The organism is Loktanella salsilacus, from assembly GCF_900114485.1.
Lineage (GTDB): Bacteria > Pseudomonadota > Alphaproteobacteria > Rhodobacterales > Rhodobacteraceae > Loktanella > Loktanella salsilacus.
On the sequence record NZ_FOTF01000024.1, the window covers coordinates 1 to 47,355 of the forward strand.

Sequence of the window (47,355 nt, forward strand, 5' to 3'; positions counted from 1 at the left end):
GGCGATCACCGAGAACAAGCATCTCAGCGCAGTGCTGGAGCATATCAAGGCCGAACAGGACAAGGCACCGCCCAAACCGCGTCGTGCGGGCAAGCAGGCGACGGTCTACGTCCCGAACGGCCGACGCAATACCGAAGGCTGGAACTCGAAACTCGCCCGCCGGGCAAAGACAAAAGGTGAAACTGCCGCGCCACATCCCGCCGAATGACCGAAACAGCATGGCTGTTCAGGGCTGCGATAGATGACGTCTCCGCCCTGCCCAGCCATGCTGCAACACCGCACCTGAGACATTTCTACTTTGCACACCGAGGGACATTCTAACTTGGTTGCAACAACGGATCTGCACAGCACCAAAGCCGAAATGTCACCTGCCTGCCAGCATTGCGATGCGTCAGACCCCTGCAGGAAAAGCGCCGTGCTTGTGTCCCGCTCAGAACCACCCGAATGTCACGCCAGCCACCAGCACGGCTGAAAACGCCGCCAGCCCGACAAGTCCGAACATGCCGTTCCAGCGCAAGCTGACAACCAACGGGCTGCGGTTTACGATCGCGCCGACGTAAGTGGCGGTCGTCGCCAGCGGCGCCAGGCATACGGTCAGCGTCCAGCCTGTCAGCAGCGCCAGCAATGTCGCCTGTTGAGAGATCAGCGGCGTGCGGGCCATGAATTCGGCCAGGATCACCACGCTAATGATCGGATGAAACCCGACCATCGCCAGCGCCAGTGTCGCCCAGGCCAGCGCCAAAACCAAGGCGACCGGGCCGCCGAAATCGACAATGGCCAGCAGCACTGGGTCCAATGCGTCTTGTGGAACCATCGCGACCAGCAATGCGCCGATCAGGCCAGCCAGCGCGAAAACGCCGACTTCGTTCACGTAGCGCGCTGAATTTGCAACAAAATCGCCGCGCAGGCGTTTTGGGCCGAACGTGCCGAAACGTGCGAGCGCCCAGATCAGCGCATAGATCGGCACGACCGTGACCAGCACCTCTTGGAAGGAAAATGGCAGGATCACATCGCCGCCGACGACCAGCAAGCCAAGCCCAACCAGATGTGCCAAGACCGCCCAAAGCCCCGCCGCGTCCCCCGGCGATGGCGGCACGACCACGGGCTTGGGCAAGATGGGGAAAATGCGCCGTTCGATCACATCCATAACGGCCCCTAACGCGAGGAAACCAAAGGAAAACGCAACGCCCCACGGGGCGGCATCGGCCCAGTGCAGATCCGTCAGGATCAGCAGCAAGGTGTTCAGCGCGATGCCAAAGGGCGACCAGAACGCGATGGTCGCAAAGCCGCGCACGATGGCCGTCACGATGCGCCGCTCGCGCACGTCATGCACGGCGCTGCTGACGCCGTTTGCGGCCTCCATCCGGCGTTGCCCCGCCAGCGTCATTTCGATCAGCAGGCCAAGCCCGCCAAGGTTCAGCAGCACGCCAAACAGATTGCCGCCGATCCCAAGCGAGACATAGCGCCGCGATGGCGGCTGGCTGGCCAGAAACCCGCCCGCCGCAGCAAAGGCCGCGTCATGCTGTGCGACGAGCCGCAAAAAGATTAACGCCACAAGGATCGAGGTCAGAAACGCCACGCGCCCTGCCGCCACGCCGTAGTCTGCCAGCGTTATCGTGCCGCTGACCCAGCCTGCCAGCGCGATCAGCACAGAGGCCGCCGCGAACATCTGCACAATGCGCGATGCACGGCCAAGGTTCAGCGCGATAAAGCACAGGATAAGCACGGCGCTCAGGTCCGTCGCCAGCGGCTGATCCAGCAGAATGGACGCGATATAGGCAAAAAAGCCCCCCGACAGCAGGATTGCACCTAAAACAGAGCCCGCAGGCGGCCGCGCCACTGCGCCGCGCAGGTCTGCCTGTGTCTGCGTCGCCATCCCCGCGCCCTGCCCTTAGCTGCCTGTGCCGCGCCGGTAGCGGAACGTGCCAGAGCCAGTTGCGATGACCGTGCCCAGTTCGTCCGTCACGGTGCCTTCGGCAAAATACGTGGATTTTCCGCCACCTACGCGGCGACCTTCACCCGTCAGGATCACGCCTTGTGGTCGCGCAAGGAAATTCGTCGTCAGCGTCAGGGTCATCACCATCTGCTTGCGCGCGGCGTCCCCGGTATAAGAGCCCGCATAGCCCATCACCGTATCCAGAATGACCGCATAGAGCCCGCCATGCGGGATGCCGTAGCGGTTCATCAGCTCTGGCCGAAGGGGCAAGCGAAAGCGCGAAATCCCCTCGTCCCAATGGGTCATGGTCATGCCGATCAGCGATTGCATCGGATAGCTATCCTCGACCAATGCGGGGTCTAGGTGGTCTGCTGTGTGTGTCATCATTCGTCCTGCGCGGCGTTAAGACCCTGCTGCGCGAAGAGCGGCACATAAGCCCCGAGCTTCGCAGCCTTTTCCGGGTTAGAGGCATTCCCCTCCATCCCGCGTTTCTTAACGCCTTGCAAGATCGCGCCCATGCGGAAAAAGCAAAACGCGAGGTAAAAGCCGAAACCATTGATCCCGTCCAGCCCGCGCCGCTTGCAATAGGCCGCGATGAAATCGGCGTCGGATGGCAGACCCAATGCGGCCCGATTGACACCCGCCAGCCCCCGTCCATCCGCGCCCGGCGGCATGCGCCACTGCATGATCACGGCGGCCAGATCGGCAAAGGGGTGACCCAGCGTCGACAGTTCCCAATCCAGCACGGCCACAACATCGGTGCCATCCTTGGCAAACAGCAGGTTGTCGATGCGATAATCGCCATGCACCAGCGTGCGGCGGCCATCATCGCCCGGCGTGTTTGCCTCGAGCCAAGTGATCAGATCCTCCATCGCGGGGATCTCTTCGGTCGCGGTGGCGCGGTATTGTTTGACCCAGCGCCCGATTTGGCGCGCATAGTAATCACCGCCGGGGCCGTAGTCTGACAGGCCAACCGCCTGCAAATCGACATCATGGATCGCCGCAAGCGTCGCGTTCATGGAGTCGATGATCGCCGCGCGTTGCGGCGGTGTCTGGTCTGGCAGACGCGGATCGTCAAAGCTGCGACCATCCACGTGGTCCATCAGATAGAACGGCGCGCCAATGACGCTCACGTCCTCGCACAGCAGGTGCATCTGTGGCACCGGAACGCCCGTCCCCTGCAACGCCTTTTGCACTGCAAATTCACGTTCAACCGCATGGGCGGATTTCAGCAGAACGCCCCCCGGTTTGCGGCGCAAGACATAAGACCCCGCTGGCGTATCCAGACGGAACGTCGGGTTGGATTGACCGACGACAAAGCGGTGCACCGTGACATCGCCGCCGAGCCCCGGCAGACGGTCATCAACCCAATCGGCGACGGCGGTTACATTAAGATCATCTGCCATCTATTTGGTGTCCTTGACATATTTCTTTAACTCTGCCCGCGCGACCTGCCTGCGGTGTACCGCGTCGGGCCCATCGGCAAAGCGCAGCGTGCGCAGTTGCGTCCACATCCACGCCAGCGGTGTATCCTGCGACACGCCCATGCCGCCGTGCATCTGCATCGCCTCGTCCACCACGCGCAAAGCCATCAGCGGGGCTGCGACCTTGATCATGCTGATCCAAGGCTGCGCGGCCCGGGTGCCGGCAGTGTCCATCATCCACGCCGCTTTCAGGCACAGCAGCCGCGTCGCCTCTATCTGGATGCGGGCGTCGGCGATGATGTCAAAGTTCGCGCCGAGTTCCGCCAGCGGTTTGCCAAAGGCGCGGCGGGTCACAGCGCGTTCGCACAGCAGTTCCAGCGCCCGCTCTGCCTGACCAATTGCCCGCATGCAGTGGTGAATGCGTCCCGGCCCAAGACGGCCCTGCGCGACCTCGAAGCCGCGTCCCTGCCCCAGCACCATTTGATCCGTTGGCACCCGTACGTCCTTGAATTCCAGGTGCATATGCCCGTGCGGCGCGTCGTCATGGCCAAAGACCTGCATGGGCCGCAAGATGCGCAGACCGGGCGTGTCCATGTCCATCAGGAACATCGAATGACGCTGATGTTTGGCAGCCTCTGGATCGGTCTGGGCCATCACGATGACCAGCTTGCAGCGCGGATCGCCTGCGCCGGAAATCCACCATTTCTCTCCGTTTAGGACATAGTCATCGCCGTCCCGCATCGCTTGCAATGCGATATTCGTGGCATCGGATGATGCGACATCGGGTTCCGTCATTGCGTAGGCAGAGCGAATTTTCCCCGCCAGCGAAGGCTTTAGCCAGCGTTCTTTATGTGCCGCGCTGCCGTAGCGTTCCAGCACTTCCATGTTGCCGGTGTCAGGGGCGTTGCAGTTGAACACCTCGGCCGCGAGGGTGGATTTGCCCATTTCCTCGGCCAGATAGGCGTATTCGACGGTCGTCAGCCCGTATCCGGCGTCGCTGCCGGTCAGCCAAAAGTTCCATAAGCCGCGGTCCCGCGCGGTCTGCTTCAACCCCTCCATGATCGCAATTTGCCGGTCTGTCAGGGCAAAGCGGCCGTCCGGATGCTTGCCGACTTCAGCGGCAAATTCCGCCTCGACCGGGGCGATCTGCGCGGCGATCATGTCCTTGATCGCGGCGATCAGGGGCGCGGCGCGGTCGCTGATCCCTAGGTCCATAACATGCTCCATCCCATTGTCATATTTACACTAGTCCGCATCGACCAGATGCAGATGTATCCACTGCGCGACAAGCGCGGGCTTGTCTTGGCCCCGGATGCTGACCTGCACATCCCACGTCACCTTGACCTGCCCCGGCTTGTCCGTGTCGACCGCCTGCACCTGCAAATCTGCGCGCACCTCGCTTCCTGCGGGCACTGGCGCAATAAAGCGCAGCCGATCAAACCCATAGTTGATGCTAAGCCGCAGTCCGGCAAGCGGCGGCAGCGCCTGTTCGGCCATGACGCTAAGTAACGACAGCGTCAGAAACCCGTGCGCGACCGTGGTGCCAAAGGGGCCGTCCTTGGCGCGTTCTGGGTCGGTATGAATGAACTGATGGTCCTTTGTCAGCGCGGCAAAGGCGTCGATCATCGGCTGGTCAATCAGGTGCCAGCCTGACTGAAACGCTCGGCTTCCGGCCTGTGCGCGCAGCTGCGCAATCGTGATATGCGGCGTGGTCATCCGGGCCCTCTGATTGGCGTGGACCTGCACCTTATGCCGCTGCTGGCCGGGGGCAACCCTTGCGATATTGTTTCCCCGCCCCCCGCGCGGTAAACCCACCGCAACATTGGATTGGAGCGGTACATGAGCAAGAGTGAAATCGGCCTTTTGGGGCTTGGTACGATGGGCGCGGCGCTTGCGCTGAACATCGCGGACAACGGATTCGACATCGCCGTTTACAACCGTACCGCGCGCGTCACGCAGGATTTCAAAGCCACCGCTGGCGATCTGGCCCCGCGCATTACCGCGACTGAAACGCTGGAAGACTTCGTTGCCAGCCTCAAGTCGCCCCGCGCGATTATCCTTATGGTGCCTGCTGGCGAGGCCGTTGACCAACAGATCGCGGCGCTGCGCCCGCTGCTGGATGACAACGACCTGATCATCGACGCTGGCAACGCCAATTTTCACGACACCAACCGCCGGGCCGAGGCGGCAGGCGATAAGCCCTTCCTTGGCATCGGTGTGTCGGGCGGCGAAGAAGGCGCGCGCTTTGGCCCGTCGATCATGGGCGGCGGCAACAAGGCATCTTGGGACCGGGTCGCCCATATCCTGACCGCGATTTCCGCCAAGCACGACGGCACACCCTGCGCCACCTGGATGGGCGAGCAAGGCGCAGGCCACTTCGTCAAAGCTGTGCACAACGGTATCGAATATGCCGATATGCAAATGATTGCAGAGGTTTATGGCATCCTGCGCGACGGCATGGGGCTAGACAACGCCGCCATCGCTGCCGTCTTTGACCGCTGGAATACTGGCCCGCTGGCGTCTTACCTGATCGAAATCTCGGCCCGCGTGGCAGAGGCCAAGGACACGGACACAGGCCGCCCGCTGCTGGATATCATCACCGATGCCGCTGGCCAAAAAGGCACCGGCCGCTGGACCGCGATCGAGGCGCAGCACCTTGGTGCCCCCGTCCCCGCGATCGAGGCTGCCGTCGCCGCCCGCAATCTGTCCGCCGCGCGCGATCTGCGCCAGACGGGCGAAGACATCTTTGGCGGCGCACCGCAGGCGCTGAACGGTGCTTTGACAGTCGACCAGCTGGAGCAAGCGCTGATTGCCGGCAAGATCATCTGCTACGCGCAGGGCTTTACCATGATCAGCGGCGCGTCAGAGCAGTTTGGATGGAACCTGCCGCTGCCAGAAATTGCCAAGGTCTGGCGTGCTGGCTGTATTATCCGGTCCGTGATGCTGGACGATATGGCGACGGCTCTTTCCGAAGATCCAGACAAAAACCTGATGTTTGCCAGTACCTTCGCAGGCAACCTTAAAGCAACGCATGGCGCATTGCGCGCTGTTGTTGCGCAGGCTGCGCTGCATGGTCTGGCGGTTCCCGCGCTGTCATCAGGCCTTGCGTATTTCGACACCATGCGCACCCACCGCGGCACGGCGAACATGCTGCAAGGCCAGCGCGACTACTTTGGTCGTCACGGGTTCGAGCGTCTGGACCGCGAAGGCAAAGGCTTTCACGGGCCTTGGGCAAACTAACGCGAGCCTGACTAAGGTTTGACCACCAAGCCGGGCGGCGTCGTCGTCAGACGTTCGCACCCGGCGGCGGTGATCAGGATCGGCTCTGTCATCTCGATCCCGCCGTCATCAAGCCAAAGCGCGGGCATGAAATGAAACGTCATGCCCGCCTTTAACGCTGTCTTATCACCCGCACGCAGGGACATGGTGCGCTCTCCCCAGTCCGGCGGATAGGACATGCCGATGGCATAGCCGACGCGGCTGTCTTTGTGAAAACCGTGCTGGGCAAGCGTGCCGTTAAACACACGGGCCAAATCCTCGCAGCGCAGACCCGGGGCGGCCATGCCAAGGACGGCCTGCGTTGCATCCGCGACGGCGGCTTCGGCCTTGCGGTACGTGTCGGGCACATGGCCAAGGAACAAGGTCCGCGACTGCGGGCACTGGTAGCGCCTGTAAGCGCCTGCAATCTCGAAGAAAGTCGGCACATCGCGCAGCAGCGGGCTGTCGTCCCATGTCAGGTGCGGCGCAGTCGCATCACGCCCTGACGGGGCCATCGGCACAATGGCCGGATAGTCGCCCCAGTGGCCCTCCGCGCCTTCAATCCCGGTTGCCATGATCTGTGCCACCAGCATGTTTTTCGGCATGCCCGCCTCCGCCACCTCTGCGATGTGCTGATGCATCCGGGTCACGATAGCGCCCGCGCGGCGCAGATAGGTGACCTCTGTCGGTGATTTAACGGCGCGGCACCAGTTCACAAGAGCGGTGGCATCGACCGCGTCCACATGGGGTAAGTGGTTTAAGATCGTCTTGTAAGCCGCTGCAGTAAAGTAATAATTGTCGAATTCAAACCCAACGCGCCCACGATCCCAGCCGCAGGCTTTGATCAGCGCGCAAAGGTCCAGCATCGCGTGTTTGTCCGGGTTCTGGACATAGCTGTCGTCGTAGCCGTGGATCGCTGTGTCCGGCATCCAGACGGTGCGCAGCGCGCCTGCGGCGTCCATGCCGCGGCCCCACCACCGCGGCGGCCCGTCTGGGCCGACCAAGACGCCTTGATGCACATAGAACGACCAGCCGTCATAGCCGGTCAGCCAGCCCATGTTGCTGGGGTCGGTGATGAAAAGGACGTCCAGACCGGCGCGGTCCATTGCTGCCCGCACGCGGCCCAAGCGGTCCGCGTATTCGGCAGCATCAAAGGCGGGGTTCGGGTGAGTCATAGATTACTATGATCCCGCCCTGCCCGTTCTGGCAACGATTATCCGAGCGCGTAGCCCGCGCCGCGCACCGTGCGCACAGGATCGCTGCCGCCGCAGGCAGTTAGCGCCTTTCGCAGGCGCCCGACGTGCACATCGACGGTGCGGGTGTCGACATAGATGTCGCGGCCCCAGACCCGGTCCAGCAGTTGGTCCCGCGACCACACCCGGCCCGGCTTTTCCATAAAGGTGGACAGCAGGCGAAATTCTGTCGGGCCGAGTTTTAGCGCACTACCGTCACGGCTGACGCGGTGGGTTTCGGCGTCCAGCAGGATGTCGTCAAACGCCAGCACCTGCCCCACAGTCGTTGGCCGCACGCGGCGCAGCTGGCTGCGCACGCGGGCCATCAGTTCGGTCACGGAATAGGGCTTGGTCACATAGTCGTCCGCGCCTGTTTCCAAGCCGCGCACCTTGTCGACCTCTTCGGACCGCGCCGACAGCATGATGATCGCAATGCCGCGTGTGGCGGGGTCGACCTTAAGCCTGCGGCACACCTCGATGCCCGTCACGCGGGGCAGCATCCAGTCCAGCACGATCACATCTGGCGGATCCTCTGAGACCATCAAAAGCCCCTCTTCACCGTCTTCGGCGCGGGTGACGCGAAAGCCTTCGGCCTCTAGGTTATAGGCTAAAACCTCGCGTTGCGCTTCTTCGTCTTCGACGATCAGAACGTGGGGTTGGGATGCCATCTGTTCACTCCGGGTGAGTCATATAGGCGGTTTTGTCGCTTTTCGGGCGCGCCTCTTCGGGCATTTCGCCGGTGATCAGATAGATCACCTGCTCTGCCATATTGGTGGTCAGATCGCCCATGCGTTCGATGTTTTTCGCCATGAAATGCAGGTGCATACAGGCGGTGATGTTGCGCGGGTCTTCCATCATAAAGGTCAGGAATTCGCGGAACAGGGCGTTGTACATCTGGTCAACGTCTTGGTCATGCTGGCGCACATCCTCGGCCATCTGCACGTCGCCTTTGACGTAGGCATCAAGGGTGTCTTTCAGCATGCCCTGCACTTCGCGGGCCATGCGGCGCAAGGACGCCTCTGCCCCGGCGATGGGCGACATATCGACCAGAACGGACGTCCGCTTGGCCATGTTTTTCGCATAATCGCCAATGCGTTCCAGCGATGCCGCCAGACGCAGCACGGTAAGCAGCGAGCGCAGGTCTTTGGATACAGGGGCCCGCAGGGCGATTGTGCGGGCAGCGGCTTCGCTGATTTCCAGCTCTAGCGCGTCGATGACTTTGTCACCGGCGCGGACCTTTTGCGCCAGTTCCAGATCGCGCGTGGCAAGGCTTTCGGCAGCCTGCAGGATCGCGTCCTCGACCAGTCCGCCCATTTTCAGGATCAGCGTGGTGATCGCATCAAGATCGCGATCATACGCCGAGGAGATGTGTTGTTCGTGCATGTCAGCCGCTCCTTACCCGATCCGGCCCGAGATATAGCTCTCGGTGCGGGGGTCTTCTGGGTTGGTGAAAATCTTGTCGGTTTCGCCGTATTCAACCATGTCGCCAAGGTGAAAGAACGCGGTCTTTTGACTGACACGCGCCGCCTGCTGCATGGAGTGCGTGACGATGACGACGGAATAGTTCTGGCGCAGCTCGTCGATCAATTCCTCGACCTGCGCGGTAGCGATGGGGTCAAGGGCAGAGCAAGGCTCGTCCATCAGCAGCACTTCGGGTTCGGTCGCCACAGCGCGGGCGATGCACAGACGCTGCTGCTGGCCGCCGGACAGGCCGGTGCCGGGTTCGTGCAGGCGGTCCTTGACCTCTTCCCAAATGGCGCCGCGGCGCAGGGCACGCTCTACGATCTCGTCCAGGTCGGTCTTGTTGCGGGACATGCCGTGGATTTTCGGACCGTAGGCCACGTTGTCATAGATCGACTTGGGGAACGGGTTCGGCTTTTGAAACACCATGCCGACCTTGGCGCGCAGCTGCACGGGATCGACGCGGGGATCAGTGATGTCTTCGCCGTCGATTAGGATGTTGCCGGTCACGCGGGCGATGTCGATGGTGTCGTTCATGCGGTTGATGCACCGCAGGAACGTTGATTTGCCGCAGCCCGACGGGCCGATAAAGGCGGTGACGGTCTTGTCTGCAATTTCCACGCTGACGTTTTTGATGGCGTGCTTTTCGCCATAATATACGTTCACGTCGCGGGCAGAGATCTTGATGTCTTGGGTTCCGGTCATGGCCCTATCCATATGATACATATCTTCCATTTCAGCACCCTTACCAGCGGCGTTCAAAGCGGCGGCGCAGAATGATCGCCACCGTATTCATAATCAGCAAGAACACCAACAACGTGATGATGGCCCCCTGCGCACGTTCGACGAAGGCGGGGTCAGCGCGCTGCGTCCAGTTGTAGACCTGCACCGGCAGGGCCGCGGCGGGGTCGAACAGACCCTCTGGCGGCGCACCCGGGAAGTCGCGCACGAAGGCAACCATGCCGATCAGCAGCAAGGGCGCGGTTTCACCCAGCGCCTGCGCCAGACCAAGGATCGTGCCGGTCAGGATACCGGGCAGCGCCAAGGGCAGGACGTGGTGGAACACGGTCTGCATCTTGGACGCGCCAATGCCAAGCGCGGCAGAGCGGATCGACGGCGGCACGGATTTCAGCGAGGCCCGCGTTGCGATGATAATCGTCGGCAGCGTCATCAGGGTCAGCACAAGGCCGCCCACGATGGGCGCGGATTTGGGCAGGCCTGCAAAGTTGATGAAAATCGCAAGGCCAAGGATACCGAACACAATCGACGGCACAGCGGCAAGGTTGGCGATGTTGACCTCGATAATATCGGTCCAGCGGTTCTTGGGCGCGAATTCCTCTAGGTAGATGCTGGCCGCGACGCCGATGGGCAGGGCCAGAACCAGCACGACCATCATCATGTAAAGCGAGCCGATGATCGCGACGCCAAGACCTGCGGCCTCTGGCCGGTTTTCCGATGCGTCGGCGTTGGTCAGAAAGTCCCAGTTGAACTTGGTGCGCAGCACGCCCGCGTCTTTGAGCTGGTCAGCCAGTTGCAACTGCTCTGGCGTCACGTTGCTGTCCAGTTCGGCCGAGGCCATGGTCACGCGGCCTTTGAAATAGCCGTCGATGCGCCCGCCAGCGAGGAAGTCAAACGACACGGTGTCGCCGATTTCCTCTGGGTTGGCCAAAACATAGCGGCGCAGCTGGGCCGACCCTTCGGGAGAGATCAGCTCTGCCGCGGTCTTGGGTGTCATGCCTTCGACGCCGATGTTGTCTTTCTCGAAAACCGTCTCGAACGCCTGTTGGATCAGCGGCGCGTAGCCAAAGGTCGATACCTTGGCGATATCCTCGATCGCGCCGGTGCCTTTTTTGTCCAGCTTGGCCGGGTCCAGATAGATGTCCATCGTGATGAACGTCTGGCGGAACGCGGACGAGCCGTTGATCAGCACAGAGGCCAGCAAGGTCACCAGTGCCAGCACCGCGATCCCGATGGCCAGCACGCCATAAAGGCGAAAGCGCTTTTCAGCGGCGTTGCGTTTCTTGGTGCGGGCGTCTTGCACCATCAGCGATGTTTTCTTGCGCGGGCCGGGGGCCGCGCCTGTGGTGTTCAGGTCGGTCATTCGTACTGCTCCCGGTATTTGCGCACGATAACCAGTGCGATGATGTTCAGCCCCAGCGTCACGACGAACAGCGACAGGCCAAGGGCAAAGGCAACAAGGGTTTCAGGGGATGCAAATTCCGTATCGCCGGTCAGCTGGCTGACGATTTTCACGGTGATGGTTGTCATCGCCTCGAACGGGTTGGCGCTGATCTTGGCCGCGGCCCCTGCCCCCAGCACGACGATCATCGTCTCGCCAATGGCGCGGCTGGCGGCCAGCAGGATCGCACCGACAATGCCGGGCAGCGCGGCAGGCAGGATCACCTTGCGCACAGTTTCCGAATGGGTCGCGCCCAGCCCCGACGATCCGTCACGCATCGCCTGCGGCACGGCGTTGATGACGTCATCGGACAGCGACGACACGAAGGGGATCAGCATGATGCCCATCACGACGCCAGCGGTCATGACGGAAGAGGACGAATTGCCAAGGCCCAAGGGCTGCGCAAAGTAATCGCGCAGCAAGGGGCCGACGGTGACAAGGGCGAACAGACCGTAGACGATGGTGGGGATACCGGCCAGCACCTCGATTGCGGGTTTGACAAAGGACCGCACCAACGGGCTTGCGTATTCCGCCGTATATATCGCCGCCATCAGGCCAATCGGCACCGCAAACAGCAGCGCGATAAAGGACACGTACAGCGTGCCCCACAGCAGCGGCAGGATGCCAAGGTCAGAGCCGCCACGGAACTGCGGGTTCCACGTCATGGAGAAGAAGAAGTCTTTCGCCGGATACAGCTGAAAGAAGTGATAGGTCTCGAACACCAGCGACAGCACGATGCCCACGGTTGTCAGGATCGCGATGCTGGAACAGGCGATCAGCAGCAGCTTGATCGCGTATTCCGACACGTTGCGAGCGCGGTATTCTGGGTTGATGCGGGTATAGGCATAAGCCGCCCCGGCCAGACTGGCGATAATCACCAGCACCGTGCGGATCAGGTTCATCGTATCGGTGGTGCCGCGATAGCTTTTGGCAGCCTCGAACACGCTGCGGTTCACGTCCGACCCCAGCGCCACGCCGACACCGGCCAGCAGCTTGCGCACGTCGACTTCTTGCGCGTCCATGGTGGCGATGTCCGCCTCGCTTTGGCCGCCGATGGCGACCAGCGTGTCGATGCCACCTGAAATGCGGCGCACATCGGCCATCACCAGATCGCGCGAACTGCCCGCCGCGATATCAGCGGTGTCAATCAGACCAGAGGTGCGGTTTTCAACATAAAAAGGTTGCGCCAGCATCCAGACCACCAGCAACAGCAAGGCGGGGGCGGCAGCGAAAATAAAGACGGTTTGCCCGTAATAGCCGGGCAGCGAATGCAGCTTGCGCGGGTCGCCCCCTGCAGTGGCCAGTGCGCGGCGCCGTCCCACGACAAAGCCAGCAAAGGCGATCAGGACGACGATAAGAAAGACAAGACCGGCGCTCATGGCTGTTCCATTCGTTAGGCAGAAAAACGGGCGCCGCCAGATGTGGCAGCGCCCGCAGGTTTCGTTAGATTATTCCAGCGGACCCATTGGGGTCTCAGCTGCGACCATTTCCTGAACCATGGCCAGCTCTGGATCGGACACCAGACCGTAGGCCGCCAGCGGGCCATCGGGGCCAGCCATGTCATCGGACACAAAGAATTCGACGTATTCTTTCAGGCCGGGGATCACGCCCAGGTGTGCGTTCTTGACGTAAAAGTACAGCGGACGGGACACAGGGTAGTCGCCCGATGCTACAGATTCAGTCGTTGGGACAACACCGTCCATCGTTGCGACCTGCAACTTGTCGGTGTTGTTCTCGTAGAAGGACAGACCGAACACGCCGACAGCTTCGGGGTTGGCCGCCAGACGGGCCAGTGTTTCGGTGTAGTCGCCGTCGATGTCCACGGACACGCCGTCGGTGCGCAGCATGTTGCAGCCGTCTTCGTCGCCAGCAGCCTCAAACGCTGCGGCAGCGCCAGTGGCTTCACAGCCAGCCGCGATGACCTTTTCGTCGAACACTTCACGGGTGCCGTGCTTGGTGCCGGGGATGAAGGCCAGGATGTCCTGCGCGGGCAGCTCGGCGTTCACGTCGGACCATGCAGCGTTCGGGTTCGCAACCAGTGCGCCATCAACCATGACCTGAGCGGCCAGAGCGTTATACCAATCGGACGGCGTGAAAGCGAAGGCCGGGCCGTTGATGTCGGAGGCAAAGACGATACCGTCATAGCCGAAACGGACTTCCATGACTTCGGTCACGCCGTTTGCGGTGCAGGTGTCGATGTCCGACTGCTTGATCCGAGAGGAGCTGTTGGCGATGTCGATGGTGTTTTCGCCCACGCCTTCGCACAGCGCCTTGCGGCCAGCGCCAGAGCCGCCGCCTTCGACAACGGGTGTCGGGAAATCAAAGTTTTCGCCAAATGCCTCGGCAACGATGGTGGCATAGGGCAGCACGGTGGAGGAACCGGCAATCTGTACGTTATCGCGGGACTGGGCGACGCCAGCAGTGGCAGTGACGGCAGTGATCGCAAAGGCAGAGGTCGCGATTTTCATGAAAGACATTTGTTGCTCCTGTCAAACTTCATGGGCTGCACCTTTTTGCGCAGCCGCTGCCGATCACCTAGGACCCGGCGACTACGCTTTTGTGACACTATTGTAAAAGTTATATGACAGCCGGAAAGCTGACGTTTCGTCAGCTATATAGTGTATGGGCATTTCGGCATGCGCATATCTAGTCAGCCCCGCAAGCGCAGGGGGATGAAATTCACAAATCGTTAAGGAATCAGCGGGTTATGACTGTGGCAGTATGACAGTGAACGTCGTGCCCTGCCCCAAAGCGCTTTTAATCAGCAACCGGCCCCGGTGGCGATTAATGATGTGTTTCACAATCGCAAGGCCAAGACCGGTGCCGCCAAGCGCCCGGCTGCGGTGCGTATCGACGCGGTAGAATCGCTCTGTCAGGCGCGGAATGTGGTGCTGGGCGATTCCCGGGCCCCGGTCCTGCACGTGCACAGCAATGCCTTTGGCGTGTAGCGCGTTATGCTGGGCCGGCGCATCCAGCGTGACCGTCAGGGTGCCGCCCGTGCCGCCATATTTCACAGCGTTTTCGATCAGGTTGCCAAAGACCTGCCGCAGCTGGTTCGTATCGCCCAACACGCTGGCCCCAGCGGTGTCATCGGTCAAGGTTACCTTCACCTGCGCCGCTGCAATCACCGGTTCCAGATCCGCCAGTGTCGCGGCCACCAGTGCGCCAATGGCGATGGCCTGAATAGGACGCTGACGCTCGCCTTCTTCTACGCGGGACAGCGACAGCAGGTCATCGACCAACTGGGTCATCCGCGCGCTTTCCCGTTCCATGATGCCAAGGAACCGCTCGCGGGCGGCGGCGTCATTGCGGGCGGCGCCGCGCAGGGTTTCGATAAAGCCCTGCAAGGCGGTCAAAGGCGTGCGCAATTCGTGGCTGACGTTGGCCACGAAATCGCGGCGGAACTGGCTGACCTCTTCTGCAGCGGTGCGATCCTCGAACGTCAGAACGATACGCCCTGCGTCGGGAATCACATGCACCGCCCAAGTCGTATCCCGCGCCCCGTCCCGGCCCAGCCAGCGCGTCTGCACCGCTTGGCCCGTGCGCATCGCGGTTTCAATCGCCTCGAGCGTTACAGGTTGACGCAGCGCGCTGATGAAATGCCGCCCCTTGATATGTTCGCCCAGCACTGCCGCCAGCGCCGGGCTAAGCCCTGCGACGATCTGGTTTTCGTCGATCAGCATCACCGGAAACGGCAGGGCGGACACGGGGATGGTGGCGGCACTCATGGGCATGGTCGGGCCTTACGCGCCTTTGCTGGCGGCGGCGACGGCGGCGCCAAGTTCGCTGATCAGCAGATCCGCGTCCTCTACGCCGACGGACACGCGGAAAAACCCTTCGGTGATCCCCAGCGCGGCGCGGCCTTCTGGCGTCAGGCCGCGGTGCGACGACGACGGCGGGTGCGACAGCGTGGTGCCAATGTCGCCCAGCGTTGGGGCAAAGGCGATATCAGGGGCCGCGCGGGTCAACAGGTTCGCCGCCTCGCGCCCGCCATGCAGGGCAAAGGACACCATATTGCCGCCCTGCCCGCCCAGCAGCGCCACCGCGCGGTTGTGGTCCGGGTGATCGGAGCGGGTCGGATACAGCACCTTTGCCACGCCCGGCATATCCGCCAACGCATCGGCCAGCCTGCGCGCGTTATCCTGCGCCGCGCGGTGGCGCAGATGGAACGAATGCAGGCCGCGCTCCGCCAGCCAACAATCAAACGGGCTGGGCGTCAGGCCCCATGTGACATTGGCGTCATTGATCTGGCGGCGCAGGTCTGGGTCTTGCGTCGCGACATAACCCAGCGTGGCGTCCGAATGGCCGGCCAGTAGCTTTGTCACCGAATGCACGGTAATATCCGCGCCAGCGGCCAGCGGCAGGTATGCGGCAGGCGTGGTAAAGGTGTTGTCGACGACGACCAGAATGCCGCGCGCCTTTGCCATGGCGATGATGCCTTCCATATCCGCGACGCGGATGGTGGGGTTGGACACCACTTCGACAAGGATCATGCGGGTGTTGGGGCGGATCGCCGCCTCCATCGCGCTGGCATCCGTGGGATCGGCCAAGGATGTCTCAATCCCCAAGCGCGGCAGGTCTTGCGCCATCAGACGCAGACTGCGGCCATACAGCTGATCGCCGCCCAGCACGTGATCGCCCGCCTTCAGCAGGCCCAGAAACACCGCGCCAATCGCCGACATGCCAGAGCCGGTGATGATCCCGCCGCCGGACGCCGGATCGACGCCTTCAAGCATGTCGATCTTTTCGGCCAGCACTTCGGCGTTAGGATGTCCTTCACGCGCATAGGTGTAGCCAGATGCATCCGCATACTGCGCATCCAGCGCGTCGGGATCGGGGCTGCTGTACACGACGGATGGCTGCAGCGGTGTCACAACAGGACGTGACACGGACGTCGGCCAGCCGGTGCGGCGAACGATAGACTTCAAAGGGGCTTTCATCAGATTTCTTTCAAATCGCGGGCAAAACGCGCCGCATTTTCGCTGTAATGAATGGCAGACGCACGCAGGCCGTCAATCGCCCGCTGGTCTAGGTCGCGCACCACCTTGCCCGGCGCGCCCATCACAAGGCTGCCGTCGGGGATGACTTTGCCTTCGGTGATCAGCGCGCCTGCGCCAATCAGGCAGTTTTCGCCAATCACGGCGCCGTTCAGCACCGTCGCGCCCATGCCGATCAGGCTGTTCGCGCCAATGGTGCAGCCGTGCAGCATGGCCTTGTGGCCAATGGTGCAGCCCGCGCCAATGGTCAGCGGAAAGCCCATGTCGGTGTGCAGCACGCAGTTTTCCTGAATGTTGCTGCCAGCACCGACCTGTATCAGTTCGTTGTCGCCGCGCAGCACGGCGCCGAACCAAACGCTACTGCCCGGCTCTAGCCGGACGCGGCCCATGACTTGCGCATTGGGGGCAACCCAAGCGTCATCGGCCAGCGACGGTGTCAGTTCGCCTAGGGCATAGATGGTCATTCGCCGCGCTCCTCAAATTCGCTTTGCAGGGTCCGGACGTGGTCCAGCAGGTCGGGTTGCTGCGCGCGGCGCAGACGTTCGGCGCTGATGATGGTGCGCAGTTTGTCTTCGGTCGCGTCCAGATCGTCGTTCACAAGGACATAGTCGTAACCGTCCCAATGGCTGATCTCGTCCCAGCTTTTCTGCATCCGCTTGGTGATGGTTTCTGCGTCATCCTGCCCGCGCCCGACAAGGCGGCGGTGCAGTTCGGTGATCGACGGCGGCAGGATAAATATCGATAAAACAGCGTCTTGCAGGTCGGAGTTGCTGATCTGCTGCGCGCCTTGCCAGTCCACATCGAACAGCACATCGCGCCCCGCCTCGATCGCCTTTTGCACGGGCGCTTTGGGGCTGCCGTAGTAGTTGCCGAACACCCGCGCATGTTCCAGCATGCCGCGATCATCGACGAGTTTGCGAAAGGCCGGCTCGTCTACGAAATGATAGTCGGTGCCATCCACTTCGCCTGCCCGCGGTGCGCGGGTCGTGGCCGAGACGGAAAAGGACAGCGTGTCATCCCAGGCCATCAGGCGTTTCGCCAAGGTCGATTTGCCAGCGCCGGACGGCGACGACAGGATCACTAAAAGGCCGCGTCTTGCCAAGGGGTTACTCCACGTTTTGAATCTGTTCGCGCATCTGGTCGACGACCAGTTTCAGCGCAAGGCCAACCTGCGTCAGCTCCACGTCTTGCGACTTGGCGCAGAGCGTATTGACCTCTCGGTTGAACTCTTGCGCCAGAAAATCAAGGCGGCGGCCAGCGGGGCCGTCGTCTTCGATGATGTCCCAAGCGGCGGCGACATGCGCTTTCAGGCGGTCAAGCTCTTCGGTCACGTCCTGCTTGGTGGCCAGCAGCGCCAGTTCCTGCACCAGCCGCGCATCGTCGGCGGCGGTGACTTCCATGATCTTGGCGTAGGCATCGCGCAGGGCGGTCCGGACCTTGGGCTTACGCGCCTCGGCCAGCGCATGTGCTTGGTCGATCAGCGCGCGGGTGCGGTCCAATTGGTCGGCGATAATATGCTGCAGCGCGGCCCCTTCATGGGCGCGCATTGCGGTGAAATCCGCCAGCAACGGACCAATGTCTGTGGTCAGCGCCGCGTGCAGGTCCGGATCGCTATTGGCCGATGCCGCCTGCCCCAAAACACCCCGCGCCGATAGCACGTCAGCCGCCGTCGGCTGGCCCAACGTCACACCCGCAGCAAAGGCGCGTTCTTGTACCAGATCAAGGGCTTGCAGGACGCGGTCAAGCTGCGCCTCGTCGATGTTCAGCGCAGCCGCGCCATCGATGCGCGTCACCTTTAGGGTCACGGTCACGGTGCCCCGGTGCAGCGCCTTTCCCAGCGCTGTGCGCAGGGTCTGGTCCAGCTTGTCCATGCCGTCCGGCAGGCGCGTGCGGATATCCAGACCGCGCCCGTTCACACTGCGCAGATCCCAGTGCCAGCTGGCGGTATCGGACTGGCCGGTGCGGCTGGCATAAGCCGTCATCGAATGGGTCATTGCACTATCCCTGATTACACCGTCCCACCTAAGAGAATTCCAGCCGTGGGGGCAAGAGGCGGGCGGCGCCTTGAGCAGATTAACCCGTTAAGACTTTCTTAAGTGATTTTGCTTAGTTCAAAGTTTAATATTCTCTTAACGACATCGTCCACCCGCCGCATCAGCCGCACGGACCGGGTCACAATATGAAAGAGAGTTCTATGTTCAACGTCATCGACTTGCCCCGCCGCAACACATCGTCCCGCGTCCACACGCAGGCCGCGGCCCCCGGCCATCGCCTGCCAGAGGCAGAGCGCGCTGTGCTGAAGTTGCTGGAAGACGATTGGCGTCAGATTTGTAGTGGAGAGATCGTCCCGTCGCATGCGCAGCTTGACCCGCACGCCCTGCACAATGCGCTGCCTCATGCGTTCCTATTGCACCGCACGGCACCCGGCGCGGTGCGCATCCGGGTCGCTGGCCAGCGGCTGCATGATCTGCTGCGGATGGACCCGCGCGGCATGTCGTTCGGATCATTCTTTAGCGCTGCCGCACGCGATACCGTGATGGATATCGTCGACACCGCCTTTGACGGCCCCGCAATCGTTGGCCTGCCGATGACCGCATCACGCGGTTTGGGCCGCAAACCGATGCAGGCAGAGCTGCTGCTGCTGCCGATGATGGACGCGCAGGGTCAGGTCACGCGCATGATGGGTGCGCTGGTCGCGGCTGGCCCGCTCAGCAATCGCCCCTATCGCTTTGATATCGCTGGCGATGCTGTGCTGCGTCACGACACGCTGAACCTGCCTTTCGTCGAACGCCGCGGCATCCGCGCCCGTCCTATTCCAACGGACAAGCCTAGTTTGCGGCTGGTGGTCGACAACGGGTAAGGCCAGCCTGCGATGATAAACGACCGGTTTCGGGCCTTAGCGCCTGTTTGCGGTCGGACAAAACCAAGCGCTGCAAGTGCAGATTATAAAACGCCTGCAGCCGCTAATTCGCCGAAATACACCTTGTGGTTGTGGTCGATATTTGCAATTCAGCACGTGGCTGTTGCTGAATTGATCGTCAGTCACGACACGCATTAAAGCCTACGTTTTCATTATTTTCTTTACGTCGCATCGAAAAATTCAATTCATTGATGGCTTTAACGCCAAATTATATTTGAGGGCACCATGGGACTGTTTTCATCGTGTAAGCACGAGTGGTCAGGTTCGAGCCGTATTGCCGGGCTCAGCGGGCTTAGCCAAGTTTACGAACATACCTGCACAAAATGCGGAAAGAAGGGGCTTTGCAGTCCTGTCGTCGTGGATTCGGGGGTCGATTCGTATCAGCAATGCTCTGTTTGCAAACAGGTTACGGCCTAAGCGGGACGTCTTTTGAAATTGGACTGACTTTGACGTAAGTATGCGCCGTACTTACCAAAGCCCGCTTTCTTACTTTAGATATTTCCAAAACCCCTTTTCACATTTCCGCAGGGCAAACAAAAAAGGCACCCCGCAGGGTGCCTTTTTCAGTTCTATGCCAGCAAGATCAGCTCGCCTTGGCTTGCGCCAGTTTCTCGCGGCGCTGACCTAGCTCTTCTGCGACCAGAAACGCCAGTTCCAGCGATTGGCTGGCGTTCAGGCGCGGATCGCAAGCGGTGTGATAACGGCTGGACAGGTCTTCGTCTGTCACAGCGCGCACGCCGCCGGTGCATTCGGTCACGTCTTTGCCGGTCATCTCGAAATGCACGCCGCCGGGCACGGTGCCTTCGGCGTTGTGGATGTCAAAGAATTCGCGGACTTCGCGCAGCACGGATTCGAACGGCCGGGTCTTGTAACCGGTCGACGATTTGATCGTGTTGCCGTGCATCGGATCGCAGGACCAGACGACCTTTGCGCCCTCTTCTTCCACGGCCTTGATCAGGCGCGGCAGGTGATCGCCGACTTGGCCGGCACCGAAGCGCGCGATCAAGGTCAGGCGGCCCGCCTCGTTTTCCGGGTTCAGCGTGTTCATCAGCGCCTTCAGGTGGCCAGACGTCATGCTTGGACCGCACTTTAGACCGATGGGGTTCATCACGCCTTTGCAGAATTCGACATGCGCGCCGTCGGGCTGACGGGTGCGATCGCCGATCCAGATCATGTGACCAGAGCCAGCCAGCCACTTGCCAGAGGTGCTGTCGATACGCGTCAGCGCCTCTTCATACTCCAGCAGCAGCGCTTCGTGCGAGGTGTAGAACTCGACCGTTTGCAGCTCGTGATTGGTCTCGGTGCTCAGGCCCGCGGCTTCCATGAAGTCGAGGGTATCGCTGATCCGGTTGGCCAGATCGCGGTACTTTTCAGCCTCTGGCTTATCGGTAAAGCCCAGCGTCCAAGCGTGAACCTTGTGCACGTCCGCATAGCCACCGGTCGAGAATGCGCGCAGCAGGTTCAGCGAGGCCGCTGCCTGCAGATACGCCTGTTCCATCCGCGCCGGATCGGGGATGCGGGATTCGGGGGTGAAATCGAACCCGTTAATGATGTCGCCGCGGTAGCTGGGCAGCTCTACGCCGTCCACGACTTCGGTCGGGGCGGAACGCGGCTTGGCCATTTGACCTGCCATCCGGCCCAGTTTCACCACAGGCACCTTGGCACCGTAAGTCAGAACCATCGCCATCTGCAGCATCACCTTAAAGGTGTCGCGGATGCCGTCAGCGCTGAACTCAGAGAAGCTTTCGGCGCAATCGCCGCCCTGCAGCAGGAACGCTTCGCCCCGGCTGACCTTGCCCAGATGCGCCTTCAGGCGGCGCGCTTCGCCCGCAAAAACCAGCGGCGGATAACTGGACAGCTTCCCCTCGACCAGGCCAAGTGCGGCTGCGTCGGTATAATCAGGCATCTGAACCCGCGGCTTGTTGCGCCAGTCCGATTTTTTCCAGTCCGTCATCGTGCGTCTCCTGCTCTTCGCATTGCGAGGGGCGCTTATAGTCGCAACAGGCCACGGGGCCAATGGCAAATCTGGAAACCTTTAGGGGTCAAATGCGTCATAATATGTCGCGAAAAACAGATCAGATGACGATTGGCCCTTGCCGGGACGCTGGGAAACCTTTTGGGTTTTCTTAACCTTACCGGAGACACCATGCAGGCCGCGCCCCAGATCCTTGATATTCGACACAGCGGCACGCCGCGGCGCTTTGTATTCGTGCTGCTGGATCAGTTCACCATGCTGTGCTTTTCCGCGGCCATCGAAAGCCTGCGCATTGCCAACCGCACGGCGGGTCGTAAGCTGTATGATTGGACCATCGTTGGCGAAGGCGGCGTGTCTGCGACCTGTTCGAACGGCTGCACCTTTCAACTGGACAGCGACCTGATCGAGCTGGACCGCGAAGACACGGTCATGCTGTGCGGCGGCGTTGATATTGCCGAAGCTACGACGCGTAAGATGTTGAATTGGCTGCGAAGAGAAGCGCGCCGCGGGATTACCGTCGCGGGCCTGTGCACGGCCGGATACACCATGGCCCGCGCCGGTTTGCTGAACGGGAAACGCGCGACGATCCATTGGGAAAATCAGGACAGCTTCCTTGAAGAATTCGAAGACGTTGACCTGACCAAGTCGATCTTTGTCATCGACGGAAACCGGATTACAACGGCGGGCGGCACGGCCTCGATTGACCTTATGTTAAAGATTGTCGCCGATGATCACGGCGAGGATCTGGCCAATGCTGTCGCCGATATCTTGATCTATTCGTCGATCCGCACCGACCAAGACACGCAGCGGTTGTCGATTCCCACCCGGATTGGCGTGCGGCACCCAAAACTGTCCCGCGTGATCCAGCTGATGGAAAACAATATCGAGGACCCGATCAGCCCCGCCACCTTGGCGCAAGAGGTCGGCATGTCGACTCGGCAACTGGAACGGCTGTTCCGCCGTTATCTGTCCCGTAGCCCTAAGCGTTATTATATGGAGCTGCGCCTGTCCAAGGCGCGTAACCTGTTGATGCAAACGGATATGACGGTGATCAACGTGGCGCTGGCCTGCGGATTCGCCTCGCCCTCGCATTTCTCGAAGTGTTACCGCGCCCATTACGACACAACGCCCTACCGCGAACGGGGTAGTCACGGCGGTCGCACGCCGGTTTAACCTTTTGCAGGGCGAACGCCGCGTGAATTGCGCAAATCCCGCACGAAGGCCGCTTCACAATCTGTTTACGCCTGCTAATCTGCGCGTCAGAACAAAAAAACCAACTGGGAGAGTTAAGATGAACAAATTGTTGTTGGCCACTGCGGCCACTGCACTGTTGTCGGGCGCGGCCTTTGCCGAATCCCACACCGGCGACGTCAAAATCGGGATCGAGCTGGGCTTTACCGGCCCGCTGGAATCCATCACCCCCGCAATGGCTGCTGGCGCAGAGCTGGCGATTGCTGAAGTCAACGCTGCTGGCACCCTGCTGGACAACGCGACTGTCACTGTCGTGCGCGCCGATTCCACCTGCGTTGACGCTGGTGCCGCAACTGCCGCTGCCGAAGGTCTGGTCACAGGCGACAAGGTCAACGCGATCATGGGCGCTGACTGTTCCGGCGTGACCGGCGCGGTTCTGCAGAACGTCGCACGCCCCAATGGCATCGTGATGATCTCGCCCTCCGCGACATCGCCTGCTTTGTCCGCTGCTGAAGACGACGGCCTGTTCTTCCGCGTGGCACCGTCCGACGCGCGTCAGGGCGAAGTCATGACCGACGTGCTGGTTGAGCGCGGCGTCAAATCCGTCGCTGTGACCTATACCAACAACGACTACGGCAAGGGTCTGGCCGATGCGTTCCAAGCGTCCTTTGAGGCTGCTGGCGGCGAAGTGACAATTTCCGCAGCGCATGAAGATGGCAAAGGCGATTACTCGTCCGAAGTCGCAGCACTTGCGGCTGCTGGCGGTGAAGCGCTGGTCGTGGCCGGTTACACCGACCAAGGCGGCAAAGGCGTGATCCAGAACGCTGTCGACACCGGCGCGTTTGAAACTTTCGTTCTGCCCGACGGCATGGTTGGCCAGCAGTTGGTTGACGATATCGGCGACGCGCTGAACGGCTCTTTCGGTCAGCTGCCCGGCACTGACAGCTCTGGCGCGGAAACGTTCCTGGCGATGGCAACCGAGGCTGGCTTTGACGGCACCGGCGCTTACGCGCCTGAGTCCTATGACGCCGCTGCATTGATCATGCTGGCGATGGAAGCTGCTGGGTCCAACCAGTCCGCTGACTTCAAGGACAAGGTCATGGACGTCGCCAACGCACCCGGCACCGAGATTTTCCCGGGCGAGCTGGCCAAGGCGATCGAATTGTTGAAAGCGGGCGAAGATATCGACTATGTCGGTGCGACCGCAGTCGAGCTGATCGGCTCTGGCGAATCCGCTGGTAACTTCCGCGAGATTGAAGTCAAAGACGGCGCAATCGAGACCGTTAAGTACCGCTAAACGCGGACTATTGCGGCGCGAGAGCAATCTCGCGCCGTTTTCATTTGTTATATCTGCGGCCATGCCGCGCCGCCGGGGACCTGCATGATTGTTGTTGAAAATCTGGTGAAAACCTTTGGTGGTTTTCGCGCCGTGGATGGGGCGAGCCTGAGCATCGCCGAGGGCTCTATCACCGGTCTGATCGGTCCGAATGGCGCAGGAAAAACCACGCTTTTCAACGTGATCGCGGGCGTTCTTCAACCAACGTCTGGCCGTGTCACGATGCAAGGCCACGATATCACCGGTCTTGCGCCGCATGATCTGTTCCACCGCGGTTTGCTGCGGACCTTTCAGATCGCCCATGAATTTCCGTCGATGTCTTGCCGCGAGAACCTGATGATGGTCCCGGGCGGGCAATCGGGCGAAACCTTGTGGAACACCTGGTTTGGCCGCAAGCGGATCGCAGACGAGGAACGCGCGCTGAAGGCGAAGGCCGACGAAGTGCTTGATTTCCTGACCGTATCGCATCTGGCCGACCATAAGGCGGGTCAAATCTCTGGCGGGCAGAAAAAGCTGCTGGAACTGGGCCGCACCATGATGGTCGACGCCAAGATCGTGTTTCTAGACGAGGTTGGCGCTGGCGTGAACCGCACACTGCTGAACACCATTGGCGATGCGATCATTCGCCTGAACAAAGAGCGCGGCTATACTTTTGTCGTGATCGAACACGACATGGATTTCATCGAACGCCTGTGTGATCCAGTGATCTGTATGGCCGAAGGCAAGGTTCTGGCGCAAGGCACATTGGCCGAGATTAAGGCCAACGAGCAGGTGATCGAGGCCTATTTGGGCACCGGTCTGAAGAATAAAGATCAGGTGGCAACCGTATGATAAACCTGCGTTTGTTGCTGGCGGTGTCAGGGGGCTGTCTGCCCCCTCTGCGCGTGCGCGCATTCACCCCCGAAGGTATTTGTGACCAGAAGAAGACCCGGATGGGGGATATGGCATGACGGATAATCCTTATCGGGATGATCGCGGAAATAATGATCGCTCGATCACCAAATCGGGTGGCGGCGTGGCGCAACCTGTGACGTCTGGACAAAGCAGCCCGGCCCCCGGCACGCCGTTTCTGATTGGCGATGCGATGACGGGTGGTTACGGCAAGGGGCCGGACATCCTGCACAGCTGCACCATCGCGGTCGAGCCGGGCGAGATTGCGGTCATTGTCGGCCCCAACGGCGCTGGCAAGTCCACAGCGATGAAGGCGATGTTCGGGATGCTGGATGTCAGGTCCGGCCGCGTGATGCTGGACGGCGAAGATATCACGGCCCTGTCCCCGCAGCAGCGGGTGGTCAAGGGTATGGGCTTTGTCCCGCAGACGCATAACATCTTTACGTCGATGACGGTGGAAGAGAACCTAGAGATGGGTGCCTTTATTCGCCGGGACGATTTTCGGGATACGATGGCGCAGATCTATGACCTGTTTCCGATCCTGAAGGAAAAGCGCCTTCAGCCCGCAGGCGAGCTATCTGGCGGTCAGCGCCAGCAGGTCGCCGTTGGCCGCGCGCTGATGACCAAGCCGAAAGTGCTGATGCTGGACGAGCCGACCGCTGGCGTCAGCCCCATCGTCATGGACGAGCTGTTTGACCGCATCATCGAGGTTGCGCGCACCGGTATCCCGATCCTGATGGTGGAACAGAACGCCCGGCAAGCGCTTGAAATTGCGGATAAAGCCTATGTTCTGGTACAGGGCGCGAATGCCCATACCGGGACGGGGAAAGAGCTGCTTGCGAACCCAGAAGTTCGCCGCAGCTTTCTGGGGGGATGACAATGTTTGACCATTTGACCAAGGACCAGCCATGGAATTTCTAAACGGACTGGTGTTCCTGACCAACTTCGTCATCGTCCCTGCCCTTGCTTATGGCGCGCAGCTTGCCATTGGCGCGCTTGGCGTCACGCTGGTCTATGCGATCTTGCGGTTTTCCAACTTTGCCCATGGCGACACCATGGCCTTTGGCACGGCGGTCACGATCAAGGTGACGGCGGTGTTGGTGGCGATGGGGATCACGCTGGGGCCGTTGCCGACGGCGCTTCTGGCGATGCCGGTGGGGATTTTGGCGACCGGGCTTTTGGTGCTGGGCACCGACTGGCTCATCTATAAGTTCTACCGCCAGCAAAAGGCCAAGCCGGTGATCCTTGTGATCGTGTCGCTGGGTGTGATGTTCGTGATGAACGGGCTGACCCGCGTCTTTATCGGCGTGCGCGATATTCAGTTTGCTGATGGTGCGCGTTTCCTGATGACGGTCCGCCAGTTCAAGGACTGGACCGGGCTGGACGAAGGTCTTGCCATCAAAACCACGCAGGCGATCACGCTGGTGACGGCGGCCATTACCGTGGCGGCGTTGTTCTGGTTCCTGAACAAGACCCGCACTGGCAAATCCATGCGTGCCTTTTCCGATAACGAGGATCTGGCATTGCTGTCCGGCATTGACCCCGACCGTGTCGTGCGCGTCACATGGTTGATTGTGGCGGCGCTGGCGACGATTGCGGGCGTTTTGTACGGCCTTGATAAATCGTTCAAAGCCTTCACCTATTTCCAGCTGCTTTTGCCGATTTTCGCAGCGGCCATTGTGGGCGGCATCGGCAACCCGGTGGGCGCGATTGCGGGCGGTTTCCTGATCGCCTTTGCCGAAGTCACCGTGACCTATCCGCTGAAAAAGGTGCTGACCTACTGGCTGCCGGACGGGATGGGGCCGGATGGCCTGGTGCAGTTGTTGTCTGGTGACTACAAATTCGCGGTCAGTTTCATGATCTTGCTAATCGTGTTGCTGTTCAAACCGACCGGCCTGTTCAAGGGGCAAAACATATGACCGATACACTGCGTACCAGCCTTTTTGCGGTTTTCGTCGCCCTGCTGATCCTGGGCACCGGGTTTTTGGATAACTGGAACCTTGCGCTGGTCATCCTGAACTACGGCTTGATTTCCGCGATCATGGCGCTGGGGGTGAACCTGCAGTGGGGCCTCGCGGGTCTGTTTAACGTGGGCGTCATGGGCTTTGTCGCGCTTGGTGGCCTTGCCTCTGTTTTGATCACGATGCCTCCGGTGACCGAGGCGTGGGCCGCTGGCGGCGGGCGTGTGTTGCTGGGGCTTGCGATTGGGGCGGCGGCGATTGCCGTGCTGGTCACGGTCTACAAACGTATGGCCAAGGGCCGGACGCGCAATCTGGTGATGATCGTGCTGAGCATCGCGAGCTTTTTCGCCTTTCGCACCGTGTTCGACGGCGGCGTGTCAGCCATTGAAAGCGTGAACCCGTCGCTGTCAGGCTATTTGGGCGGTCTGAACTTTGGCGGCGACGCAGGCCGCGATTGGTGGTGGATGCCGATCATCGCTTGGCCCGTCGGCGGCTTGCTTGCCGCGGGTGCGGCTTGGGCGATTGGCAAGGTGGCGCTAGGGCTGCGGTCTGACTATCTGGCCATCGCGACCCTTGGTATCGCCGAGATTATTGTCGCTGTCCTGAAGAACGAAAACTGGATGTCGCGCGGCGTGTTGAACGTCACCGGCCTGCCCCGTCCTGTCCCGTACGAGACGGATTTGCAGGTCGATCCCGCCTTCGTCACGGCGGCAAACGATCTGGGCATTGATGCAACCACAGCGTCGACGCTCGCGGTCAAACTGCTGTATGCGGGCCTGTTTTCCGTGTTCCTGATTGTGCTGCTGCTGCTGGCGCAGCGCGCGCTGCACAGCCCTTGGGGCCGCATGATGCGCGCGATCCGCGATAATGAAGTCGCGGCTGAGGCGATGGGCAAGGACGTGACCCGCCGGCATTTGCAGATTTTCATCATCGGCTCGGCCATTTGCGGGCTTGCGGGCGCGATGATGACGACGCTGGACGGGCAGATGACGCCTGCCGCCTATCAGCCGCTGCGCTTTACCTTTCTGGTCTGGGTGATGGTGATTGTCGGCGGGTCCGGCAACAACATCGGCTCTGTGCTGGGGGGCATGTTGATCTGGTGGCTTTGGGTGGCTGTGGGTGAATATGGCCCCGATCTGATGATCTGGGCGACCTCTGCCCTGCATGCCGAGAGCGCGCTGAAGGCAAGCCTGATCGATTCCGCGCCGCAGATGCGGTTCTTGGTGATGGGCACTGTTTTGCTACTGATTTTGCGCTTTAGCCCGCGCGGGATTTTGCCCGAAAAATAGACGCAGGGCGTCAATCGCCTTGCGTTCGCGCGCCCTGCCCCTATGACGGATGCGACCGTTAAGGGGCAGGAGCGACGCGATGGACATGGCCAGCACTTTCATCAAACCGATGCATCCAGAGGGGCGCAAGTTTGTCGCGATCTTTGCGGTGATCGCCTTGATCCTATTCGTGATTTGGGAACCGCTGGGCTGGTTGGGCGTGTTGATGACCGTCTGGTGCTATTACTTCTTTCGTGACCCAGAGCGTGTGACGCCGGACCGCACTGACCTTGTGATCAGCCCCGCTGACGGCGTCATTTCCCTGATTGAACCCGCTGTTCCACCAGCAGAGCTGGGCATGGCCGACACGCCCCTGACCCGCGTCAGCGTGTTTATGAACGTGTTCAACTGCCACGTGAACCGCGCGCCTGTGGGCGGCACGGTGCAGGCCATCGCGTACCGGCCCGGCAAGTTCTTTAACGCATCCCTTGATAAGGCCAGCGTCGATAACGAGCGGAACTCTGTCCGCATCACGATGGCCGACGGGCGCGACATCGCCGTTGTGCAGATTGCTGGCCTTGTGGCACGGCGCATCGTCTGTTTCACCAAGCCGAACGAAGTTCTGGCGCCGGGCGAACGGTTTGGTCTGATCCGCTTCGGCTCTCGGCTTGATGTCTATCTGCCGGAGGGCGTGGAGCCGATGGTCGCCATCGGCCAAACGATGGTCGCCGGTGAAACTGTCATCGCCGATCTGAAGGCCTGAGGTTATGGCCCGCGCCCCGCGCCGCGACGTCGCCCTGCTGCAACTGCTGCCGAATGCGCTAACGCTGACGGCGATTGGTGCCGGGCTGTCGGCGATCCGGGCTGCGGTCGAGCATGACTTTAAGACCGCCGCCTTGCTGCTGCTGTTTGCCGCCTTGCTGGACGGGGTGGACGGGCGTCTTGCGCGAATGCTGGGCAGTCATTCCAAGGTCGGGGCAGAGCTGGACAGCTTGGCCGATTTCGTCAACTTCGGCGTTGCCGCGCCGCTGATGCTCTATTTCTGGGCGCTGCAGGACTATCGCAAGATCGGCTGGATCGCCGTGCTGATCTTTGCGGTCTGCTGTGTGCTCCGGCTGGCGCGGTTCAATGTGGATGCGAAATCGGGGGACGCGGTAAAAACCTCTGACGATTTCATCGGGGTGCCGTCGCCTGCGGGCGCGATGCTGGTGTTGCTGCCGATGTTCACGTCCTTCGCTTTTGCCGACGCGGCCTTGCTGCCGGACCCGTTGCTTTGCGTCTATATGGCGGCGATCGGGCTTTTGATGATCAGCGGCATTCGCACGTCATCGTTTAAATCGCTGCGCATCGCGCCGGGCAATATCCGCTATGTTTTGCTGGGGGCCGTCGTGCTGATTGCCGCCGTGCTGACCTATCCTTGGATTACCTTGGTCGCCCTGTGCGCGGCTTATATCGTCGGCGTCGTCTGGGGCAGTTTGCGCCGCCCCGGCTGATTTTCAACTGCGCTTATGGGATGATTATGGATATCTCTGCTGTCGAAAAAAGCTATGCCCGCTGGGCCCCAGTCTATGACCGTACCTTTGGCGCGCTGACCACGATTGGCCGCAAGCGCACCGTTGGCTATATCTGCGAACGCGGCGGCGACGTGCTAGAAGTCGGGGTCGGCACGGGCCTAGCGCTGCCGCTGTATGACGACCGCGTCAGCGTCACGGGGATTGATTACAGCACCGATATGCTGGCCAAGGCCCGGGCGCGCATCGCGGGTGCAGGGCTGTCCCACGTCAAAGAGCTGCGCCAGATGGATGCGCGCACGCTGGATTTCCCTGACAACAGCTTTGACACGATTGCGGCCATGCATGTGCTGTCCGTCGTGCCAGAGCCAGAGCGCGTGATGGCCGAGATCGCCCGCGTGTGCAAACCCGGCGGGCAGGTTGTGATCGCAAACCATTTCCAGCGCGACAAAGGATTTCTGGCCGGGGTGGAACGGGTCTTTGCCCCGCTTGAAAACCTGCTGGGCTGGCATTCGGATTTCCGGATGCAGACGGTGCTGTCGGATACGCGCCTATCCGTGCTGACGCAGCACGCGCTGCCGCCGCTGGGGATGATGACGTTTTTGGTGCTGCAGAAGGCCGTGTAGGCAAAAGGTCACCCGCGCCCCTTGCCACCGCCCGCATAGGCCCCTATCTGTAAGGTGTCCTTCGGGACTATGGACATAAACGCGCTCGTAATAAGCGGATCGGACCCGGGGGCGGTACCCGGCGTCTCCACCAACACTCTGGTCATTTGCCAGCGATGGGGACGAAATAGGATCGACGAACGTCTAAAGGGGTTATGCTTTGGCTCGGTGAGTTACCACCGTTATCGGTACAAAAAAGCTAGTTGCAAATGACAACAAAGCACCGATGGCCCTCGCAGCGTAAGCTGTGCGGAATATCGAAACCTTAAGCCCTGCGGTTTTGCGACCGTAGGCGGGGTCCGCAGGTACCTGGCAACAGAAACCTGCACCTACCCCCCCCCTCTACTTCATTTCTACCCGCAATTATCTGGCTTCCGCGTGCGATGCCGCAGGTCTAGCCTGCTGGTAGAATCGCCAGTTGTGAAAGGGTCATCAATGCGTCTGGTTCTTCCTTTTATCCTGCTCGCTGCGCCGCTTGCCGCGCAGGATGCCGCGCCAAAGCTGGGGCCAAACGCGGTGCCGATCACATCGGATAACGCCTATTTGCGCAGTGCGGATGCCCCCGATTATTGGGCGTTCGCACCATTCGTGAAGCCGCAGTTCACCACCTCTGCCTGTTCTATCGCCACCGTGACTGCTGCGCTGAACGGGCTGACCGGCCTTGCCCCAAATGCCGAAGACATGGTGATGACGCAGCAAACGCTGCTAGAGCTGACAGACGATGCCACATGGTCCGCCTTATCAGCCGAAGGCGGTGACGGCGTCATGTTTCAGCAACTGGTAGACTACACCAAGCTGGCGCTGACCAAGACCGGCATGGACCGCACCGTCACCGCATTGCATCCCGCCGAGGTCACGCCAGAGACGACCGAACAAGTCCGCGCCATGCTGGCCGCGAATGAAGCCAGCGCCGACAACGCGCTGCTGGTGTATTTCAACCAAGGGGTCGTGACAGGTGATTGGGACGGCCCGCACATCGCGCTGATCGGGGCATATGACGCGGAAAAGGACGCGGTTCTGATCCTTGAAGTCGATCAGGAATGGTACATCCCCTATTGGACGCCCGTTTCCGTATTGATGGACGCGATGGTCAAACCGACCAGCGCCGACCATGGCCCGCTGACAGGTGAAACCGGCGGCTTCGTGATGATCGAAGCCGCCGCCGTGTGATGGGCAAGGTGACGGGTTTGCGCGGCAGTTTGGCGCTGTGTCTGGCCCTGCTGCCGTCCCTGCCCGCCAAGGCTTGCGATGTCGCGTTGTTGCTCGCGATTGACGTGTCGAACTCTGTCGATTCTGCTGAATATCGCCTGCAAGTTGACGGTCTGGCCGATGCGCTGACCGATCCTGCGATCATCGACGCGCTGGTCGCGGGCAATAGCGCGATCAGCGTGGTGCAGTGGTCTGGCATCGACCGGCAAAGCGTCACCCTGCCGTGGTCCCGTATCGCCACCGCCCGCGATGTGGCCGCCTTGTCGCAATCCGCCCGCCTGATGCCCCGCGCCTATACCCTGTCCGGCACCGCCCCGGCCGAGGCGATTTTGTTTTCGCTGGCCAACTTCGGCCCCGTGCCCGATTGCAGCCGCCGCGTCATTGATATTTCCGGCGATGGCACGCCCAATATCGGCGCAGATGTGGCGTCAGCGCGCCAGCAGGCGCAGCGCGACGGGATCACAATCAATGCCATCGCCATCGAATCCATGGGCCTTGCCATCACAAATTTCTATGCGCGCCAAGTCATTACCCGCGACGGCTTTGTCGTGACCGCACGGCGGCACCGCGATTACCCGCGTGCGATCCGCGCCAAGATCCTAAGAGAGCTGGCAAAGGCCATCAGCTGACCGTCTGCCCTTTCATCCCGCCAAGATTTGGGTATTGTACCGCCGAACGGACAAAGGAAGACACGGCATGTCGCGCACTATCGACTATGGAAACCTGATGCACCGCGCCATGCGGAGTCTGATCCAAAACGTGTTGACGGACATCCAGAAGACCGGACAACTGCCCGGCGCGCACCATTTTTTCATCACCTTCGACACCCAGCACCCGGATGTCGAAATCGCCGATTGGCTGTCTGACCGCTATCCCGGAGAGATGACAATCGTGATCCAGCACTGGTTCGACAACCTTGAAGTCACCGACGAAGGGTTTTCGATCACGCTGAACTTTGGCAACGCGCCAGAGCCGCTGTATATCCCCTATGACGCGATCAAAACCTTCGTCGATCCATCGGTTGAATTCGGTCTGCGGTTCGAAACCCAGCCCGAAGACGGCGATGATGACGACGGCGCTGAGGCGCCCATGGACGAGATGGTCGAGCCTGAAGAAGACGCGCCCCGCAAGGACGCCGAAGTCGTCAGCCTTGATAAATTCCGCAAATAAGCGGGCAATTCCTAAAATAACAGCCGGGACAGACCTATGACCGATCAACGCTCCGAATCTGACAGCTTCGGCCCTATTGACGTGCCAGCAGACCGCTATTGGGGCGCGCAGACCCAGCGCAGCCTGCTGAACTTTCCCATCGGTTGGGAAAAGCAGCCCGTCGCCATCGTGCGCGGCCTTGGCGTGATCAAGCAGGCTTGCGCGACCGCCAATATGGCGCGCGGCAAGCTGGACGCGAAGGTCGGTGATGCCATCGTCGCCGCCGCAAAAGAGGTTGTCGCCGGCAAGCTGGACGATCATTTTCCGCTGGTGGTCTGGCAGACGGGTTCTGGCACGCAGTCGAACATGAACGCGAACGAGGTGATTTCGAACCGCGCGATTGAAATGCTGGGCGGCACGATTGGGTCCAAGGATCCGGTGCACCCGAACGATCACTGCAACATGGGTCAGTCGTCCAACGACACCTTCCCAACCGCAATGCACATCGCCGTGGCGCGCACCGCCCATGACGTGACGCTGCCCGCGCTGGAACATCTGCACGCCGCACTGCAAGCCAAGGTCGAAGAGTTCAGCGATATCATTAAGATCGGCCGCACCCACACGATGGACGCGACGCCGCTGACACTGGGCCAGGAATTTTCCGGCTACACGCACCAAGTCGCCATGGGCATCCGCCGCATCAAGGCCGCGCTGCCTGCGATTTATGAGCTGGCCCAAGGCGGCACCGCCGTCGGCACCGGTCTGAACACCCCCGTTGGTTGGGGCGAAACTGTCGCGGCCGAAATCGCTGACATCACCGGCCTGCCCTTCGTCACCGCGCCGAACAAGTTCGAGGCGCTGGCCGCTCATGACGGCTTGGTCGAGATTTCGGGCGCTTTGAAAGTCGTCGCCTCGTCCCTGTATAAAATCGCCTGCGACATCCGTTTCCTCGGCTCTGGCCCGCGCTGCGGTCTGGGCGAGCTGATCTTGCCAGAGAACGAGCCGGGTTCGTCCATCATGCCGGGCAAAGTGAACCCGACACAGGTCGAGGCAATCACGCAGGTCTGCGCCCATGTCATGGGCAACGACGCCGCGGTCGGTTTTGCAGGCAGCCAAGGCCATTTCGAGCTGAACGTGATGAAGCCAATGATGGCCTATAACGTGCTGCAATCGCTGCAATTGCTGGGCGACGCGTCGATGGCGTTTACCGACAACTGCGTCGTGGGCATCAAGGCCGACCGCACCCGGATCGAAAAGCTGATGCGCGAATCGCTGATGCTGGTGACCGCGCTGGCGCCGACCATCGGCTACGACAACGCCACCACGGTCGCGAAAACCGCGCATAAAAACGGCACCACCTTGAAGGAAGAGGCGATTGCCTTGGGCTTTGTTGACGCCGAAACCTTTGACCGCGTTGTGCGCCCCGAAGACATGATCGGCCCGAAGTGAACGGTTCAAAATGAACGCCAACACACCGATCAACCTGAACAAGGTGCGCAAGGCCCGCGACAGGGCCACTGAGAAGGCAGAAGCCGACGCAAACGCGGTCAAACATGGCCGCAGCAAGGCTGAACGCATGCTTGACGCTGCCCGCGCTGACAAGGCGCGGACCGCGCTTGATCAGGCGAAGTTCGAAGAATGAAGCCCCCGGTGTCCGCCCGCCCGGTCAAGCACTCCTTGACCTTAAGCGGGCACCGGACCTCTGTCTCGCTCGAGGATGCGTTCTGGCAGGCGTTCCGCGCCATGGCGGACCGCGATGGGCTGACGATCAATGCGCTGGCCGCGCAGATCGACGCGGATCGCGGCGATATCGGCCTTGCCTCTGCCATCCGGGTGCATGTGCTGCGCGACGCGCAACGGCGCGATTAACGCGGGCTAATCCGCAGCCACATGCCATTTGCCGTGCGCACGGTCAGATGGGCGACGGGCACGGGCGGGCGATCTGGGACCAGTTCAAACCGATAAGCCGCCAACATTTGCGCCAATAAAACAACGCCTTCAATCATCGCAAAGCCTGCGCCGGTGCAGACCCGCGGTCCGGCTGAAAACGGCATATAGGCCGTGCGCTGCCCTGTTTTGCCATTCTCGGTCTGCCAGCGGGTTGGGTCGAAATCGTCAGGCTTGTCCCAGATCCGTTCGTGCCGGTGCAGGTGCCACGGCGACAAGACAACCTGCGCGCCGGGTGTGACGTCGCGCTTGCGAAACACCTCTGGTATGGTGGTTTCGCGTACCATCATCGGCACAGGTGGATACAGCCGCAGGCTTTCGCGGAACACGTCGCGGGTAGCTTTTAGCGTCGATAGTCCGGCGAACTGGCCGTCCCAGACCTGCGCCTCTTCTGCGAGCTTGTCCTGCCATTCAGGATGCATCGCCAGCAAATACAGTGTCCACGCCAGCGCAGCGGCGCTGGTTTCGTGTCCGGCCAGAAAGAAGATCGCGACCTGATCGACCATCTGCGGCACATCAAATGTGTCGCCCGTATCAGGATCAGCCGTCGTCATGATCTTGGTCGCCAGATCATCTGGCGCGGTGCCATCCGCAATCTGCGCCAGCCGCGCAGCGGTCATGTCGGTGATCAAACTGCGGATCAGCCGCGCCGTCGCCCGCGTGTCACGGCGGAAAAACCGCGGCATCCAGCGCGGACCGGGGATAAAGGCGGCAAGGTTCAGGATCGGCTGGGTGCGCTGGTAGGTCTTGAAGGCGTCGAAAACACGGGTCGCAATCTGGTCTTCGATCGGGACGGAAAACAGCGTGCGAAAGATCACATCGGCGGCGGCGTGGCTCGTCTCTGGCTCTATATCGCGCGGGGTGCCGTCGGCCAGCGGGGCCATGCGGGTGACCGCCGCCGCCCCCGCCGCCTTGATCGCCGGAAAGGTATCGCGCAGCCGCCCGCCCGCAAAGGCGGGGTCAATAATGCGGCGCTGCTGCTTCCACAAATCGCCGTTGGTTAGGAACACCGAGTCCCCCAGCAAGGGGCGCAGCCCTGCGCCGATGCGGTCCGATTTGGGGAAATCATCGGGGCGTTCATTTAGCACCAGCCGGATCAGCTCTGGGTCATTCACCATATAGCTGCGGAAAAACGGCGTGCGAAACTCTGCCATCCACGCGCGATACAGCTTGGCGGGTTGCGCCGACAGAATATCTGCGCGGAACAGTTTTAAGTAGCGAAACAGCGATACCTTGTCCGGCCGCGCCGGCGGCTTGGCCGGAATCACAGAGCCATATCCGTGTATTTCGACGCTGGCACATCGATGCGAGAGGCCGAGGGCGCGCGGCCCTTATAGCGCTCTCCCAAGGTCAGCGGCCCTGCGGTGATGCGGAAATAGTCGTAGTCGCCGGGCCGGTCAAAGGCGCAGAGGTACTGAAAATGCAGACGGAAGAACTTCCAGCGCAATTCTTTCCAGCGTGCGGGCGACAAGGTTTTCGTAAAGGCGGCAGAGATGACCAGCGGCCAGCGCTTGTCCTTTGGTGCGACGCCAGACACCTCGACCGGATCGCACAGGGCAAAGGCGCAGCCGTCGCCGGGCGCTGTGACGTCGACCCATGGCATGTCGACGCGGGATAGATCGTGCAAATCGCGGCGCAGGCGCGTGGCACCGCGCAGGAATGACACCATCGGCACCACCTGCCCCAGCGACAAGAACGACAACGCCGGACCATCCGCAGGCACCCGGCCCGCGCGGTGCAGATCGGCGAGGATCGACACGCCGAGGTGCGCGCCGGATGAGTGACCGACGACCAACACCTCGTCCACGTCGGTCGCCAAGGCCGCTGCAATCTGGTCCGCGAACGCGGCCATGCGCTCTTCAAGTGCTGGCGGGTTCGCCCCGTTCCAGCGGGCGGAATATGCGTAGTCGTGCATCAGGTAATAGGCGAAAAACTTGCCGTCCTTGCGCTTGAACCAGCGCAAGACCGAGATGGCGACCCCCGCCCAAAGGGCGTAGGACACCAGCTTCACAAGAGTACCCAGCAGGCCGGACACGGGGATCAGGCCCAGCAGTTTCGCGGCCAAGCCGCCCAGCAAGATCGCTACTAAAAGCTGCACCAGCAACATGCCCACGGGATACAGCGCCGCAATCACGGGCCCTTTGCGCAGCCACATCAGCCGCCGCAGCGTGCCGCTGGCGATATAGGTGAAGGCCGTGCGCAGCAGTTGGCCGTAGGTCGCGGGGATCGAATGGGACATGCTGCTGCGCACGATGTCTGACCAGACCAGCACATCAACCTCTGCCGTCACCTGCGCCCCGTTCATTCCGGCAGCAACGTGCCAGCCATAGGTCTTGCCGCGCGGCTTTGGGGTCAGCGTCAGGTCATAGCCGCTGATCGCCGCCTGCGCGGTGCCTTCGGTGCGGTATAGCTCGCGGTAGCGGCGGGGATGAATCGGGTCATAGCCGGGGATGTAGAACACCCGCCGGCGGCGTACGGTTTGCTGATCGTCATGCTCGGTCATGCGCGCACCCTAGCGGGGAATGCGGGCGAAATTAAGCCGTTATCCGATTGCACCCAGCGCTGGAAACCGTTCCAGCAGCCAAAAACTGAAGGCGCTGAATTGGCCCGTGACCATCATCAGCCCGACCGTCCACAGCAGCAGGCCAGAGGTGCGTTCAATCCGCGCCATATGCCGCTTCATCCAGGCCATCGGCCCCTTCAGGCGCGGGAAAAACGCAGCGACTGCTAGGAACGGCAGACCCAGCCCCAGCGCATACATCGCCAGCAAAAGCGTGCCGCGCCCAACGTCGCCCTCTGACGCAGCAAGGCCCAGAATCGTCCCAAGGATCGGGCCAAGGCAAGGCGTCCAGCCAAAGGCGAAAGCAAGGCCAAGCACATAGGCGCCGAACGCGCTGCCACCGTTATCGCCGGTTGCGACTCGCGCTTCGCGGTCTAGGAACCCAATCCGGAACACGCCGATAAAATGCGCGCCAAAGATCATGACGACGACACCAGCGATGGGCACGAACCAGCCCTGCCATTGCAGCAAAGCCCGCCCCAGCGTTGAAAACGCCATGCCCAGCAGCAAAAAGACCGTCGATAGTCCCAGCACAAACATGAAGGCGGCCACCATCACCCGCCTGCGCGCGGCGGCGGTCTCGTCCAACTCGGTCACTGACACGCCGCCCATATAGGCCAGATACGGCGGCACGATCGGCAGCACGCAGGGCGATAGGAACGACAACAAGCCGGCGACAAGGGCGATGGCCATGGCGGGCACAAGGCTCGCGTCCATTAAGGCGATATTTTCGAACATGGGACCTCTTTGCGCGTGTTGGGATAGGCTTAGGCCATCGCGGCCCCCGCGTCACGCCGCGCGGTGTCACGAGGGCGTTTACAAAATGACACATCCGCCCTAGCGATAGGGCATGGATTATGATGCTGAACTCGACGCCACCGGGCTGCTGTGCCCCCTGCCCGTTCTTAAGGCGCGCAAACGCCTGTCTGCATTGGCCAGTGGCCAAGTGCTGCGGATGCGCGCGACCGATCCCGCCGCGATTATTGACGTGCCGCATTACTGCTTTGAGGCGGGCCATACGCTGGCCCTGACGCAGGATGAAGGCGACGTTCAGGTGTATTTTATCCGCAAGGCGTAAGCGACCAGCGCCCTACTCAATAGCAAAAAGGCGGACCTTGCGGCCCGCCTTTTTCATGTCTTGGGGTGCGCTGACCTTAACGGCCCAGCGACCACCAGCCGCGCTTTTTCGGCTTATCTTCTGCCTCTGGTGCCTCGGCTTCTGGCGCAGGCGTTGGTTCCGGCGCAGGTGCTGGCGTTGCCACAGGCTCTGGCGCTGCAACCGGCGCAGACTTCACCTCTGGCGCAGCTTGCGCTGCGGGCGCCGGGGTTGCCTCGACCGGGGCTGCTGGCGCAGGCGTTTCAGCCACTGGCGCGTCGGCAACCGGTGCTTCAGCCACAGGCGCATCAGCCGTCACAGCAGGCACGTCCGTTGGTGCATCTACCACGTCTGTTGCGGCCTCAACCTTGGGCTTGCGCGCGCGGCTGCGGCGGGCAGGCTTTGGCTTTTCAGCAGGCGCGTCGGCATCTGCCTCTGCCTCTGCCGGAGCCTCTGCGCCTTCGGCAACCTCTGCCTTGGGCTTGCGGCGGCTACGGGTGCGCTTTGGCTTTTCTGCTGGCGCGTCTGCGTCAGCGTCTGCTGCAGGTGCGTCAGCCACAGCATCAGCGGCTGCTGCCTCTGCGGGTGCTTCGGCGTCCGTTGCAACAGCGTCTGCCTTGGGCTTGCGGCGGCTGCGGGTGCGCTTGGGCTTTTCGGCGGGCGCATCGGTGACGGCTTCTGCCTCAGCTGCAACAGCGGGGGCGTCCGATTCGGCATCATCGGCCGCGTCATCGTCCTGATCGGAGTCGGCGTCGTCGTTGCCGTTCTCGTTCTGATCACCGTTTTCACCATTCTCGCCGTTCTGGCCGCCCTTGCGCCGCCGACGACGACGCCGCTTTTTGCGGGGCTGGCCATCGGCGTCTTCTTCGCTCGCGGCCGAGGTTTCGCTGTTTTGCTGCGCAGGCGCTTCTTCGACTGCGACAACAACCTCTTCTTCGACCTCGTCAAAGACCTGCTCGTCCGCCAAATCCTTAGCGTCCATCACGGGTGCCACGAAGGGCAAGGCGTCAGGGACAACCCGCGTCCCGGTCTTGAACTTGTCGATCGCGAAATCAGGCGACACCAGCGTCAGGTCACATTCGACGCGCACGGACATGCCATACTGCGCCTCAATCCCGGCGACGTGGTCACGCTTGCCGTTCATCAGCACGTTGGCGATGGACACCGGCGCACGCACCAAGACTTCTTTGGAACGGCCGCGTGTGCCCTCTTCTTCGATCTGGCGCAGGATGTTCAGCACGACGTTGTCGTCGGACCGCAGCAGGCCAGTGCCGTGGCAATGGCTACACGGCTGCGTCGTCGCCTCTAGCATACCGGGGCGCAGACGCTGACGCGACATTTCCAGCAGACCGAAGCCAGAGATCCGGCCGACCTGAATACGTGCGCGGTCGGTTTTCAGCGCGTCCTTGAACCGCTTTTCCACCGCGACGTTGTTGCGACGTTCATCCATGTCGATGAAGTCGATGACGATCAGACCCGCCAAGTCACGCAGGCGCGCTTGACGTGCCACTTCGTCAGCAGCCTCTAGGTTGGTTTTCAGCGCCGTCTGTTCGATCGAGCCTTCCTTCGTGGCCCGGCCAGAGTTGACGTCGACGGCGACCAGCGCCTCGGTCACGCCGATCACGATATAACCGCCAGAGGGCAGCTGCACCGTCGGGTTAAACATGCCCGACAGATAGCTTTCGCACTGGTAGCGGGCGAACAGCGGCATCTGTTCAGCGTATTGCTTCACGTGCTTGGCGTGGGATGGCATGATCATCCGCATGAAGTCTTTCGCGTTGCGATAGCCTTCTTCGCCAGCGACGATGACTTCGTCGATGTCCTTGGAATACAGATCGCGGATCGTCCGCTTGATCAGATCGCCCTCTTCATAGATTTTCGCGGGGGCGATGGATTTCAGCGTCAGCTCGCGGATGGTTTCCCACATGCGCTGCAGATATTCATAGTCGCGCTTGATCTCGTTGCGGGTGCGCTGGCTGCCAGCGGTGCGGATGATCAGACCGGCGCCTTCGGGCACCAGCATCTCGCCTGCGATTTCCTTCAGCTTTTTGCGGTCGGCCACGTTGGTGATCTTGCGGGAAATCCCGCCGCCACGTGCCGTGTTCGGCATCAGAACGCAGTAACGGCCAGCCAGCGACAGGTATGTCGTCAGCGCCGCGCCTTTGTTGCCGCGCTCTTCTTTGACGACCTGCACCAGCATGATCTGGCGGACTTTGACGACCTCTTGGATCTTGTAACGCTTGGGGCGCGGCTTGCGCACGGGGCGCACGTCGTCGCTGTCATCAGCGCTGTCGACATTTTCGATCTCGGATGGCTGATCATCGCTGTCGTCAGCGCCATCAGCCTGATCGTCGTCCTGCACTTCATCGCTGGCAGGGGTGTCGACGGGAGTCTCTGCGACCAGCTCCATCGGGCTGGACCCCTCTTCGGGATCGTCCAGGTCAATGGTTTCCATGCCCGCGATGTCGCGGGTGGCGGTCGCATCATCAGATGCGGTGTTAGCAGCACGGCCACGGGTCCGGCGTGTGCGGCGCACACGGGGCTTGGGCGAAGCGTCGTCCGCGTCAGTGTCAGCACTGGCTTCAGAGGCGTCCGCGTCTGCGTCGTCCTCTTCCTCAGCCTTTTGGCTGGCGGCATAGGCTTTTTCTTCGGCGATCAGTGCCAGACGGTCAGCGACCGGGATCTGATAGTAATCGGGGTGAATTTCCGAGAACGCGAGGAACCCGTGGCGATTGCCGCCGTAGTCCACAAACGCGGCCTGTAACGACGGTTCGACCCGCGTGACTTTGGCTAGATAGATATTTCCAGCAAGCTGACGCTTGAACTGGCTTTCAAAATCAAATTCTTCGACTTTGTTTCCGTCGACCACAACAACGCGGGTTTCTTCCGCGTGGGTGGCATCGATTAGCATTTTCTTCATGTTGTCCATTCGCATGACGCGGCAATTCGGCCCCGGGGGGCGCAGCAGTGCGGCTGTCATGTCTGATTAAGGCGATGGGTGCGCAGGCCACGACAATGCCCCTTGGGGCGTCTGTCTGGTGGTCACTGTTCTGCGCGCCTCGCATCGCGGTCCTTGTCTGACCCACGTGACGCGGGCCTGTTTAATGCCCGGTCACAATAATACACATGCGAGCCAAGGGCGTTCTTTTGACCGTTTCGGGTCATAGTCAGCTGACCCTGTCCACCGGCTTTTGCCGCGCGGGATAGGATCAGAGAATCTCACCGGGATTTTGCGCATATCGTCATGCCAACCGCCCGTAGAACATACATAGGGGGTTATGGTGTCATAAGACAATCACAAAGTGCGTGCAGGCTTGGCGGCTAGGGTGTGCCGCGCCCTTAAACGCAAGAACGCCGCGCCCCGCTACGGGACACGGCGTTATCGCTAACACGCGGCGCGGCGCTTACAGATAGTCAGAGCGGGACAGTGTGTATTTCGCCATCTTCTCGTTCAAGGTCCGGCGCGGCAGACACAGTTCTTCCATCACCGCAGTGATTGAGCCTTTGTGCCGGCGCATGGTGTTGTCGATCAACATACGCTCGAACGCCTCGACGAATTCCTTCAGCGGCTTGCCTTCGGTGGTCATCGCCGGGCGGCTGTCGTCGCTGTCGGCCATCAGCAAGGATGCGATGGATCCCGTGCCGCGCCGGTTCTGCAACACGGCGCGTTCGGCGACATTGATCAACTGGCGCACGTTGCCCGGCCAAGGCGCCTGCAACAGCTGCGCCGCTTCTTGGGCGGACACCTCTGGCGCGTCGCAGCCGTATTCTTCGGCGAACTGGTCCGACAGACGGGTGAACAGCGTCAGGATATCCTCTCCGCGCTGGCGCAGCGGCGGCACGACAATGCGCAGGGCGCTGATGCGGTAATACAGGTCAGGCCGCAGCACGGATTCGCAGGTCTTGTCTTGCTCCTGCAGGTTACAGATCGCGACGATGCGGGTTTCGGCGGGCGTGCCTTGGTCGTTGATTGCCGTCAAAAGCCGCGCTTGCAGCGTCTGGCTCAGGCTTTCGATATCCTCCAGCACCAGTGTGCCGCCGCGGGCTTCTTCAATCGCGGGGATCGGCTCTTCCTCGCCCGCAGGGCCGAACAGGCGGCGGGTCAAGGTTGCCTCGTCAAAGGCGGCGCAGGCGACCAGGACGAACTTTTTCGTCGCCCGCGCACCAACGGCATGCAGGGCGTGGGCGACCAGCGTTTTGCCGGTGCCGGTCTCGCCTTCGATCAGGACGTGACCATCGGCCTGCCCCAGATCGAGGATGTCTTCTTTCAGCCGTTCCATCGGGGCGGACTGGCCCATCAGTTTCTTGATCAGCGCTGATCCGTCGGACAATTCCTTGCGCAGCGCACGGTTGTCCAGCGTCAGGCGCCGGGCGTTGCAGGCTTTCTTTGCCAGCTCTGTCATGCGGTCCGGGTTGAACGGCTTTTCCAGAAAATCAAACGCGCCAACGCGCATCGCCTCGACCGCCATGGGCACATCGCCGTGGCCGGTGATCATGATGACCGGCAGCGCCGAATCGACGCCGCGCAGCTTTTTCAGGAACTGCATGCCGTCCATGCCGGGCATTTTCACGTCGCTTACGACAATACCGGGGAAATCCGCACCAACCACGCGCAACGCTTCTTCGGCGCTGGCATAGGCTTCGGTTTCGAATCCTGACAGGGCCAGCCATTGGCTGATCGACTGCCGCATATCCTTTTCGTCATCCACGATGGCGATTTTCATGGCTTTGCTCATGGATCTGATCCTTATTCCGCGGCTTTTGCCGCTGTCTTGAGGCGGGGCAACTGTACCTCGAACACGGCACCGCCGCCTGCCCCGTTCCGCGCGGTCATACGTCCGCCCAGATCGTTCACGATGCCCGACGAAATCGCAAGGCCAAGGCCTACGCCGTCGCCGGGCTGTTTGGTTGTGTAAAACGGCTCGAACAGCGTATCGAGGTCGTCGATCCCGCTGCCATTATCGCGCACGGTCAGCGTTACCGTCTCACCCAGTGCTAAAATAACGTCGATGCGCGGGTCGGCCACGGTTTTTGTGGCGTCAATCGCGTTGCGCAAAAGGTTAATGATGACCTGTTCCAACCGCAGGCGGTCGCCAAAGATCATCGCCGGCTCGCCCGGTAGCGTGCGGCTGATTTCAACATAGCGGTTTTTCAGCTGCGGTTCCATCATCGACAGCGCAGATGACACAGCGGCGCGGGTGTCGACCTCTTCAAACGCGTCAGAGCCTTTGCGCGCATAGGATTTCAACTGCCGCGTGATCGCGCCCATCCGGTCGATCAGGTCGTCAATGCGTTGAAACGACGACAAGGTTTCCTCTGGCCGCTTGCGCTGCAGCAGCAGGCGCGCGCCCGCCAGATAGGTCTTCATCGCGGCCAGCGGCTGGTTCAGCTCGTGGCTGACGGCGGCAGACATCTCGCCCAAGGCGGCGAGTTTTGACGTTTGCGCCATGGTCTGTTCGGCGACCTCAAGGTTACGCTCTACCTGCTTACGCGCCGCGATTTCACGTTGCAGCGCAGCGTTCAAGGCGCGCAGTTCGGCAGATTCGCGTTCAAAGACGGCGACCCGGTTGGTGGCCTTGCGGGACGCGAACCAGAACATCATCGCCAAAAAGATCGCGAATCCCATGACTTCCAGCGCCAGCACGCCGTTCACCCGTTCGCGCACCGACGAATAGGCGGTGTAGCTGACCATGCGCCAGCCTTGGAACGGCACGCGCGCCTCGCGGCGCAGCACGGCCTCGCCCCGCAAATAGGCGTCGATGGGCAGCGCGGCCCAGTCTTGCGTGGCACGCAGCGCTACCTCGATCGCGGTGGGCGGGGTTTGACGGCGCAGGGCCTCTGCCTCGTCCAGGCCGCGCCAGCGCTGTTCGGTGGTCAGGATGATATTGCCTGTGCTGTCAGTGACATAGACCGCATCAGACACACTGGCCCAGCTGCGTTCCAGCTTGGCCAGATCGACGGCGACCTGAATGACGCCCATGGTCGAGCCATTCTGATCGATCCGCCGGGAATAGACGAAACTATAGCCGCCCTGAGGCGACTCGCCGAGTGTAAACACCGTCGCATTGCTGCGCAGCGCGTTCACAAAAGACGTGTCAGATCGGTGCTGTTCCCCCAGCCGGTTCCGGTCCGTCGCCGCGACCGCGCGCCCGTCCTTATCCAGCAACATCAAGGACGCCGCGCCAATTTCATCAACGAAGGACAGCAGCCGCTGCGTCGACAGCGCATAGTTATTGGCCGACAGGGCCTGAATCAGATCAGGATCACGGGCCAACAGCTGCGGCACAATGGAATTGCGCTGCAGCTCGCTCATCAAGTTGGCGACATAAAAGGTCAGGCGGACTTCGGCCCGGTTCCGGGTCGTTTCCGTGAAGCGCTGGGTGAGCAGCAGATTCGTGGTATAAATTGTCACCATGCCCAGCAGGCACACCACAATGACGCTGAGCCGCAAAAGCCAACGGCCCTGCCGCAGCGTGCCGGTCTGTGTGGTGAATTCCGCGTGGCTCATTAGCTTTAGATAGGCCGGGTGCGCGCGCCCGGCAAGCCAGCGATCACGCGTCGGCGAGTTGCTGCACAAGCCCGCGGAACAAGGCCAGACCGTCGGTATTACCGGTGGCCGCGTCAACCGCCCGTTCGGGGTGCGGCATCATTCCCAGCACGCGGCGATTCTCGCTTAATACGCCAGCGATCGCATTGCGGCTGCCGTTAAAGTTATCGGCATAGGTGAATGCGATGCGGTCTTGGTCGCGCAGCTGGTCCAGCACCGCATCTTCGGCGGTGTAGTTGCCGTCGTGGTGCGCTACGGGCAATGTGATCGTCGCGCCAGCGGTATAGCCGCCGGTAAAGCCGCTATCAGAGGTCGCGACCGTCAAGGGCGTGGATTTACAGACAAACTTCAGCGCTGCGTTGCGCATCAGCGCGCCGGGCAGCAGGCCGGTTTCGGTCAGCACTTGAAAGCCATTGCAGACCCCCAGCGCATAACCGCCCCGTTCCACATGCCGCTTGAGCGCCTGCGAGACGGGCGAATTCGCCGCAATCGCGCCGCAGCGCAGATAGTCACCAAAGGAAAACCCGCCCGGCACCGCGACCAGATCGACATCGCCGATCTCTGCGTCTTTGTGCCAGACCATCGTCACATCGGCCCCAACCTTGCGCAGGGCCACAGCCATGTCGCGGTCACAGTTCGATCCGGGGAAAACAAGGACGGCAGCCTTCATGCGGGTAGCTCCTGAGAAGTGTTTTTCGAACCGCAGCAACGCCTTGCGCGCGGTATTTTAAAGCGACCGGCAGGCTGTGTGCCGCGCCGGTCGCCCCTAAGCTTACAGAATTTCGATCCGGTAGGATTCGATGACCGTATTGGCCAGCAGCGCTTCGCACATCTCTTTGATGCGCGCCTCGGTGGTGCCGTCGGCCAGATCCAGCGCGATCACTTTGCCCTGACGGACGCCGTTCACGCCCTCAAAGCCCATCGCACCCAGCGCGTGACGCACGGCTTCGCCCTGCGGGTCCAGCACGCCGTCTTTCAGCATCACATGAACATTGGCTTTCATGATGTTGATATCCTTTAGTTAATCAGCGTGGGCTTGGGCCGGTGAGTCACATTGCTGGGCAGAACGCCCAAACGCCGCGCGACTTCGGTGTAAGCGTCAGCGAGGTTGCCAAGGTCTTGGCGGAACACGTCTTTGTCCAGCTTCTGGCCGGTTTCAATGTCCCACAGACGGCAGCAATCTGGGCTGATCTCGTCTGCGACGACAAGGCGGGGGAATTCGTTGTCCCACACGCGGCCGATTTCGATCTTGAAGTCGATCAGCTTGATGCCGACGCCATACATCACGCCCGACATGAAATCGTTCACCCGCAAGGCCATAGAAACGATATCGTCCATGTCCTGCTGGCTCGCCCAACCAAAGGCGATGATGTATTCCTCTGGCACCAGCGGGTCGCCCAGCTTGTCGTCTTTATAGGAAAACTCGACAATGGGGCGCGGCAGGGCGGCGCCCTCTTCCATGCCCAAACGCTTGGCCATCGATCCGGCGGCAAAGTTGCGCACGATGACTTCCAGCGGAATAATCTCGACCTGGCGGATCAACTGCTCGCGCATGTTCAGGCGGCGAATGAAATGCGTCGGGATGCCGATGTTGCCAAGGCCGACCATGAAATACTCGGACAGGCGGTTGTTCAACACGCCTTTGCCCTCGATCACGTCCTTTTTGGCACCATTGCCAGCGGTCGCATCGTCCTTAAAATACTGGACATAGGTCCCCGGCTCTGGACCCTCGTACAGGATCTTTGCCTTGCCTTCGTAGATCAATTTGCGGCGTGCCATGAAAAGCCTCACGTCTGGGGGCGGCCCCGTTGGCGGGCCACCGCTCTGCGCCTCTTACGCCAAGCCCCCCTTGCGGGCAAGTCGCGCGGACCCCATAGTTTGCCTAACGGAACCCGCAGACAGGATTTTGCCCGATGACGAGCATGAAAGACCGCGAAAACGCCTTTGAAAATAAATTCGCCCATGACGCAGAGATGCAGTTCAAGGCCGAAGCCCGCCGCAACAAGCTGCTTGGCCTGTGGGCCGCAGACCTGATGGGCAAATCTGGCGATGACGCGATGGCCTACGCCAAAGAGGTGATCAAGTCCGACTTTGAAGAGGCCGGCGACGAGGACGTGTTTCGCAAGGTCCACGGCGATCTGGGCGACAAAGTGTCAGAGGCCGATTTGCGCGCCAAAATGGCAGAGCTGACGATCGAAGCCAAAGCGCAGCTGATCGACGAAGTCTAAAATTAACGCATTAAGACCGGGAGGGGGCCGCGCGCAGCGGATCTTTACCCGGTCTTTATCCCTTACCGTCTAAGAGCCCGATTTAAAACTATTTGAGTGAGTTCAGTGGTTTGTGATTCTGTTCGGTTGTGAAGCTGAATGGAGATCACAATGGCTTGGACTGAACTCACCCGCCGTCAACATGATCGAAAAGGCGATAAATACGCAAGCGATATGAAGGATGCGGAATGGGCGTTGATAGCGCCTTCGATGTCGCCGCCGAAGACAACTGGTCGGCCCCGTACGACATGTTTGCGCGACGTGGTCGACGCACTCCTCTACATTGCAACGACCGGATGCCAATGGCGTATGTTGCCCAACGACTTCCCGCCGGTTTCAACGGTTCGGGGCTATTTCTACGCGTGGCGCGATGAC

The 47,355-nt window shown here is 61.2% G+C and carries 47 protein-coding genes, 1 other RNA gene and 1 pseudogene; 22 read left to right on the top strand and 27 right to left on the bottom strand.

The window, feature by feature from the left end; genetic code table 11:
- Positions 1-208: pseudogene (locus BM131_RS16325) on the top strand (ISNCY family transposase); the annotation flags it as partial.
- Positions 209-430: 222 nt separating this feature from the next.
- Here the strand turns inward: BM131_RS16325 and BM131_RS16330 are convergent.
- The 5 genes from BM131_RS16330 to BM131_RS16350 are packed head-to-tail and all read right to left on the bottom strand — an operon-like array spanning position 431 to position 5,076.
- On the bottom strand, positions 431-1,876 hold the full coding sequence (locus tag BM131_RS16330) for a hypothetical protein (RefSeq protein WP_090191183.1): 1,446 nt from the start codon (positions 1,874-1,876) through the stop codon (positions 431-433).
- Between the two features lie 15 nt (positions 1,877-1,891).
- Positions 1,892-2,320 carry a PaaI family thioesterase gene (locus BM131_RS16335; protein WP_090191184.1) on the bottom strand — a complete coding sequence of 143 codons (429 nt, stop codon included), beginning with the start codon at positions 2,318-2,320 and terminating at the stop codon, positions 1,892-1,894.
- Positions 2,320-3,342, bottom strand: coding sequence for a phosphotransferase family protein (locus tag BM131_RS16340; protein WP_090191186.1), 1,023 nt, complete (start codon positions 3,340-3,342; stop codon positions 2,320-2,322). Before BM131_RS16340 ends, BM131_RS16335 begins: the two co-directional genes overlap by 1 nt.
- Positions 3,343-4,575: an acyl-CoA dehydrogenase family protein gene (locus BM131_RS16345; RefSeq protein WP_090191243.1), complete on the bottom strand. Its 1,233-nt coding sequence runs from the start codon at positions 4,573-4,575 to the stop codon at positions 3,343-3,345. It abuts the gene before it with no gap.
- 30 nt (positions 4,576-4,605) lie between these two features.
- Entirely contained in the window at positions 4,606-5,076 is a 471-nt protein-coding gene (locus BM131_RS16350) for a MaoC family dehydratase (protein WP_090191187.1), read from the bottom strand.
- 123 nt (positions 5,077-5,199) lie between these two features.
- Between BM131_RS16350 and gndA the strand changes: the two genes are divergently transcribed.
- Positions 5,200-6,600 (top strand): NADP-dependent phosphogluconate dehydrogenase, encoded by a 1,401-nt coding sequence (gene gndA, locus BM131_RS16355; protein ID WP_090191189.1) that lies wholly within the window; start codon positions 5,200-5,202, stop codon positions 6,598-6,600.
- 11 nt (positions 6,601-6,611) lie between these two features.
- Here gndA and BM131_RS16360 read toward each other — a convergent pair whose 3' ends face one another.
- The 12 genes from BM131_RS16360 to BM131_RS16415 form a co-directional block, all read right to left on the bottom strand.
- Positions 6,612-7,793 carry a M24 family metallopeptidase gene (locus BM131_RS16360; protein ID WP_090191190.1) on the bottom strand — a complete coding sequence of 394 codons (1,182 nt, stop codon included), beginning with the start codon at positions 7,791-7,793 and terminating at the stop codon, positions 6,612-6,614.
- Positions 7,794-7,831: 38 nt separating this feature from the next.
- The gene (gene phoB / locus BM131_RS16365) at positions 7,832-8,518 is read right to left on the bottom strand and encodes a phosphate regulon transcriptional regulator PhoB (RefSeq protein WP_090191192.1); all 687 of its coding nucleotides are present in this window, start codon (positions 8,516-8,518) and stop codon (positions 7,832-7,834) included.
- A gap of 4 nt (positions 8,519-8,522) precedes the next feature.
- A complete protein-coding gene (gene phoU / locus BM131_RS16370; protein WP_090191193.1) occupies positions 8,523-9,233 on the bottom strand; it encodes a phosphate signaling complex protein PhoU in 711 nt (236 codons plus the stop codon).
- Positions 9,234-9,245: 12 nt separating this feature from the next.
- A complete protein-coding gene (gene pstB / locus BM131_RS16375) occupies positions 9,246-10,046 on the bottom strand; it encodes a phosphate ABC transporter ATP-binding protein PstB (RefSeq protein ID WP_090191195.1) in 801 nt (266 codons plus the stop codon).
- A 10-nt stretch (positions 10,047-10,056) separates the two neighbouring features.
- Entirely contained in the window at positions 10,057-11,412 is a 1,356-nt protein-coding gene (pstA, locus tag BM131_RS16380) for a phosphate ABC transporter permease PstA (protein ID WP_090191197.1), read from the bottom strand.
- Entirely contained in the window at positions 11,409-12,869 is a 1,461-nt protein-coding gene (gene pstC, locus BM131_RS16385; RefSeq protein WP_090191198.1) for a phosphate ABC transporter permease subunit PstC, read from the bottom strand. Before pstC ends, pstA begins: the two co-directional genes overlap by 4 nt.
- A gap of 69 nt (positions 12,870-12,938) precedes the next feature.
- Entirely contained in the window at positions 12,939-13,967 is a 1,029-nt protein-coding gene (locus tag BM131_RS16390) for a substrate-binding domain-containing protein (protein ID WP_090191200.1), read from the bottom strand.
- Positions 13,968-14,195: 228 nt separating this feature from the next.
- Positions 14,196-15,224 carry an ATP-binding protein gene (locus BM131_RS16395; RefSeq protein WP_090191201.1) on the bottom strand — a complete coding sequence of 343 codons (1,029 nt, stop codon included), beginning with the start codon at positions 15,222-15,224 and terminating at the stop codon, positions 14,196-14,198.
- A gap of 9 nt (positions 15,225-15,233) precedes the next feature.
- Entirely contained in the window at positions 15,234-16,430 is a 1,197-nt protein-coding gene (locus BM131_RS16400) for a trans-sulfuration enzyme family protein (RefSeq protein WP_090191203.1), read from the bottom strand.
- Positions 16,430-16,951 (bottom strand): gamma carbonic anhydrase family protein, encoded by a 522-nt coding sequence (locus BM131_RS16405; RefSeq protein WP_090191204.1) that lies wholly within the window; start codon positions 16,949-16,951, stop codon positions 16,430-16,432. Before BM131_RS16405 ends, BM131_RS16400 begins: the two co-directional genes overlap by 1 nt.
- Positions 16,948-17,589, bottom strand: a complete 642-nt coding sequence (gmk, locus tag BM131_RS16410) for a guanylate kinase (RefSeq protein ID WP_090191205.1) — start codon at positions 17,587-17,589, stop codon at positions 16,948-16,950. Before gmk ends, BM131_RS16405 begins: the two co-directional genes overlap by 4 nt.
- A gap of 4 nt (positions 17,590-17,593) precedes the next feature.
- On the bottom strand, positions 17,594-18,481 hold the full coding sequence (locus BM131_RS16415; protein WP_090191207.1) for a YicC/YloC family endoribonuclease: 888 nt from the start codon (positions 18,479-18,481) through the stop codon (positions 17,594-17,596).
- 185 nt (positions 18,482-18,666) lie between these two features.
- Here BM131_RS16415 and BM131_RS16420 point away from each other — a divergent pair, with 185 nt between their 5' ends.
- Positions 18,667-19,347 (top strand): PAS domain-containing protein, encoded by a 681-nt coding sequence (locus BM131_RS16420; RefSeq protein ID WP_090191209.1) that lies wholly within the window; start codon positions 18,667-18,669, stop codon positions 19,345-19,347.
- Between the two features lie 643 nt (positions 19,348-19,990).
- On the opposite strand, the gene BM131_RS16425 is transcribed toward BM131_RS16420, so the two are convergent.
- Complete coding sequence (locus BM131_RS16425) at positions 19,991-21,361, bottom strand: class II 3-deoxy-7-phosphoheptulonate synthase (protein ID WP_090191210.1); 1,371 nt, start codon at positions 21,359-21,361, stop codon at positions 19,991-19,993.
- 192 nt (positions 21,362-21,553) lie between these two features.
- On the opposite strand from BM131_RS16425, the gene BM131_RS16430 reads away from it, so the two are divergent.
- The 16 genes from BM131_RS16430 (at position 21,554) to BM131_RS16505 (ending at position 34,432) form a co-directional block, all read left to right on the top strand.
- The gene (locus BM131_RS16430; RefSeq protein WP_090191244.1) at positions 21,554-22,555 is read left to right on the top strand and encodes a GlxA family transcriptional regulator; all 1,002 of its coding nucleotides are present in this window, start codon (positions 21,554-21,556) and stop codon (positions 22,553-22,555) included.
- A 118-nt stretch (positions 22,556-22,673) separates the two neighbouring features.
- A complete protein-coding gene (locus tag BM131_RS16435; RefSeq protein WP_090191211.1) occupies positions 22,674-23,870 on the top strand; it encodes an ABC transporter substrate-binding protein in 1,197 nt (398 codons plus the stop codon).
- Positions 23,871-23,954: 84 nt separating this feature from the next.
- Positions 23,955-24,740: an ABC transporter ATP-binding protein gene (locus tag BM131_RS16440; protein ID WP_090191212.1), complete on the top strand. Its 786-nt coding sequence runs from the start codon at positions 23,955-23,957 to the stop codon at positions 24,738-24,740.
- 115 nt (positions 24,741-24,855) lie between these two features.
- A complete protein-coding gene (locus BM131_RS16445) occupies positions 24,856-25,677 on the top strand; it encodes an ABC transporter ATP-binding protein (RefSeq protein ID WP_175499398.1) in 822 nt (273 codons plus the stop codon).
- Between the two features lie 31 nt (positions 25,678-25,708).
- Positions 25,709-26,719 carry a branched-chain amino acid ABC transporter permease gene (locus BM131_RS16450; RefSeq protein WP_090191214.1) on the top strand — a complete coding sequence of 337 codons (1,011 nt, stop codon included), beginning with the start codon at positions 25,709-25,711 and terminating at the stop codon, positions 26,717-26,719.
- Complete coding sequence (locus BM131_RS16455; RefSeq protein ID WP_175499400.1) at positions 26,716-28,050, top strand: branched-chain amino acid ABC transporter permease; 1,335 nt, start codon at positions 26,716-26,718, stop codon at positions 28,048-28,050. Before BM131_RS16450 ends, BM131_RS16455 begins: the two co-directional genes overlap by 4 nt.
- A 79-nt stretch (positions 28,051-28,129) precedes the next feature.
- Positions 28,130-28,792 carry a phosphatidylserine decarboxylase gene (locus BM131_RS16460; RefSeq protein WP_090191215.1) on the top strand — a complete coding sequence of 221 codons (663 nt, stop codon included), beginning with the start codon at positions 28,130-28,132 and terminating at the stop codon, positions 28,790-28,792.
- Between the two features lie 4 nt (positions 28,793-28,796).
- Positions 28,797-29,522 carry a CDP-diacylglycerol--serine O-phosphatidyltransferase gene (gene pssA / locus BM131_RS16465; protein ID WP_090191217.1) on the top strand — a complete coding sequence of 242 codons (726 nt, stop codon included), beginning with the start codon at positions 28,797-28,799 and terminating at the stop codon, positions 29,520-29,522.
- Positions 29,523-29,548: 26 nt separating this feature from the next.
- Positions 29,549-30,166: a class I SAM-dependent methyltransferase gene (locus tag BM131_RS16470; protein ID WP_090191249.1), complete on the top strand. Its 618-nt coding sequence runs from the start codon at positions 29,549-29,551 to the stop codon at positions 30,164-30,166.
- 17 nt (positions 30,167-30,183) lie between these two features.
- Positions 30,184-30,535: a transfer-messenger RNA gene (gene ssrA / locus BM131_RS16475) on the top strand.
- 105 nt (positions 30,536-30,640) lie between these two features.
- Entirely contained in the window at positions 30,641-31,375 is a 735-nt protein-coding gene (locus BM131_RS16480; RefSeq protein ID WP_090191219.1) for a phytochelatin synthase family protein, read from the top strand.
- Between the two features lie 8 nt (positions 31,376-31,383).
- Positions 31,384-32,043 (top strand): DUF1194 domain-containing protein, encoded by a 660-nt coding sequence (locus tag BM131_RS16485; RefSeq protein ID WP_342713985.1) that lies wholly within the window; start codon positions 31,384-31,386, stop codon positions 32,041-32,043.
- Between the two features lie 67 nt (positions 32,044-32,110).
- Positions 32,111-32,584 (top strand): SspB family protein, encoded by a 474-nt coding sequence (locus tag BM131_RS16490; RefSeq protein ID WP_090191222.1) that lies wholly within the window; start codon positions 32,111-32,113, stop codon positions 32,582-32,584.
- Positions 32,585-32,620: 36 nt separating this feature from the next.
- Positions 32,621-34,012: a class II fumarate hydratase gene (gene fumC, locus BM131_RS16495; protein ID WP_090191223.1), complete on the top strand. Its 1,392-nt coding sequence runs from the start codon at positions 32,621-32,623 to the stop codon at positions 34,010-34,012.
- Between the two features lie 10 nt (positions 34,013-34,022).
- The gene (locus BM131_RS16500) at positions 34,023-34,205 is read left to right on the top strand and encodes a DUF4169 family protein (RefSeq protein WP_090191225.1); all 183 of its coding nucleotides are present in this window, start codon (positions 34,023-34,025) and stop codon (positions 34,203-34,205) included.
- 8 nt (positions 34,206-34,213) lie between these two features.
- Complete coding sequence (locus tag BM131_RS16505) at positions 34,214-34,432, top strand: ribbon-helix-helix domain-containing protein (RefSeq protein WP_245754278.1); 219 nt, start codon at positions 34,214-34,216, stop codon at positions 34,430-34,432.
- Here BM131_RS16505 and BM131_RS16510 read toward each other — a convergent pair.
- Genes BM131_RS16510 through BM131_RS16520 form a run of 3 tightly spaced genes read right to left on the bottom strand, consistent with a single transcriptional unit; the run spans position 34,429 to position 37,808 of the window.
- Entirely contained in the window at positions 34,429-35,778 is a 1,350-nt protein-coding gene (locus BM131_RS16510; protein ID WP_090191228.1) for a cytochrome P450, read from the bottom strand. The two genes, BM131_RS16505 and BM131_RS16510, sit on opposite strands and share 4 nt — an antisense overlap.
- Entirely contained in the window at positions 35,775-37,013 is a 1,239-nt protein-coding gene (locus BM131_RS16515) for a hypothetical protein (protein ID WP_090191229.1), read from the bottom strand. The genes BM131_RS16510 and BM131_RS16515 overlap by 4 nt, the downstream gene beginning before the upstream one ends.
- A 39-nt stretch (positions 37,014-37,052) precedes the next feature.
- On the bottom strand, positions 37,053-37,808 hold the full coding sequence (locus BM131_RS16520; protein ID WP_090191230.1) for a cytochrome c biogenesis CcdA family protein: 756 nt from the start codon (positions 37,806-37,808) through the stop codon (positions 37,053-37,055).
- A gap of 112 nt (positions 37,809-37,920) precedes the next feature.
- Here BM131_RS16520 and BM131_RS16525 point away from each other — a divergent pair, with 112 nt between their 5' ends.
- Positions 37,921-38,148, top strand: coding sequence for a sulfurtransferase TusA family protein (locus tag BM131_RS16525; RefSeq protein WP_090191232.1), 228 nt, complete (start codon positions 37,921-37,923; stop codon positions 38,146-38,148).
- A 76-nt stretch (positions 38,149-38,224) separates the two neighbouring features.
- On the opposite strand, the gene BM131_RS16530 is transcribed toward BM131_RS16525, so the two are convergent.
- The 6 genes from BM131_RS16530 to purC form a co-directional block, all read right to left on the bottom strand.
- Positions 38,225-41,095, bottom strand: coding sequence for an Rne/Rng family ribonuclease (locus BM131_RS16530; RefSeq protein ID WP_090191251.1), 2,871 nt, complete (start codon positions 41,093-41,095; stop codon positions 38,225-38,227).
- A 475-nt stretch (positions 41,096-41,570) separates the two neighbouring features.
- Positions 41,571-42,902 (bottom strand): sigma-54-dependent transcriptional regulator, encoded by a 1,332-nt coding sequence (locus BM131_RS16535; protein WP_090191233.1) that lies wholly within the window; start codon positions 42,900-42,902, stop codon positions 41,571-41,573.
- Positions 42,903-42,913: 11 nt separating this feature from the next.
- Positions 42,914-44,674: a sensor histidine kinase gene (locus BM131_RS16540; protein WP_090191235.1), complete on the bottom strand. Its 1,761-nt coding sequence runs from the start codon at positions 44,672-44,674 to the stop codon at positions 42,914-42,916.
- Between the two features lie 43 nt (positions 44,675-44,717).
- The gene (gene purQ, locus BM131_RS16545; RefSeq protein ID WP_090191236.1) at positions 44,718-45,383 is read right to left on the bottom strand and encodes a phosphoribosylformylglycinamidine synthase subunit PurQ; all 666 of its coding nucleotides are present in this window, start codon (positions 45,381-45,383) and stop codon (positions 44,718-44,720) included.
- A gap of 102 nt (positions 45,384-45,485) precedes the next feature.
- Positions 45,486-45,716, bottom strand: a complete 231-nt coding sequence (gene purS, locus BM131_RS16550) for a phosphoribosylformylglycinamidine synthase subunit PurS (RefSeq protein ID WP_090191238.1) — start codon at positions 45,714-45,716, stop codon at positions 45,486-45,488.
- 14 nt (positions 45,717-45,730) lie between these two features.
- Positions 45,731-46,492 carry a phosphoribosylaminoimidazolesuccinocarboxamide synthase gene (gene purC, locus BM131_RS16555; protein ID WP_090191239.1) on the bottom strand — a complete coding sequence of 254 codons (762 nt, stop codon included), beginning with the start codon at positions 46,490-46,492 and terminating at the stop codon, positions 45,731-45,733.
- 134 nt (positions 46,493-46,626) lie between these two features.
- On the opposite strand from purC, the gene BM131_RS16560 reads away from it, so the two are divergent.
- Together BM131_RS16560 and BM131_RS16565 are read left to right on the top strand one after the other, a co-directional pair.
- A complete protein-coding gene (locus BM131_RS16560; RefSeq protein ID WP_090191241.1) occupies positions 46,627-46,941 on the top strand; it encodes a DUF1476 domain-containing protein in 315 nt (104 codons plus the stop codon).
- A 150-nt stretch (positions 46,942-47,091) separates the two neighbouring features.
- Positions 47,092-47,355, top strand: a 264-nt coding sequence (locus BM131_RS16565) for a transposase (protein ID WP_139222617.1), incomplete at its 3' end; no start/stop codon positions are given.

Excerpts from the sequence above, each read along its gene's own strand:
- BM131_RS16560 (WP_090191241.1), top strand. The coding sequence starts at position 46,627 with ATGACGAGCATGAAAGACCGCGAAAACGCCTTTGAAAATAAATTCGCC.
- BM131_RS16500 (WP_090191225.1), top strand. The coding sequence starts at position 34,023 with ATGAACGCCAACACACCGATCAACCTGAACAAGGTGCGCAAGGCCCGC.
- BM131_RS16440 (WP_090191212.1), top strand. The coding sequence starts at position 23,955 with ATGATTGTTGTTGAAAATCTGGTGAAAACCTTTGGTGGTTTTCGCGCC.
- BM131_RS16455 (WP_175499400.1), top strand. The coding sequence starts at position 26,716 with ATGACCGATACACTGCGTACCAGCCTTTTTGCGGTTTTCGTCGCCCTG.
- BM131_RS16520 (WP_090191230.1), bottom strand. The coding sequence starts at position 37,808 with ATGTTCGAAAATATCGCCTTAATGGACGCGAGCCTTGTGCCCGCCATG.
- phoB (WP_090191192.1), bottom strand. The coding sequence starts at position 8,518 with ATGGCATCCCAACCCCACGTTCTGATCGTCGAAGACGAAGAAGCGCAA.
- BM131_RS16415 (WP_090191207.1), bottom strand. The coding sequence starts at position 18,481 with ATGACCCATTCGATGACGGCTTATGCCAGCCGCACCGGCCAGTCCGAT.
- BM131_RS16540 (WP_090191235.1), bottom strand. The coding sequence starts at position 44,674 with ATGAGCCACGCGGAATTCACCACACAGACCGGCACGCTGCGGCAGGGC.
- purQ (WP_090191236.1), bottom strand. The coding sequence starts at position 45,383 with ATGAAGGCTGCCGTCCTTGTTTTCCCCGGATCGAACTGTGACCGCGAC.
- pstC (WP_090191198.1), bottom strand. The coding sequence starts at position 12,869 with ATGAGCGCCGGTCTTGTCTTTCTTATCGTCGTCCTGATCGCCTTTGCT.
- phoU (WP_090191193.1), bottom strand. The coding sequence starts at position 9,233 with ATGCACGAACAACACATCTCCTCGGCGTATGATCGCGATCTTGATGCG.
- BM131_RS16345 (WP_090191243.1), bottom strand. The coding sequence starts at position 4,575 with ATGGACCTAGGGATCAGCGACCGCGCCGCGCCCCTGATCGCCGCGATC.
- pssA (WP_090191217.1), top strand. The coding sequence starts at position 28,797 with ATGGCCCGCGCCCCGCGCCGCGACGTCGCCCTGCTGCAACTGCTGCCG.
- purC (WP_090191239.1), bottom strand. The coding sequence starts at position 46,492 with ATGGCACGCCGCAAATTGATCTACGAAGGCAAGGCAAAGATCCTGTAC.
- BM131_RS16490 (WP_090191222.1), top strand. The coding sequence starts at position 32,111 with ATGTCGCGCACTATCGACTATGGAAACCTGATGCACCGCGCCATGCGG.
- BM131_RS16405 (WP_090191204.1), bottom strand. The coding sequence starts at position 16,951 with ATGACCATCTATGCCCTAGGCGAACTGACACCGTCGCTGGCCGATGAC.
- BM131_RS16450 (WP_090191214.1), top strand. The coding sequence starts at position 25,709 with ATGGAATTTCTAAACGGACTGGTGTTCCTGACCAACTTCGTCATCGTC.
- BM131_RS16460 (WP_090191215.1), top strand. The coding sequence starts at position 28,130 with ATGGACATGGCCAGCACTTTCATCAAACCGATGCATCCAGAGGGGCGC.
- BM131_RS16445 (WP_175499398.1), top strand. The coding sequence starts at position 24,856 with ATGACGGATAATCCTTATCGGGATGATCGCGGAAATAATGATCGCTCG.
- BM131_RS16350 (WP_090191187.1), bottom strand. The coding sequence starts at position 5,076 with ATGACCACGCCGCATATCACGATTGCGCAGCTGCGCGCACAGGCCGGA.
- fumC (WP_090191223.1), top strand. The coding sequence starts at position 32,621 with ATGACCGATCAACGCTCCGAATCTGACAGCTTCGGCCCTATTGACGTG.
- purS (WP_090191238.1), bottom strand. The coding sequence starts at position 45,716 with ATGAAAGCCAATGTTCATGTGATGCTGAAAGACGGCGTGCTGGACCCG.
- BM131_RS16470 (WP_090191249.1), top strand. The coding sequence starts at position 29,549 with ATGGATATCTCTGCTGTCGAAAAAAGCTATGCCCGCTGGGCCCCAGTC.
- gndA (WP_090191189.1), top strand. The coding sequence starts at position 5,200 with ATGAGCAAGAGTGAAATCGGCCTTTTGGGGCTTGGTACGATGGGCGCG.
- BM131_RS16360 (WP_090191190.1), bottom strand. The coding sequence starts at position 7,793 with ATGACTCACCCGAACCCCGCCTTTGATGCTGCCGAATACGCGGACCGC.
- BM131_RS16480 (WP_090191219.1), top strand. The coding sequence starts at position 30,641 with ATGCGTCTGGTTCTTCCTTTTATCCTGCTCGCTGCGCCGCTTGCCGCG.
- BM131_RS16400 (WP_090191203.1), bottom strand. The coding sequence starts at position 16,430 with ATGAAAGCCCCTTTGAAGTCTATCGTTCGCCGCACCGGCTGGCCGACG.
- BM131_RS16530 (WP_090191251.1), bottom strand. The coding sequence starts at position 41,095 with ATGGACAACATGAAGAAAATGCTAATCGATGCCACCCACGCGGAAGAA.
- BM131_RS16420 (WP_090191209.1), top strand. The coding sequence starts at position 18,667 with ATGAAAGAGAGTTCTATGTTCAACGTCATCGACTTGCCCCGCCGCAAC.
- BM131_RS16340 (WP_090191186.1), bottom strand. The coding sequence starts at position 3,342 with ATGGCAGATGATCTTAATGTAACCGCCGTCGCCGATTGGGTTGATGAC.
- BM131_RS16390 (WP_090191200.1), bottom strand. The coding sequence starts at position 13,967 with ATGTCTTTCATGAAAATCGCGACCTCTGCCTTTGCGATCACTGCCGTC.
- BM131_RS16330 (WP_090191183.1), bottom strand. The coding sequence starts at position 1,876 with ATGGCGACGCAGACACAGGCAGACCTGCGCGGCGCAGTGGCGCGGCCG.
- BM131_RS16535 (WP_090191233.1), bottom strand. The coding sequence starts at position 42,902 with ATGAGCAAAGCCATGAAAATCGCCATCGTGGATGACGAAAAGGATATG.
- BM131_RS16525 (WP_090191232.1), top strand. The coding sequence starts at position 37,921 with ATGGATTATGATGCTGAACTCGACGCCACCGGGCTGCTGTGCCCCCTG.
- BM131_RS16425 (WP_090191210.1), bottom strand. The coding sequence starts at position 21,361 with ATGACGGACTGGAAAAAATCGGACTGGCGCAACAAGCCGCGGGTTCAG.
- BM131_RS16395 (WP_090191201.1), bottom strand. The coding sequence starts at position 15,224 with ATGCCCATGAGTGCCGCCACCATCCCCGTGTCCGCCCTGCCGTTTCCG.
- BM131_RS16430 (WP_090191244.1), top strand. The coding sequence starts at position 21,554 with ATGCAGGCCGCGCCCCAGATCCTTGATATTCGACACAGCGGCACGCCG.
- pstB (WP_090191195.1), bottom strand. The coding sequence starts at position 10,046 with ATGGAAGATATGTATCATATGGATAGGGCCATGACCGGAACCCAAGAC.
- pstA (WP_090191197.1), bottom strand. The coding sequence starts at position 11,412 with ATGACCGACCTGAACACCACAGGCGCGGCCCCCGGCCCGCGCAAGAAA.
- BM131_RS16335 (WP_090191184.1), bottom strand. The coding sequence starts at position 2,320 with ATGACACACACAGCAGACCACCTAGACCCCGCATTGGTCGAGGATAGC.
- BM131_RS16515 (WP_090191229.1), bottom strand. The coding sequence starts at position 37,013 with ATGACCGAGCATGACGATCAGCAAACCGTACGCCGCCGGCGGGTGTTC.
- BM131_RS16435 (WP_090191211.1), top strand. The coding sequence starts at position 22,674 with ATGAACAAATTGTTGTTGGCCACTGCGGCCACTGCACTGTTGTCGGGC.